This window comes from Streptomyces sp. NBC_01320 (assembly GCF_035974375.1).
GTDB lineage: Bacteria > Actinomycetota > Actinomycetes > Streptomycetales > Streptomycetaceae > Streptomyces > Streptomyces yanii.
The window spans coordinates 9,797,413-9,852,474 of sequence record NZ_CP108390.1 but is presented as its reverse complement, the minus strand read 5'-3'; the positions used below and the strand labels follow the sequence as shown (position 1 = coordinate 9,852,474).

57 protein-coding genes and 3 pseudogenes (2 of these 60 cut by a window edge) are annotated in these 55,062 nt (G+C 68.9%); 24 read left to right on the top strand and 36 right to left on the bottom strand.

Annotated features, from left to right (window positions below; translation table 11 throughout):
* Both OG395_RS44735 and OG395_RS44730 read right to left on the bottom strand, forming a co-directional pair.
* Window positions 1-90, bottom strand: the 5' end (the start) of a protein-coding gene (locus OG395_RS44735; protein WP_327248025.1) for a VWA domain-containing protein. The gene continues 315 nt to the left of window position 1, outside the view; the window shows 90 of its 405 coding nt (coding positions 1-90); its start codon is at window positions 88-90; its stop codon lies beyond the left edge, outside the window.
* Between the two features lie 211 nt (window positions 91-301).
* On the bottom strand, window positions 302-601 hold the full coding sequence (locus OG395_RS44730; RefSeq protein ID WP_266989077.1) for a DUF1876 domain-containing protein: 300 nt from the start codon (window positions 599-601) through the stop codon (window positions 302-304).
* Between the two features lie 270 nt (window positions 602-871).
* Between OG395_RS44730 and OG395_RS44725 the strand changes: the two genes are divergently transcribed.
* Complete coding sequence (locus tag OG395_RS44725; protein WP_327248024.1) at window positions 872-1,714, top strand: PP2C family protein-serine/threonine phosphatase; 843 nt, start codon at window positions 872-874, stop codon at window positions 1,712-1,714.
* Between the two features lie 66 nt (window positions 1,715-1,780).
* Window positions 1,781-2,776 (top strand): MASE1 domain-containing protein, encoded by a 996-nt coding sequence (locus tag OG395_RS44720; protein ID WP_327249657.1) that lies wholly within the window; start codon window positions 1,781-1,783, stop codon window positions 2,774-2,776.
* 15 nt (window positions 2,777-2,791) lie between these two features.
* Here OG395_RS44720 and OG395_RS44715 read toward each other — a convergent pair whose 3' ends face one another.
* On the bottom strand, window positions 2,792-4,057 hold the full coding sequence (locus tag OG395_RS44715; RefSeq protein WP_327248023.1) for an FAD-binding protein: 1,266 nt from the start codon (window positions 4,055-4,057) through the stop codon (window positions 2,792-2,794).
* A gap of 323 nt (window positions 4,058-4,380) precedes the next feature.
* Between OG395_RS44715 and OG395_RS44710 the strand changes: the two genes are divergently transcribed.
* On the top strand, window positions 4,381-5,931 hold the full coding sequence (locus OG395_RS44710) for a sugar transferase (RefSeq protein ID WP_442818797.1): 1,551 nt from the start codon (window positions 4,381-4,383) through the stop codon (window positions 5,929-5,931).
* Between the two features lie 109 nt (window positions 5,932-6,040).
* Here the strand turns inward: OG395_RS44710 and OG395_RS44705 are convergent, their stop codons facing one another.
* A complete protein-coding gene (locus OG395_RS44705) occupies window positions 6,041-7,024 on the bottom strand; it encodes a GDP-L-fucose synthase family protein (protein ID WP_327248021.1) in 984 nt (327 codons plus the stop codon).
* Between the two features lie 114 nt (window positions 7,025-7,138).
* Here OG395_RS44705 and gmd point away from each other — a divergent pair, with 114 nt between their 5' ends.
* Genes gmd through OG395_RS44680 form a run of 5 tightly spaced genes read left to right on the top strand, consistent with a single transcriptional unit; the run spans window position 7,139 to window position 14,703 of the window.
* The gene (gene gmd, locus OG395_RS44700; RefSeq protein WP_266989069.1) at window positions 7,139-8,152 is read left to right on the top strand and encodes a GDP-mannose 4,6-dehydratase; all 1,014 of its coding nucleotides are present in this window, start codon (window positions 7,139-7,141) and stop codon (window positions 8,150-8,152) included.
* 2 nt (window positions 8,153-8,154) lie between these two features.
* Entirely contained in the window at window positions 8,155-10,932 is a 2,778-nt protein-coding gene (locus tag OG395_RS44695; RefSeq protein WP_327248020.1) for a DNRLRE domain-containing protein, read from the top strand.
* Entirely contained in the window at window positions 10,932-13,184 is a 2,253-nt protein-coding gene (locus OG395_RS44690) for a LamG domain-containing protein (RefSeq protein WP_327249656.1), read from the top strand. Before OG395_RS44695 ends, OG395_RS44690 begins: the two co-directional genes overlap by 1 nt.
* Window positions 13,181-13,879: a hypothetical protein gene (locus tag OG395_RS44685; protein WP_327248019.1), complete on the top strand. Its 699-nt coding sequence runs from the start codon at window positions 13,181-13,183 to the stop codon at window positions 13,877-13,879. The genes OG395_RS44690 and OG395_RS44685 overlap by 4 nt, the downstream gene beginning before the upstream one ends.
* A complete protein-coding gene (locus OG395_RS44680) occupies window positions 13,876-14,703 on the top strand; it encodes a glycosyltransferase family 2 protein (protein ID WP_327248018.1) in 828 nt (275 codons plus the stop codon). Before OG395_RS44685 ends, OG395_RS44680 begins: the two co-directional genes overlap by 4 nt.
* A gap of 22 nt (window positions 14,704-14,725) precedes the next feature.
* Here the strand turns inward: OG395_RS44680 and OG395_RS44675 are convergent, their stop codons facing one another.
* Window positions 14,726-15,892 (bottom strand): glycosyltransferase, encoded by a 1,167-nt coding sequence (locus OG395_RS44675; protein WP_327248017.1) that lies wholly within the window; start codon window positions 15,890-15,892, stop codon window positions 14,726-14,728.
* Between the two features lie 106 nt (window positions 15,893-15,998).
* Between OG395_RS44675 and OG395_RS44670 the strand changes: the two genes are divergently transcribed.
* A complete protein-coding gene (locus tag OG395_RS44670) occupies window positions 15,999-17,513 on the top strand; it encodes a hypothetical protein (protein WP_442818668.1) in 1,515 nt (504 codons plus the stop codon).
* Here OG395_RS44670 and OG395_RS44665 read toward each other — a convergent pair.
* Genes OG395_RS44665 through OG395_RS44655 form a run of 3 tightly spaced genes read right to left on the bottom strand, consistent with a single transcriptional unit; the run spans window position 17,482 to window position 21,676 of the window.
* Window positions 17,482-18,726: a hypothetical protein gene (locus OG395_RS44665; RefSeq protein ID WP_327248016.1), complete on the bottom strand. Its 1,245-nt coding sequence runs from the start codon at window positions 18,724-18,726 to the stop codon at window positions 17,482-17,484. The two genes, OG395_RS44670 and OG395_RS44665, sit on opposite strands and share 32 nt — an antisense overlap.
* Window positions 18,723-20,417 carry a lipopolysaccharide biosynthesis protein gene (locus OG395_RS44660; RefSeq protein WP_327248015.1) on the bottom strand — a complete coding sequence of 565 codons (1,695 nt, stop codon included), beginning with the start codon at window positions 20,415-20,417 and terminating at the stop codon, window positions 18,723-18,725. Before OG395_RS44660 ends, OG395_RS44665 begins: the two co-directional genes overlap by 4 nt.
* The gene (locus OG395_RS44655) at window positions 20,414-21,676 is read right to left on the bottom strand and encodes a glycosyltransferase (protein ID WP_327248014.1); all 1,263 of its coding nucleotides are present in this window, start codon (window positions 21,674-21,676) and stop codon (window positions 20,414-20,416) included. Before OG395_RS44655 ends, OG395_RS44660 begins: the two co-directional genes overlap by 4 nt.
* Before the next feature lie 213 nt (window positions 21,677-21,889).
* Between OG395_RS44655 and OG395_RS44650 the strand changes: the two genes are divergently transcribed.
* The gene (locus tag OG395_RS44650; RefSeq protein WP_327248013.1) at window positions 21,890-22,339 is read left to right on the top strand and encodes an adenylyltransferase/cytidyltransferase family protein; all 450 of its coding nucleotides are present in this window, start codon (window positions 21,890-21,892) and stop codon (window positions 22,337-22,339) included.
* Here OG395_RS44650 and OG395_RS44645 read toward each other — a convergent pair.
* Window positions 22,305-23,042, bottom strand: coding sequence for a CDP-alcohol phosphatidyltransferase family protein (locus OG395_RS44645; protein WP_327248012.1), 738 nt, complete (start codon window positions 23,040-23,042; stop codon window positions 22,305-22,307). The genes OG395_RS44650 and OG395_RS44645 overlap by 35 nt on opposite strands.
* A 133-nt stretch (window positions 23,043-23,175) precedes the next feature.
* A complete protein-coding gene (locus tag OG395_RS44640; protein ID WP_327248011.1) occupies window positions 23,176-23,871 on the bottom strand; it encodes a ribonuclease H family protein in 696 nt (231 codons plus the stop codon).
* A 140-nt stretch (window positions 23,872-24,011) separates the two neighbouring features.
* On the opposite strand from OG395_RS44640, the gene OG395_RS44635 reads away from it, so the two are divergent.
* On the top strand, window positions 24,012-24,203 hold the full coding sequence (locus OG395_RS44635) for a DUF6381 family protein (RefSeq protein ID WP_327248010.1): 192 nt from the start codon (window positions 24,012-24,014) through the stop codon (window positions 24,201-24,203).
* A gap of 88 nt (window positions 24,204-24,291) precedes the next feature.
* Here the strand turns inward: OG395_RS44635 and OG395_RS44630 are convergent, their stop codons facing one another.
* The 3 genes from OG395_RS44630 to OG395_RS44620 form a co-directional block, all read right to left on the bottom strand.
* Complete coding sequence (locus tag OG395_RS44630) at window positions 24,292-24,420, bottom strand: hypothetical protein (protein ID WP_327248009.1); 129 nt, start codon at window positions 24,418-24,420, stop codon at window positions 24,292-24,294.
* Window positions 24,417-24,884, bottom strand: coding sequence for a hypothetical protein (locus tag OG395_RS44625; protein ID WP_327248008.1), 468 nt, complete (start codon window positions 24,882-24,884; stop codon window positions 24,417-24,419). Before OG395_RS44625 ends, OG395_RS44630 begins: the two co-directional genes overlap by 4 nt.
* 345 nt (window positions 24,885-25,229) lie before the next feature.
* Window positions 25,230-25,697, bottom strand: a complete 468-nt coding sequence (locus OG395_RS44620; protein ID WP_327248007.1) for a GNAT family N-acetyltransferase — start codon at window positions 25,695-25,697, stop codon at window positions 25,230-25,232.
* Between the two features lie 162 nt (window positions 25,698-25,859).
* Between OG395_RS44620 and OG395_RS44615 the strand changes: the two genes are divergently transcribed.
* From OG395_RS44615 to OG395_RS44605, 3 genes are read left to right on the top strand one after another with little or no spacing between them, the layout of a single operon-like run.
* Window positions 25,860-26,360, top strand: a complete 501-nt coding sequence (locus OG395_RS44615; RefSeq protein WP_327248006.1) for a hypothetical protein — start codon at window positions 25,860-25,862, stop codon at window positions 26,358-26,360.
* Complete coding sequence (locus OG395_RS44610) at window positions 26,324-26,698, top strand: hypothetical protein (RefSeq protein ID WP_327248005.1); 375 nt, start codon at window positions 26,324-26,326, stop codon at window positions 26,696-26,698. Before OG395_RS44615 ends, OG395_RS44610 begins: the two co-directional genes overlap by 37 nt.
* A gap of 45 nt (window positions 26,699-26,743) precedes the next feature.
* Window positions 26,744-27,223 (top strand): VOC family protein, encoded by a 480-nt coding sequence (locus tag OG395_RS44605; RefSeq protein WP_327248004.1) that lies wholly within the window; start codon window positions 26,744-26,746, stop codon window positions 27,221-27,223.
* 33 nt (window positions 27,224-27,256) lie between these two features.
* Here OG395_RS44605 and OG395_RS44600 read toward each other — a convergent pair whose 3' ends face one another.
* The 8 genes from OG395_RS44600 to OG395_RS44565 all read right to left on the bottom strand — a co-directional run bounded on the left by OG395_RS44600 (window position 27,257) and on the right by OG395_RS44565 (window position 33,496).
* A complete protein-coding gene (locus OG395_RS44600; protein WP_327249654.1) occupies window positions 27,257-27,496 on the bottom strand; it encodes a DUF6296 family protein in 240 nt (79 codons plus the stop codon).
* 556 nt (window positions 27,497-28,052) lie between these two features.
* Window positions 28,053-29,042, bottom strand: coding sequence for a D-cysteine desulfhydrase family protein (locus OG395_RS44595; RefSeq protein WP_327248003.1), 990 nt, complete (start codon window positions 29,040-29,042; stop codon window positions 28,053-28,055).
* 74 nt (window positions 29,043-29,116) lie between these two features.
* Window positions 29,117-29,281: a hypothetical protein gene (locus OG395_RS44590; protein ID WP_327248002.1), complete on the bottom strand. Its 165-nt coding sequence runs from the start codon at window positions 29,279-29,281 to the stop codon at window positions 29,117-29,119.
* A 60-nt stretch (window positions 29,282-29,341) separates the two neighbouring features.
* Complete coding sequence (locus OG395_RS44585; protein WP_327248001.1) at window positions 29,342-29,851, bottom strand: mycothiol transferase; 510 nt, start codon at window positions 29,849-29,851, stop codon at window positions 29,342-29,344.
* An 84-nt stretch (window positions 29,852-29,935) separates the two neighbouring features.
* Window positions 29,936-30,394 carry a hypothetical protein gene (locus OG395_RS44580; RefSeq protein WP_327248000.1) on the bottom strand — a complete coding sequence of 153 codons (459 nt, stop codon included), beginning with the start codon at window positions 30,392-30,394 and terminating at the stop codon, window positions 29,936-29,938.
* Window positions 30,395-30,737: 343 nt separating this feature from the next.
* Window positions 30,738-31,775: an ABC transporter substrate-binding protein gene (locus OG395_RS44575; RefSeq protein ID WP_327247999.1), complete on the bottom strand. Its 1,038-nt coding sequence runs from the start codon at window positions 31,773-31,775 to the stop codon at window positions 30,738-30,740.
* Between the two features lie 52 nt (window positions 31,776-31,827).
* On the bottom strand, window positions 31,828-32,691 hold the full coding sequence (locus tag OG395_RS44570; protein WP_327247998.1) for an ABC transporter permease: 864 nt from the start codon (window positions 32,689-32,691) through the stop codon (window positions 31,828-31,830).
* A complete protein-coding gene (locus OG395_RS44565) occupies window positions 32,681-33,496 on the bottom strand; it encodes an ABC transporter ATP-binding protein (protein ID WP_037693453.1) in 816 nt (271 codons plus the stop codon). Before OG395_RS44565 ends, OG395_RS44570 begins: the two co-directional genes overlap by 11 nt.
* 217 nt (window positions 33,497-33,713) lie before the next feature.
* Here OG395_RS44565 and OG395_RS44560 point away from each other — a divergent pair, with 217 nt between their 5' ends.
* Window positions 33,714-35,312, top strand: a complete 1,599-nt coding sequence (locus tag OG395_RS44560; RefSeq protein WP_327247997.1) for a sensor histidine kinase — start codon at window positions 33,714-33,716, stop codon at window positions 35,310-35,312.
* Window positions 35,309-36,007 carry a response regulator gene (locus tag OG395_RS44555; RefSeq protein WP_327247996.1) on the top strand — a complete coding sequence of 233 codons (699 nt, stop codon included), beginning with the start codon at window positions 35,309-35,311 and terminating at the stop codon, window positions 36,005-36,007. The genes OG395_RS44560 and OG395_RS44555 overlap by 4 nt, the downstream gene beginning before the upstream one ends.
* A gap of 145 nt (window positions 36,008-36,152) precedes the next feature.
* Here the strand turns inward: OG395_RS44555 and OG395_RS44550 are convergent, their stop codons facing one another.
* From OG395_RS44550 to OG395_RS44525, 6 genes are read right to left on the bottom strand one after another with little or no spacing between them, the layout of a single operon-like run.
* Window positions 36,153-36,917 carry an ABC transporter ATP-binding protein gene (locus OG395_RS44550; protein WP_327247995.1) on the bottom strand — a complete coding sequence of 255 codons (765 nt, stop codon included), beginning with the start codon at window positions 36,915-36,917 and terminating at the stop codon, window positions 36,153-36,155.
* A complete protein-coding gene (locus tag OG395_RS44545; protein ID WP_327247994.1) occupies window positions 36,917-37,714 on the bottom strand; it encodes an ABC transporter ATP-binding protein in 798 nt (265 codons plus the stop codon). The genes OG395_RS44550 and OG395_RS44545 overlap by 1 nt, the downstream gene beginning before the upstream one ends.
* On the bottom strand, window positions 37,711-38,538 hold the full coding sequence (locus tag OG395_RS44540) for an ABC transporter permease (RefSeq protein ID WP_327247993.1): 828 nt from the start codon (window positions 38,536-38,538) through the stop codon (window positions 37,711-37,713). Before OG395_RS44540 ends, OG395_RS44545 begins: the two co-directional genes overlap by 4 nt.
* Window positions 38,535-39,500 (bottom strand): ABC transporter permease, encoded by a 966-nt coding sequence (locus OG395_RS44535; protein ID WP_327247992.1) that lies wholly within the window; start codon window positions 39,498-39,500, stop codon window positions 38,535-38,537. The genes OG395_RS44540 and OG395_RS44535 overlap by 4 nt, the downstream gene beginning before the upstream one ends.
* Window positions 39,500-41,020, bottom strand: a complete 1,521-nt coding sequence (locus OG395_RS44530) for an ABC transporter substrate-binding protein (RefSeq protein WP_327247991.1) — start codon at window positions 41,018-41,020, stop codon at window positions 39,500-39,502. Before OG395_RS44530 ends, OG395_RS44535 begins: the two co-directional genes overlap by 1 nt.
* Window positions 41,021-41,066: 46 nt before the next feature.
* Complete coding sequence (locus tag OG395_RS44525; RefSeq protein WP_327247990.1) at window positions 41,067-41,804, bottom strand: DUF1684 domain-containing protein; 738 nt, start codon at window positions 41,802-41,804, stop codon at window positions 41,067-41,069.
* Between the two features lie 619 nt (window positions 41,805-42,423).
* Between OG395_RS44525 and OG395_RS44520 the strand changes: the two genes are divergently transcribed.
* Window positions 42,424-42,723 (top strand): hypothetical protein, encoded by a 300-nt coding sequence (locus OG395_RS44520; protein ID WP_327247989.1) that lies wholly within the window; start codon window positions 42,424-42,426, stop codon window positions 42,721-42,723.
* 213 nt (window positions 42,724-42,936) lie between these two features.
* Window positions 42,937-43,371 carry a CBS domain-containing protein gene (locus OG395_RS44515; RefSeq protein ID WP_327247988.1) on the top strand — a complete coding sequence of 145 codons (435 nt, stop codon included), beginning with the start codon at window positions 42,937-42,939 and terminating at the stop codon, window positions 43,369-43,371.
* Between the two features lie 207 nt (window positions 43,372-43,578).
* Here OG395_RS44515 and OG395_RS44510 read toward each other — a convergent pair whose 3' ends face one another.
* Window positions 43,579-44,283: a hypothetical protein gene (locus tag OG395_RS44510; RefSeq protein WP_327247987.1), complete on the bottom strand. Its 705-nt coding sequence runs from the start codon at window positions 44,281-44,283 to the stop codon at window positions 43,579-43,581.
* Window positions 44,276-44,860 (bottom strand): RNA polymerase sigma factor, encoded by a 585-nt coding sequence (locus OG395_RS44505; RefSeq protein WP_327247986.1) that lies wholly within the window; start codon window positions 44,858-44,860, stop codon window positions 44,276-44,278. The genes OG395_RS44510 and OG395_RS44505 overlap by 8 nt, the downstream gene beginning before the upstream one ends.
* Window positions 44,861-45,191: 331 nt before the next feature.
* On the opposite strand from OG395_RS44505, the gene OG395_RS44500 reads away from it, so the two are divergent.
* The 3 genes and pseudogenes from OG395_RS44500 to OG395_RS44490 all read left to right on the top strand — a co-directional run.
* Window positions 45,192-45,635 (top strand): hypothetical protein, encoded by a 444-nt coding sequence (locus OG395_RS44500; protein WP_327247985.1) that lies wholly within the window; start codon window positions 45,192-45,194, stop codon window positions 45,633-45,635.
* 382 nt (window positions 45,636-46,017) lie between these two features.
* The gene (locus tag OG395_RS44495) at window positions 46,018-46,347 is read left to right on the top strand and encodes a hypothetical protein (protein ID WP_327247984.1); all 330 of its coding nucleotides are present in this window, start codon (window positions 46,018-46,020) and stop codon (window positions 46,345-46,347) included.
* Between the two features lie 351 nt (window positions 46,348-46,698).
* A pseudogene (locus OG395_RS44490) lies at window positions 46,699-47,457 on the top strand (amino acid permease); the annotation flags it as partial.
* Between the two features lie 105 nt (window positions 47,458-47,562).
* Here the strand turns inward: OG395_RS44490 and OG395_RS44485 are convergent.
* From OG395_RS44485 to OG395_RS44475, 3 genes and pseudogenes are all read right to left on the bottom strand, one after another.
* Window positions 47,563-48,333 (bottom strand): annotated as a pseudogene (locus OG395_RS44485) (serine/threonine-protein kinase); the annotation flags it as partial.
* Between the two features lie 8 nt (window positions 48,334-48,341).
* Entirely contained in the window at window positions 48,342-50,222 is a 1,881-nt protein-coding gene (locus OG395_RS44480) for an ABC transporter ATP-binding protein (RefSeq protein ID WP_327247983.1), read from the bottom strand.
* A 68-nt stretch (window positions 50,223-50,290) separates the two neighbouring features.
* Complete coding sequence (locus OG395_RS44475) at window positions 50,291-50,440, bottom strand: hypothetical protein (protein ID WP_327247982.1); 150 nt, start codon at window positions 50,438-50,440, stop codon at window positions 50,291-50,293.
* A gap of 61 nt (window positions 50,441-50,501) precedes the next feature.
* On the opposite strand from OG395_RS44475, the gene OG395_RS44470 reads away from it, so the two are divergent.
* On the top strand, window positions 50,502-50,951 hold the full coding sequence (locus tag OG395_RS44470) for a hypothetical protein (RefSeq protein ID WP_327247981.1): 450 nt from the start codon (window positions 50,502-50,504) through the stop codon (window positions 50,949-50,951).
* 152 nt (window positions 50,952-51,103) lie between these two features.
* Here the strand turns inward: OG395_RS44470 and OG395_RS44465 are convergent, their stop codons facing one another.
* A complete protein-coding gene (locus OG395_RS44465; RefSeq protein WP_327247980.1) occupies window positions 51,104-51,529 on the bottom strand; it encodes a VOC family protein in 426 nt (141 codons plus the stop codon).
* A gap of 44 nt (window positions 51,530-51,573) precedes the next feature.
* Here OG395_RS44465 and OG395_RS44460 point away from each other — a divergent pair.
* Window positions 51,574-51,958, top strand: a pseudogene (locus OG395_RS44460) (SAM-dependent methyltransferase); the annotation flags it as partial.
* Window positions 51,959-52,030: 72 nt separating this feature from the next.
* Here OG395_RS44460 and OG395_RS44455 read toward each other — a convergent pair.
* The 3 genes from OG395_RS44455 to OG395_RS44445 all read right to left on the bottom strand — a co-directional run bounded on the left by OG395_RS44455 (window position 52,031) and on the right by OG395_RS44445 (window position 54,369).
* Window positions 52,031-53,779, bottom strand: a complete 1,749-nt coding sequence (locus OG395_RS44455; protein ID WP_327247979.1) for an IS1182 family transposase — start codon at window positions 53,777-53,779, stop codon at window positions 52,031-52,033.
* A 109-nt stretch (window positions 53,780-53,888) separates the two neighbouring features.
* Window positions 53,889-54,134: a hypothetical protein gene (locus OG395_RS44450; RefSeq protein ID WP_327247978.1), complete on the bottom strand. Its 246-nt coding sequence runs from the start codon at window positions 54,132-54,134 to the stop codon at window positions 53,889-53,891.
* The gene (locus OG395_RS44445; protein WP_327247977.1) at window positions 54,118-54,369 is read right to left on the bottom strand and encodes a DUF6400 family protein; all 252 of its coding nucleotides are present in this window, start codon (window positions 54,367-54,369) and stop codon (window positions 54,118-54,120) included. The genes OG395_RS44450 and OG395_RS44445 overlap by 17 nt, the downstream gene beginning before the upstream one ends.
* Window positions 54,370-54,922: 553 nt before the next feature.
* Here OG395_RS44445 and OG395_RS44440 point away from each other — a divergent pair.
* Window positions 54,923-55,062, top strand: the 5' portion of a protein-coding gene (locus OG395_RS44440; RefSeq protein WP_327247976.1) for a TOBE domain-containing protein. Its footprint extends 256 nt past the window's final position; the window shows 140 of its 396 coding nt (coding positions 1-140); its start codon is at window positions 54,923-54,925; its stop codon lies off the right edge, out of view.

Here is a 55,062-nt window from a genome sequence, read left to right as displayed (position 1 = left end):
CGGCGTCTCGCCCGGCCGGATGCCGCCGCTCCGGTCGGGGACGGCCGCCGCAACGGCGGCCGGTGCCGTGTCCGGATCGCGGTGCGTCATCTCGCGGTCACCCGGGTCAGCCGGGTGACGATCGTGAGCACTTCAATGAGATATGGGTCATACGTCCTCCGGGGGACAGGAACAGTCCTGAAGGCATGGGGGAAGACATCCCGTTGTCTCCCCCTCCGTCGTGCAGCCGCGCGCACCTCGGCGACACCGGTCACTCGGCGGCGGGCCACACCCTGATCAGGTCCGATCCGAAACCAGGGCCTCAGCTCGACACGTCGGTCCAGGCGTACGGCTTGCCGAGGGGACCCTTCGGGGGTCCGGCACCAACTGACTCCATTTCACGGTCCGCCTCTCTCATCAGCTGGCCGGCGACATCCTTCATCGCACGGCTCGCCGCGAGTTCGTCACCGATGCTGGGGATATCCACGTCCGTCGGGTTGCAGCGCGCCACCCCGTGGCCGGTGAGCTTCTCGGAACCGGTGTCCAGCACGGCTTCGGCCTTGGTCGTGCCCTCCTCCTCGGACAGATCGAGGCGGAGCTTCCATTCCAGCGTGCGTGTCATTGCGCACCTCCTCGCCCGCGTCCGGCCACGATGAGCCGCCACGACGCGGTCCTGATTCTCAGCATCTCTCCACCCGCTTCCGTTCGCGCGCTGCCGGCCCGGCCCCTTCCGGCCGGCACGATGCGATCCGCCGGCGGCTGCTCGCGCTGCAGAGTGTTCAACGTCGAAATATGATGCAGGGGACAGCCGGAAGAGGGGCCTCACGGTTCCGTCCCGCACGTCAGGCCCTGTGTGTTGCGGCTCGCGAACGAATGCACTGCGGAGCGGCCCATGAACCGGCGTCGTCCTCCCACTTCGGTGAGTGCGGAGGAGCTGCTCACCCGGTTGCAGCGGCTCACCGCCCGGGCGCGGCACGAGGTGCAGCTGCACCAGGCGCGCGTGGAGCTGGCCGAGGCGCTGCAGCGCGAGATGCTTCCGGCCACCCTGCTCACCCGCCCCGGTCTGCAGACGGCGGCCCGTTACGCGCCGGCCCGCAGTGGCCTGGACATCGGCGGCGACTGGTACGACTGCTTTCCGCTGCCGAACGGCACGCTCGGCTTCGCCATCGGGGACGTACAGGGCCATGACGTCGAAGCCGCCGCGTTCATGGGGCAGATCCGGATCGGGATGCGGGCGATCGCCGCCACGACCTCGGATCCGGGCGAGATACTGAGCCGCACCAATGATCTGTTGCTGTCCGTCGACAGCACGCTCTTCGCGACCTGCACGTTCGCCCGTCTCGACACGCGCACGTGGGTGCTCGACACCGCGCGCGCCGGACATGTGGCCGGGGTATGGGCGACGGTCGACGGACGCTCCGGCATCTTCGAGGACGCGGGCGGTCTGCCGCTGGGCATTCAGGCCGGTCCGCAGTATCCGGTCACGCGGCACCGGCTGACCACCCCGGGGGCGTTCGTGCTGCTCACCGACGGGGTGGTCGAGGGGCCGTCGTTCCCGATCGATGAGGGCCTGGACACGGTGGTGCGGCTGGTGGCCCCACGCGCCGCGGCCGGGGCCGACGAGCTGGCCGACGCGGTGCTGCAGGCGGCGGAACGCACCGGGCACGAGGACGATGCCGCCGTACTCGTCCTGCGCCACCACGCGTCCCACGCCGCACAGCATGACGACCGGTGACCCCGGGCAGCGGGCCGAGCGTGTCACACAGCTGCGGCCCCCGGCCCGCGGTGTCTCATGAGAGCTGTGATCCGCAGTGAGGGGACCAGAGGTACGGCGGTGACCGCCCTGAGCATCCTGGCGGTCACCGCCGCCTACTACGGGGTGGCACAACTCGGTCTGCTGAGGCAGGTGACCATCCACGGAGCCAGAGTCACCCCCCTCTGGCCACCGACGGGCATCGCGCTGAGCTCCCTGCTCTATCTCGGCCTGCGCATCTGGCCCGGTATCGCTCTCGGATCCTTCCTCGTCGTCGCCACCGTCACCGGTCCGATCAACCTCGCAGCCCCCGGCATCGTCGTGGGCAACACCGTCGCGCCGATCTGCGCGTACCTGATACTCCGCAGGGTCGGGTTCCGAATGGAACTGGACCGGCTGCGTGACGGGGTGGTCCTCGTCTTCCTCGGTGCGATGGCCGGGATGCTGATCAGCGCCTCCATGGGCACGACCATGCTGGCCGTCACCGGCAGGCTGCCGTTCGGCGATTTCTGGCCGGTCTGGGCAGCCTGGTGGGCGGGGGACGCCATGGGCGTACTCATCGTCACCCCGGTGCTTCTCGTGATGCGCAGGGCGCGACTGCCGCGGAGGACCGACCGGTGGGCAGAGGCGACCGCGCTGGCAGTCGTCTGCGTCGTGCTCGGCCTGGTGGCCACCACAAGCTCACTGTCGATGCTCTACCTGACGTTCCCGGTGCTCATCTGGGCCGCGCTGCGCTTCCAGCTGGCGGGCAGCGCGCCGTGTGCCCTGGTGCTGTCCGTGCTGGCGATCGTCGCGGGCAGCGAGAAAGTGGGACCGTTCAGCGGTCACACGATCCTTGAGATCATGCTCAATCTGGCCATCCTCAACGGCTCCATGGCCCTCACCGCACTGCTGCTGGCATCGATCGTCAGCGAGGACATGAATATCCGGCGCAGGATCGAGCAGGCCTGCGAGGAGCTCGCCGAGGTGGTGGAACATCTCGCGCCGGGAAGATCGGCGACAGCGTGGCCGTCCCGGCACCGGCACAAGCGCGACGGCCACTGACCTTCACGGTGTGCGTCACCGCGGGAAGTGGCGGTCCAGGAAGTCGTTGCGGAAGGTGCCGGACGGGTCGTACCGGGCCATCAGCTTCTCGAAGTCGGCGTACTGCCCGTACAGCGCGCGCAGCGTCTCGGGCGTGGTCGTGAACACCTTGCCCCAGTGCGGCCGGGCGCCGAACGGTGCGAGCGTCTCCTCGATCGCGCCGAGCACCGGCCTGACGGCGGCCGTGTCCGGGACCCAGGTGAAGTGGAAGGCCACCGCGTCGATGCCGCTCGCGGGGCTGAGCCAGAGGTCGTCGCGGGCCACGGCGCGGATCTCACCGATCTGCAGCAGCGGGGCGATCCGGTCCCGGATCCGGTCCAGTGCCGCGTACGCCGCCGCGGCGTCGCGCCGTGCCACGAAGTACTCCGACTGCAGCTCGTCCCCGTTGCTGGGGATGAACTCCAGCCGGAAGTGAGGCAGTCGCCGGTGCCAGGCGCCGGGGACGCCCTGCTGCTGGGTGCAGTTCTGAGCGGGCATGCCGTGGATCGGGTGGCGCGGGCCGTCCGCGAGCCGTGCACCGAGCCATTCGGCGGGTGCCTGTCGCGCTCCTCCGGCGTCCACCCGCTGCTTGAGCCAGACCTGGTTCACCGGGCCACCGCGCCAGTCGGTGAAGAGGCTGACGCTGTATGCGGCGGACATCACCTCGTCGAACCCGTCCGGGTCACCGAGCCGGGACTGCGGCAGATCCTCGTAGACCCACTGCTGTACGTCGAAGGCAGGCACCAGGTCCAGGGTCAGCCGGGTCACCACCCCCAGGGCGCCCAGGGCGACCACAGCTCCGGGGAAGTCCGCGTCGCCGCGCTTCAGCGCCACGATCCCGCCGTCCGCCGTGACCATCTCCAGCGCCCTGACCGCTCCGGCGATCGAACGGTTGCCGATGCCTGAGCCGTGCGTGCCGGTCGCGCAGGCGCCCGCCACGGAGATGTGTGGCAGTGAGCCCAGGTTGTGCAGGGCGTAGCCGTTCTCATGGAGGACATCGGAGAATTCCCCGAAGCGCAGCCCCGCGCCGACGGTGACCGATCCGGCCGCCCGGTCGATCTCGACGACGCGGTCCAGTCCGGCCAGCGACACGAGGTCTCCGGCCGTGTCCGCGACGGTGCTGAAGGAGTGCCGGGTGCCCAGTGCCCGTACCGTGGCGCCGGCGGCCACGATCTCCTGGATCTCGGCCACCGAGCGGGGGGCATGGAGGCGCCGCGCCCCGAAGGTGATGTTTCCGGCCCAGTTCTTCTCCGCGGGAGTCACCGCACGCCCTCTTTCTCTTGTGGCCGGCGCTCGCCGCCATGGCTGCATTCTCCCAGACCTGGGTGCGGCCTCGCGAGGACCTGACATGTCCGCACATAATCTCAGGGCGGAACCCGCCAAATGCCGACAGCCGACCGCAGACCTCCTGTATCCAGCGCGGAACGGGACGAGATCCGTGCCATCGTTTATGTCTGAACTTCACGAGAACTCCAGCGAAATGGCACGTGTGTGGATATCGTGCAGCGAGCGAGGGCGCATCCGTCAGTCCATGGGATCGGCGGATGCGTCCCGTTTGTGGAGATGCAACTGTGACTGGGGGGTTCATGGGGCATGTCGAGCTACCCGAATCCGACATACCTGGATCCGTGGGACTGGCGGGGGCGCCACTACCACGGACCACTTCGAATCGGCCTCGCAGCAGGGAACTTGAACAGCTGTGGAGTGCCCCGACCGTACAGCGCGAACGTTCTGACCAGACGCCCGCCCCGAAGAGAGGACCGGGCCGGTACCTGCCGCTCGTCGTCGGGGCCGATCTTCTCGGGCTGGGGATACCGGCCTGGCTCATCCTTCGCATGGGCGGGCTACCGCAAGCCCAACTGGCGGCGATCGTTGCCGCGTTGGTGTGGTGCGGAGCCCGGCTGGCGCGTGGCCGGTACGCAACCAGGCGGCCGGGGGGCCTCCGCGGCGCACTGACCGCGCCCGGGGACTGGCTGCTGCTCATCGGCGCACTGGCCGTCCTCAGCACGGTGTTCGGCGAGCCGGTACGGCCGGTGACCGCGGTCGTGGCGCTCCTGCCCGGCCTGCTGGTGACCGTGGCCGTTTCGCTCGTGTGCCAACTCCCCTGGCCAGGAAGGCGGGAGCGCGCCGAGCACCGCGTGCTCGTGGTCGGTGAGGCTTCGGGGGTGGACCGGGCGGTGCGGCTGCTCGGTTCCCGAACGGACCACGCATACAACGTCGTTGCGGCCATACCCGTCGGAGAGGCATCCCTGGGCTGCGCGGCTCCGGTCCCGGGGCGCCTCGCACCGGCTCCCGCCGACGACGACGTGTCGACGGTGCTGGGCGGAGCCTTCGCCCATGAGGCGGACCTGGCGCTGGTGATACCCGGACCACAGCTCTCCGGGGAACGGCTGCGGCAACTGTCCTGGGGCCTGCACGACGGGGGGCTGCAGCTGTCCGTGCTGTCGGACCTCTCGGACATCGCGGCAGGCCGGGTCCGGCCCGCCTCGGCGGCCGGACTGACGCTGCTGCATATCGTGCCGCCGCTCCGCCAGGGGCCACAGATGGCCCTGAAGGGTGTGGTGGACCGCACAGGTGCGGCGCTCGGGCTGGTGCTGCTGGCGCCGTTGTTGTTCCTGATCGGGGCAGCCGTACGGCTCACATCCGAGGGCCCGGTGTTCCACCGCCAGATCCGCCAGGGCCGACACAACCGGCCGTTCACCATGTGGAAGTTCCGCACCATGGTCGAGGACGCCGAAACGCACAAGGCGGATCTCCTCGCAGCGAACGAGAACGACGGTGCGATGTTCAAGATCCGCCGTGATCCCCGGGTGACGCGGATCGGCCGGCTGCTGCGTCGGAGCTCGCTCGACGAGCTGCCGCAGCTGATCAATGTCGTCCGTGGCGAGATGTCTCTGGTGGGTCCTCGTCCGCCTCTTCCGGAGGAGGTGTCCCGCTACGACGAGCGGGAGCTCCGGCGGCTCGCGGTCCGGCCCGGGCTGACCGGGCTGTGGCAGGTCAGCGGGCGTTCCGACCTCTCCTGGCAGGAGACCGTTTCGCTCGATCTGTGGTACGTCGACAACTGGTCGGTGGCCACGGACCTGGGACTCATGGCCCGTACGCTGCGCGCCGTCACCGACGGCCGCGGGGCGTACTGAGAGCGGCGGGGACCGGATGCGGAAGATGAACCCCGGCCGGCCGTACGGGGCCGGCCGGGCGAGCCACCTCCGCTCGATGGCGGCCCGCCCGGCCCGGCCCGGGGCGCGGTCAGCCCTGGGCGCCCTGGTGGTCCAGCCACCAGGCGTAGGTCCGGGCGATGCCGTCGCGCAGCGGAACCTGCGGCTTGAAGCCGAGGGAGGAGAGGCGGGAGACGTCGAGAAGCTTGCGCGGGGTGCCGTCGGGCTTCGTCCTGTCCCACGAGATCCGGCCTTGGTAGTTCGTCACATCCTGGACGGTGGAGGCGAGTTCGCGGATCGTCAGATCCTCGCCGCAGCCGATGTTGACGGGTTCGTCACCGTCGTAACGCTCCAGGAGCAGGAGGCATGCGGCGGCCAGGTCGTCGACGTGAAGGAACTCGCGCCGAGGGCTGCCGGAGCCCCAGAGGGTGACCTCCGGTGCGCCGTCCCGTCCCGCCTCGTGAAAGCGACGGATCAGGGCGGGCAGGACGTGCGAGGACTCCAGGTCGAAGTTGTCGCCGGGCCCGTAGAGATTGGTGGGCATGGCGCTGATGTACGAGGCGCCGTACTGCCGCCGGTACGACTGGGTCTGCACGATCCCGGCGATCTTGGCAAGCGCATAAGCCTCGTTGGTCGGCTCCAGCGGGCCGGTGAGCAGGGCGTCCTCGGGGATCGGCTGGGGAGCGCGCTTGGGGTAGATGCAGGAGGAGCCGAGGAAGAGCAACCGCTCGACCCCGGCGGCGTGCGCACCGGCGATCACGCTCAGCTGAATGCGCAGGTTGTCCTCGAGAAACTGCACCGGATACGTGCTGTTGGCCATGATCCCGCCGACCTTGGCGGCTGCCAGCACCACGGCGTCCGGGCGGATGTCACGCAGAAAGGCTTCGGTCGGTGCGGCGTCGCGCAGATCGAGCCGGTCACGGCCGCGGGTGATCACCTCGTGGCCTTCGGCGGTGAGGCGGCGCACCACCGCCGAGCCGACGAGACCTCGGTGTCCCGCGACGAATATGCGAGAGCCGGGACGTAGCAGGGGGCGGACGGATTCCTGGGGAGGGCCGGGGAGATCAGTCGTCATGGTTCGGATTGTGCCAGTAACTGTATGTCGCGGTGACGTTTTACCGCGGATCGCTCACATCACGATATTTCGGTGCATCAACAGCAACACAGACGACCACAGAAGGGGGGAGTCGTGGCGAAGACCGCGCTCATCACCGGCGTGACCGGGCAGGACGGCTCGTACCTGTCCGAGCTGCTGCTCGACAAGGGGTACACGGTCCACGGCCTCATACGCCGCTCGTCGAGCTTCAACACCGAGCGGATCGACCACATCTACCAGGGCCCTGAGGAGGAGAACCGGTCCTTCGTCCTGCATCACGCCGATCTCGCCGACGGAGTCGCGCTGGTGAACCTGCTGCGCGACATCCAGCCCGACGAGGTCTACAACCTGGGTGCTCAGTCGCACGTCCGGGTGTCGTTCGACGCGCCCCTGTACACCGGCGACATCACGGGGCTCGGCACCATCCGGCTGCTGGAGGCGGTCCGCGCCAGCGGCATCGACACCCGGATCTACCAGGCGTCGTCGTCCGAGATGTTCGGCGCCACTCCACCGCCGCAGAACGAGACGACCCCGTTCCATCCGCGCAGCCCGTACAGCGTCGCCAAGGTCTACTCGTACTGGGCGACGGTCAACTACCGTGAGGCGTACGGAATGTTCGCGGTCAACGGGATCCTCTTCAACCATGAGTCCCCGCGCCGCGGCGAGACCTTCGTGACCCGCAAGATCACCCGCGGCGTCGCACGGATCAAGGCGGGGCTCCAGCAACACCTCCACCTCGGCAATCTCGATGCCGTACGGGACTGGGGTTACGCCCCCGAGTACGTCGACGCGATGTGGCGGATGCTGCAGTGCGACTCGCCGGACGACTACGTGGTGGCCACCGGTGAAGGGGTCAGTGTCCGGCAGTTCCTGGAGTTCGCCTTCGAGCATGCGGGGCTGGACTGGCGTGACCATGTCCGGTACGACGCGAAGTACGAGCGTCCCAGTGAGGTCGACGCCCTGATCGGCGACGCCACCAAGGCCGAGGAACTGCTCGGCTGGAAGCCCGTCGTGAAGGCGCAGGAGCTGGCCGGGATCATGGTCGAGGCGGACATCCGGCAACTCTCCGATCAGCTCACCGGTGCAGCCGTGCGGGTGGATCGATGAGAGTGCCAAGACGTCTCAGACGCAGTGGCGTGTACGCCGCCGTCCTCGCGCTCGCCGCGGGCGCACTCACCACCTCGGCGGCCACCGCTCCCCCGGCAGCGGCGCTGACTCCGCCGGTCGGCTTCACGGCCGACAACCTGACCACCTATCAGACCAACGGGATCGTCTGGGCGCTCGCCGAGGCGAACGGGGTGGTGTACGCGGGCGGCACCTTCGCCAACGTACGGCCGGCCGGTGCCCCGGCGGGCAGCAGCACGACGCCCGCCGTCAACTTCGCCGCGTTCAACGCGGCCACCGGGGCGCCCACCGGCTGTTCGCTCTCCTTCACCCGCAGCAGCGGCACCGCCACGGTCCGGGCGTTCGCGCTCTCCCCCGACAAGTCCACGCTGTACGCCGGTGGATACTTCAACGCCGTCAACGGGACGGCTGCCAACGGCCTGGTGGCCATCAACACCGCGACCTGCACACTTCGTTCGGGGTTCGCGCCGAACTTCGGGGCGACCGTGCGGGCGCTCGACGTGGCCGCGAACGGCACGGTCTACGCGGGCGGCGACTTCCAGACGGTGGGCGGCCAGGCCCGGCGCTTCTTCGGCGCCGTCACCGCGGCCGGTGCCGTGACCGCGTGGAACCCGGACGCCGACGATCCCGGCCGGGCGCTCAAGGTCACTCCGGACGGCGGGAACGTCCTGATCGGCGGCGACTTCTTCACCGTCGGCGGCGCCGACTCGCACGCGCTCGCGGTGACCGACGCCGGCTCGGGCGCGCTGACCCGCGCCTACACCGGCAGCTTCATCCCGTCCACCGCGGTCGTCAAGGACATCGTCACCGACACCGCCTCCGACGGCTGGTACGTCGCGGGCGAAGGCACGGGAGGCGGCTCCTTCGACGGCCGGCTCGCGATGCGGCTCGGTACGTTCGACCAGCGCTGGCGGGACACCTGCCAGGGGGCGACACAGGCGCTGCGGGTCTATCGGGGCGTGCTGTACGCGGGCAGCCATGTCCACGACTGCTCCACCATGGGCGGCTTCCCGAACCAGGTCCGCAAGCACCTCACCGCCCAGTCCGTCGACGATCCGGCGATGCTCGGCTGGCTCCCGGACACCAATGACGGGATCGGTGAGCCGGTCGGGCCGCGCGCCCTGACCGTGTCCTCCCGCGACGGCCGCGACTTCCTTTGGGTGGGCGGCGAGTTCACCACGGTGAACGGGGTCGCCCAGCAGTCCCTGACCCGGTTCGCCAACACGCCCGACACGGGCGCGCCGTCCGTGCCCGTCGTCAGTGTCTCCGCTCCCCGGGCCGGTGAGGTGAAGGTCCGTTGGCGGTCCGGTCTGGATCTGGACGACAGCCTGCTCACCTATCGGGTCTACCGCGACGGCGGCTCGACGCCCGTGTACACGACGCAGGGGTCCTCACTGTTCTTCAGCCGCCCGCAGCTGACGTTCACCGACACCGATGTGGTGGCCGGACGGACGTACTCGTACCGGATCACGGCGAGCGACGGGACCAACACGAGCGCCCTGTCGGCCGCCGCCTCCGTCACCGCGGCCGCCTCGTCGAGCCCGTACCAGGAGCGGGTGCTCGCGGACGGTGCCAATCTGTACTGGCGCTACGACGAGGCGGGCGGGGCGTTCGCCGCGGATGCCTCGGCCGGTGACGACGGCGGGGTGTACATGAACGCGCCGACGTACCGGTCGACCCCGTCCGCGGTCGCCGGTTCGGCGGCACTGTCCCTGAACGGCACGGACGAGTACGTGTACAGCGACCGTCTGCACCACTACACCTCGCCGACGCCGTACTCCATCGAGACCTGGTTCCGGACGAACACCACGCGGGGCGGCCGGATCGTCGGCCACGGCAACAACATCGGCACCGCCCAGGGCCACACCAGCAGCATCTCCGACAAGCTCGTCTACATGACCGATGACGGGCGCCTCGCCTTCGGCGTCCAGGTCGGCAGCACCAGCAGCAGGCCCACCCTCACCACAACGGCTTCCTACAACGACAACACCTGGCACCATGTCGTCGCCACCCAGGGACCGTCCGGCATGAGGCTGTACGTGGACGGGGTGGCCGTCGGCTCCAACACGACCGCGGGCAACCGCTCGTACAACGGGTACTGGCGGGTGGGCGGCGACGCCATGCCGACCACCTGGCCGAACCGTCCCACCAGCACCTACTTCGCCGGGCAGGTCGACGAGACCGCGGTCTACCCGTCGGTGCTGACCGCCGCCCAGGTCGCCGCGCACCACGCCCTGGCGGACACCCCGTCCGGCCCCGGAGACACCACCGTGACGCTCACTCCGGACGACGACGCGTACGTCAACAGCGTCGCGCCGAACACCAACTACAACGACAGCCAGCTCGCCTCGCGCGGCAGTACGGCCTATCTGAGCTATCTGCGCTTCACCGTGCCCGCGGCCCCGGCCGGACAGGTCCTCAAGAGCGCACGGCTCACGTTCCGCACGTCGTCCGACTCGACGGCGGGCTCCTCCGACAGCCACACCGTGGTGCCGGTCACCGGCACCTGGACCGAGTCGGCGGTCACCTACAACACCCGGCCGTCGCTCTCCTCGACCGTGCTGGGGACCATCACCGGCGCGACCTCGGTCTCCACCGACCATTCGGTGGAGCTGAACGCACCGGCACTGGGCGGAGCACTCGGCTCCGTCTACTCACTCGCCCTGACCAGCAGCGGGACGGACAGTCTTCGCATCTGGTCGAGCGAGGTATCAACCGCGGCCTACCGGCCGCAGCTCGTTCTCACCTTCGGAGCTGAATGATGAACGGAAGTACGGGGCGCAGACGCGCGGGACGTGGCCGGGTGCGTGCCGCGTCCGCCGCGCTCTGCCTGCTCGCCGGAGCCCTGGCCGCGACCGCGGTCGGGGCCTCCCCGGCGGCGGCTCTCACACCGCCGGTCTCCCTCACCGCGGACGACCTCTCCACCTGGCAGACCAACGGCATCGTCTGGTCGATGGCTGCCACGGGCGGGGTCGTCTATACCGGCGGCACCTTCTCCACCGTCCGTCCCCCGGGCGCGGCAGCCGGCACATCCGAACAGCCCGCGGTCAACTTCGCCGCGTTCGACGCGGCGACCGGCGCACCGACCGGCTGCAGCCTGTCGTTCACCCTCTCCTCCGGAACGGCGACCGTTCGGGCCCTCGCCCTCTCCCCCGACAACACCACTCTGTACGCGGGTGGGCAGTTCGGTGCGGTGAACGGGGTCGGCGTCAGCAATATCGCCGCGATCGACACGGCGACCTGCACCCCGCGCCAGAACTTCAAGGTCGCCGTCTCGGCGACCGTACGGGCCCTGTCCGTCACGGACGACACCGTCTATCTGGGCGGCGACTTCAACACCGTCGCCGGTCAGACCCGGAACAAGTTCGCCGCGGTCACCACCGGCGCCCAGCTGAAGCCGTGGACGGCCAATACGGACGAGGTGGGCCGGGCCGTCCACGTGACGCCCGACGGGCAGCATGTGCTGATCGGCGGCGACTTCTTCACCGTGAACGGCACCACCTCGCACGCCCTCGCCGTCGTGGACGCCACCACGGGTGCGATCACCAAGAGCTACCCGGGCTTCATCCCGAACACCTCCACGGTGCAGGACCTGACCACGGACGCCACCGGCTTCTACACCGCCAACGAAGGCACCGGTGGCGGTGTCTTCGACGGACGGATCGCGCTGAACCTCAGCGACTTCGAGCAGCGCTGGCGGGACACCTGCCTCGGTGCCACGCAGGCCGTGCTGGTCCACGACGGGGTCCTGTACAGCGGCAGTCACGCCCATGACTGCTCCAGCATGGGCGAGTTCCCCGATCAGCCGCGCAAGCATCTCCTCGCGCAGTCGGTGAACGACCCGAAGCTTCTGCCGTGGTTCCCGGACACCAACGACGGCATCGGGGAGCCGGTCGGACCGCGGGTGATGGCCCAGACCGACCAGGGCGGGCACCACTACCTGTGGGTCGGCGGTGAGTTCACCACGGTCAACGGCTCCGCGCAGCAGGGCCTGACCCGGTTCGCCGACGGTCCGGACACCGGAGCTCCGTGGGTGCCCAACGTCAGCCTCTCCACGGTCGCCGCGGGCAAGATCGAGGTCAACTGGCAGACCAGCTTCGACACCGACGACGGCGAACTCACCTACCGGATCTACAAGGACGGTGCGAGCACCCCCGTATACACGACCACGGGGAGCTCGGTGTTCTGGGACCGGCCGCAGCTGAGGTGGACCGACACCGACGTGGCTCCGGGCGAGACACACACGTACCGGATCAGCGCGAGCGACGGCACCAACACCAGCGCCAAGTCCCCCGCCCAGAGCGCCACCGTGGCTTCCGCCGCGGAGAGTTACCCGGCCAGGGTGCTCGCCGACGGTGCTTCGCTGTACTGGCGGTACGACGAGGGGACGTCGACGTTCGCCGCGGACACCGGGACCGGTCTGAACAACGGCTTCCTGCGCAACGCCCCGGCCTACCGGCAGACTCCGGCCGCCGTCGCGGGACCGTCGACCGCCATCGGATTCAACGGCTCCAATCAGTACGCGTACAGCAACAAGCGGCATGCGCAGCCGACCAAGTTCTCGGTGGAGACCTGGATCAAGACGACCACCACCAGGGGAGGGAAGATCATCGGCTTCGGCAACCTGACCATGCAGAACAGCAACCAGTACGACAAGCATGTGTACATGCTCAATGACGGGCGGCTGACCTTCGGCGTCTACAGCGGCGGCACCCGGACCATCACCACCTCCGGGGCCTACAACGACGGCACCTGGCACCATGTCGTCGCCACGCAGGGCAGCTCCGGCATGGCGTTGTACGTGGACGGACAGCTGCGCGCGTCCAACATCCTGTACACCGCCAACGAGAGCTACAACGGGTACTGGCGGGTCGGCGGGGACAACCTGGGCAGCTGGCCGAACCGTCCGACGAGCGACTTCTTCGCCGGGCAGATCGACGAGACCGCCGTCTACCCGACCGCGCTCAGCAGCTCCGCGATCAGTGCCCACTACGCCCTGAGGACGGGTGGATGAGGTATCCGATCCTGGCCGGCGCCGCCGTCGTCGTACTGACGGCGGCGCTGGCCGCCTGCGGCTCGTCCTCCGACGGGAACCACCGGGAGGCGGGCGGCGCGAAGCCGTCGGCCGCCGAGTCCCCCGTCGCGGGGGCGACGGCCGGGCCCGGCGCCGACGCGTCCGCCGGCCCGTCGGCGAAGAAGACGAGCGAACCACCGAAACTGCCCGCCGACGAACTCACCCCGGCCACCGGCTCCTTCACGAAGAAGCAGAAGGAGTACCTGGTCGACCGGGTGCCCAAGGGGATGGACCCGGCAGCGGTGCTCCAGACCGGCCAGGAGACCTGCGACAAGCTGTCGTACCTGGTCAAGGTCGACAAGGACACCGCCGTCGCGGCCATCGTCACCGGCGAGGTCGCCGGTGCTCAGCCCGCTGTCGCGCACCTCTGCACCGACCATAAGGACCTGGTGGACCGGGCCGCTCTGGGGTACGCCGACGGCACGTACAGGAACCAGCAGATCCGGCCGGGCCGCTACTACGCCGTCACCCCCACGAAGAGCTGCACCTGGCAGGTCACGGGGGCGGGCGGCAAGAACCTGGCGTCGGGCACCTCCGGCTCCGGGAAGCGGGTGGGGATCACCGTCGCGACGACGGCCCGCGCCTTCACCTCCACAGGCTGCTACGCCTGGCTGCCCGAAGGAGACAAGGGATGAGCAAGCTGCCGATAGCCGTGGCGATCCCCACGAAGAACGAGGGCCTCAATATCGCCGAGGCGGTGAAATCGGTCCTCGGCCACTTCGAGGCGGTCGTCGTCGTCGACTCACACAGCACCGACGACACGGCGAAGATCGCCGAGAGCTGCGGCGCCGAGGTGGTCACGTACACCTGGGACGGCGGTCATCCGCGGAAGAAGCAGTGGTGCCTGGAGAACGTCCGCACGGACCTCGACTGGATCCTGCTGCTCGACGGCGACGAGCGGCTGAGCCCCGGTCTGCTGGCCGAACTGCGGCAGATCTTCGCCGATCCCGGGGCACCGAAGCCGGCTGCGTACGACATCCCGCTGGGCTACTGGTTCTCGGGCCGGAGGCTGCGCCACGGGTACACCATCCGTAAGCGGTCCCTGACCGACCGGACCCGGTGCCACTATCCGGAGGTCGGAGATCTCGCGGCGCCCGGTATCGGTGAGGTCGAGGGGCACTACCAGCCGGTCGCGGCGACGGCGGGTACGCTCCGCAACCCGATCGAGCACCAGGACCTCGACCCGGTGACGGCGTGGTTCGAGCGGCACAACCGCTACTCGGACTGGGAGGCGTGGCTTGAGCACCATCCGGACGTCAAGGAGCAGGTCCGGAAGGTGAAGTCGCGCCAGGGGCAGCTCTTCCACAAGGCGCCGTTCAAGCCGCTGGTGTCGTTCGCGTACATGTACGTCTACCGGCGGGGTTTCCTCGACGGGCGGGCGGGCTTCGACTTCGCGCTGGCGATGAGTTTCTACCGGTGGCAGATCGCCCTCAAGTCCCGTGAGGGCAAGGTGGGGTGAGCGTCCCGCACCGTATCCGGCATCAGCGGGATGCGGCCTTCCGGCGGACCACGTCCTCATAGGTCCGCCGGAGGGTCTGCGCCACGGCCTTGATGGTGAAGCGCTCATTGACCAGCTGCCACGCAGCGTTTCCTGCTTCGGCGTTGGTCTTCGGCTCCAGGAGTTCGAGGATCGCCTGCGCGACCTTCTGGGCATTGGCCTCGTCCTCGCCGACCCGGCTGTCGATCACCCGGCCCGCCCCGGCCTCCGCTACATCGGGGCCCAGCCCGCAGGTGCGGGTGATCACCACGGGCGTACCGACCGACATCGCTTCGAGGACCGAGACCCCGAGGGGTTCCTCGATCGACGGCAGTACGTACACATCGGCGCGCCGTCCGGCGGCGAGAACCTCTTCGTGGCCGAGCGGTCCCACATGGTCGAGCGACTCCAGCACTCCCAGTCTCGCGGCCAGTTCCAGCGTTCCGGGGAGTGCTCCGGTGTCCGGTCCTGCCAGGACGAACCGGGCGTCCGGGTACTTCGCAAGGACTGCGGGCATCGCTGCGACGAAGTCCTCCGGGCGCTTGCGCTGCTGGATCCGGGCCAGGAAGAGCACCGTCGGCGGCTGCCCCGGGTCCCGGGCGGGCTTGCGCTTCTGCGGGCGTACGCCGTTGACCAGCCGTACGGTGCGGGTGAGCGGCACCGGGGCGGCCACGGCGTTCACATCGAGGCGCTCCATCTCGGTCAGGTGCAGCACCGCGTCGGCGCCGCGCAGCACCTTCCGTACGCCCAGCAGGTCGGTCAGCTGGGCGACGCGCTTCTCGGTCGGGTCCACCATGCCGTGTGTCTGGACGACCAGCGGGCGGCGCAGGGCCAGCGCGAGGAGGGCGGCGGGCAGCGTCACCAGGTCGCGCATCAGATGGACATGGACGAGATCCGCGCCACGCATCCTGCGCCGGGCGGCCAGCAGCAGCGCGCCCGATGTGATGCCGCTGACCTCGAACATCGGCAGGAGGTGACGGGCCTGGAAGAGGTGGGCGGGCACGCCCTCGACCTCGCGCGGCAGCTCGCCGACGAAGCCGTCGCCGAGCGCCATGATCCGGGCGTCGTCGCCATGGGCACGCTGGACCTTCGACAGGTTGAGCGCCACCCGGGTCGGACCGCCGAACGCGTGGTCCGGAGTGTGCAGCGTGACGATGTGCAGGATTTTCACCAGGGTTCCCCTCGACCTCGGCCTACTCTTCACAGAGTAGTCATCCTGATTACCCCAAGTGGGTTGATTCGTTAGAGTGTTCACCGATCCACGGAACGGGGGACGAATGACGTCCGTGCACGAGACGGCGCCGCCCGTACCCGTACGGCGGGGTGGCGGTGGCCGGCGGGTCCAGCCTCCGGCGAAGCCGATGTCCTGGGCGATGCTCTCGCGGGCGCTGGCCGTGCCGCTCATCCTCGGCCTGGTCTGCTTCCTGCCCGCGGTGATCGCCGCCCAGCCCGGCACGGGCGTCGGCGACACCGCCTACTGGCTGCAGCTCGTCCTGACCTGCTATGCGGGTGCGCGGCTGGCCACGATGATCCTGTCGACCGGACGGCGGCTGCTCCAGGGCGTCTTCTGGATGTTCGTGTACATCGCGATGGGGGTGGCTCCGTTCGCCCAGGCGGTCATCGGCCAGACCCCGACGCCGATGGTCGGGCCCCGGTCGGACCTGGTGACGGCGATCTCGCTGATCCTGATGGGCTGCGCGGCGTTCGACCTCGGTGCGCTGCTGGCGTCCCGGCGACCGCTGCGCCGGCGCACAGCGGCGCGCAGCGGGAGCGGCCCGGCCACCGCGCACCGGATCAGGCTCCGGCTGCTGGTGCTGCTCGCGTTCGCCGCGAGCGGGTACTACATCCTGAAGCTCGGCGGGCCCGCCATCTTCTTCACCAGCCGCCAGGAGATCAGCGCCACCGTCGCCGTCAGCTCGGTCGCGTCCTCCGAGTCGAACGTGGGCTCCGCCTTCCTCAAGGGCTTCGGTACGGTGCCCGTCCTGTTGGCGCTGCTGTTCTACACCCGTCGCCTGGTGACCTCGCGGCGGGCCCGGCGCTCTCCCTCGACGGTTCTGGTCTGGATGGCGCTGGCGATTCTCAACGTCATCGTCAACAACCCGATCTCCAACGCCCGTTACTGGTTCCTGACGGTGCTGGTCTCGCTCCTTTTCACCGCGTTCCCGAGCAGCGCCGCGATGTACCGGTCGGTGCTCGCGATGGGGGTGGTCGGGGCTCTGGTGCTGTTCCCGTACGCGGACCGGTTCCGGTACGACGACGCCGGGTACCGGCCGGTGCAGTCGTCGTCCGTCTTCGAACCCCTGGCGACGAAGGACTACGACCAGACGGTGATGTTCGCGAACACCATCTCCTGGGTCGACACCCGTGACCACACGTACGGGCGTCAACTGGCCGGCTCCGCGCTGTTCTTCGTGCCGCGGGCGGTGTGGAGCGGCAAGCCGGAGGACACCGGGGTCCGGGTCGGCCAGTGGATGGGGATGAGCATGACCAACCTCTCGGCGCCGCTGTGGACCGAGTTCTGGGTCGACTTCGGCGCGCCAGGGGTGGTCGGCGGTCTCGCACTGATCGGGTACGCCGCCGCGCGCACCGACCGCCGTTACGCGCTGGCGGTCTCCCGGGACGGACCCGGGCCCGGAGGTGTCCTGGCCATCGCGGCGCCGCTGATCGCCGGGTACACATTCATCCTGCTGCGCGGACCGCTGCTGCAGTCCGTCGGGAAGCTGGCCATCGGAGCACTCTGCCTGCTGCTGGTCACGAGCTTCAGGGGCCGGGGCGGGCCGCGGTCAAGCTGACCGGAGGCTGCGCGGGTGCGGTGCGCCGGTGCAGCCCGGCCACCCGGATCCAGGTCGCCACCGCCTTGCAGACGGATCCCAGACACAGCCCCCAGGCAGCACCCGGCACGCCGCCGACCGCATAGCCGCCAGCCAGGAACGCGACGGCGGCGAGCGAGAACACCACCTGGATGGAGAGAGTGGTGCGCGGGTCCAGCATCCGCAGCGCCAGCAGCCCGCAGGTGCCGACGGCCATCGCCGTGTACTGGCTGCCGGTCGCCGGCAGCAGTGCCGCCGCCGTGGGCCAGGTGTCACCGAGCAGATGGCGACCCACACCGTCGGGCAGCAGCGCGAGCGTCGTGGCCCAGACCGCGGCGGTGGCGGCCAGGACCGCGGCCAGACCGGCGGTGGCGCGTATCCGGCGCCCTTCGGAGCCGAGCCGTCCGAGCAGGGGTGGGCCGAAGCTGGTGGCGGAGGTGAACAGCACGTTGAGCGGTCCGAAAAGCGTGGTCGCGCCGCGCAGCGCGCCGACGACCAGGGGGTTGCCGAACACACCGAGTCCGAGAACGGAGAGCTGGCTGGTCGCGTTCCCCACGCCGAACTCGACCACGAACCGCCGCCCGAGGTGTTCTCGCCTCATCAGGACCTTCAACCTCCGCTGCGTACCGGCGACGTGGCGGCGCAGCAGGGCGGCGGAGAGCAGCAGCGCGGGCAGCGCGGACAGCCCCCAGACGGCGACGAGCCGTGCGGCCGGGGCGCCGTACGGCTGGACGGCCAGGGCGCCGAGCACACAGGCGAGCCGCAGCACGTCGCTCGCCAGCGCGAGGTGCGGCCGCTGCAGGGTGGAGAAGGCATAGCGCATGGCGTCCTGTCCGAGCACGACGGGCAGGACGAGCCCCAGGACCATCAGGGCGCGCGCGGTGTCCCCGGGCACGAACAAGCAGACTGCGGCCAGCAGCGCGCCGAGGGCCGACGCGGCGAGGAGGGTGAAGTCGACCGCCGACCTGCAGGCGCCGCGCACCTCCTCGCCGGCGCCGCGCCGCAGCACGAGCGGCTGTCCGGTGTAGGCGCCGGAGATCCCCAGCAGCACCGTGAAGACGAGATACACGGCCGAGAAGCGGGCGAAGTCGGCGACGGTGGAGAGCCGTGCGGCCGCCACCAGCACCAGGATGTTGGTGAGGGCCGCCACCCCTTGGTCCGCGACGGAGCTGACGACCGCGGTGCGTGCTCTCACCGGCGCCCTGCAGAGGTGTCGAAGGCGCGCAGCCCGAGGGTTTCTGTGGGGTCGCCGGTGTGTTCGGAGCCCTCGGGTCCACCGCGGCCGTCCTGGCCGTCCTGCCCCGACCGGCCCCCGTTCGTGCGGCGCCTGCCGGACTTCTGGCGCGCCCTGCGCTCGAAGCGGCCGCGCCCGGGATGCAGCAAGGTACCGAGTACGGTGCCGCCGGCCGCGCCGATGATCTCGCGGATCCGTTCCAGGTCGCTGCGGTGGACTTCGCGCGGGTCGCAGACCACCACGACGCCCTCGACACGGTCGATCAGGGCGACGGCGTCGGCGTACGACAGCACGGGCGGCGCCAGCACGATGACCACTGAGCCGGGGCGGTCCCCCTCGGCGACGATGCGGCTGACGGGCGCCGAGGTCAATGCGCGCGGCACGTTGTCGATCCGGCGTCCGGCGATCAGGGTGAAGGCGCCGGAGCCGGGCACGTCCACGTTCGTACGACTGTCCGACGGCCAGGCGCGGTCGTCGCCCTCCGCGGCCCAGCGGGGTCTTCCCTGTACGGCGGGGCCGAGATCGCGGGCCAGGGACGGGGTACGGAGATCCGCCTCGACGAGGAGCACGTCACGGCCCATTTCGGCGAAGGCGGCTGCCAGGTTGACCGCCGCGGCGGTGGCCGCTTCGTTGTCGCCGCGCGGGGCTGTGACGAGGAGCCGTCGGCGCTGTTCGAACGACGGGTCGTAGGCGAGGCGGAACGCCACCGCCCGGTATTCCTCGGCGAGCCTGCTGCCGCTTCGTCCGATGGCGAGCAGCGCCCCCTGGGAGCCGCGTTCCTTCGGCAGGGTGCCGAGCAGCGGGGCACCGAGCGAGCGGACCAGCTCCCGGGTGGAGCGGACCGCCGGGTCGAAGACGAGACGCACCCAGGACAGCAGCAGACCGAGCGCGAGTCCGACGACGCCGCCGAGCCCGAGCAGCAGGGGCAGTCCCGCCCCCGTGGGCTTCTCCGGTGCGACGGGCTTCTTGTTGAGGTAGCCGGGTGTGGTGTCCAGAGCGCGCAACTCCGAGATTTTTCGGCTCAGTTCGGAGATCGCGACCACCAGGTTGGCCCGGGCGCTGGTCACGTCGTCACCCCTGGTCCCGGCCGACTCACCGGCCAGCTTGTCGCGCTGTTCGGTGAGCGGCTTCAGCTGGGCGCGGTAACCGTCGACCATGTTGTCGATGCTGTTCTCGGTGCGCTCCCTGCGTATCTCCAGATAGGCGTCGGCGAGCGCCTCGGCCCGCTGCTTGGCCAGGGCGGGGGTGCGGGCGGTGTAGGAGAAGCGCAGCACGAGGGTGTTGGGCGGGTTGGTGACCTGGAGACCGGCGAGCAACTTCCCGACCTTCACCCGGTCGTCGCGCCGCGCCAGGGCGCGAGCGGCAATGGTGCCTACCGCGTCGCTGACAGCGGTCTGCCGCTCGGAGCCGATGTTGATCCCCTTGTCGGCGGAGGCGCCGGTGGCGAAGGGGTCGGAGGTGGCGTTGCGGACGAACACCTCGCCGGTGGCCGTGTAGCTCGCCTCACTGCTGAGGGCGAGCCAGCCGCTGCCCAGCAGCCCGACGACCACGCCGATGGCGAGGAGTGCGCGGTAGCGCAGGAGTTGCCGGAACTGGTCGCGCAGCAGAGCGGGTTCGTCCTGCTCCTCCAGCGCGCGGATCGGATGCGTCATCGGCGTGGTCTCCCTTGTGGGTCTTCGAGGACCTCGGTAAGCAGGGCGTCGAACCGGGCGAGGCCCGCTTCACGGCTCAGGTGACGTGCGACGTACTCCGGCCCGCGGGCGCCCAGTGCGTCCGCCTCGGCCGGTCCCTCGACGAGCTTCCGTACGGCTGCCAGCAGCGCGCCGGGGTCCTCGGGTGCGACCAGGATCCCTGCGCCGGAGCGACGCACCTCCTGGGCGGTGCCGCCCTCGTCGGCCACCGAGGCGACGACGGGGCGGCCGGAGACGAAGTACGAGGTGAGTTTGGACGGCACGCTCATGTCGAGCACGGACGCACGCTGGGTCACCGTGAGGACGTCCGCGGCGGCCAGGACGTCGGTGAACTCGTCTGCACCGGCGGGTGGCAGGAAGTCGAGGTTGGGCAGGCCGGCCGCGCGGGCACGCAGTTCCTCGCGCTGATTGCCGTCGCCCATCAACACGATGCGCACATCGGGGGCCAGTCGGGCCGCGTCGACGAGGACGTCGAGTCCCTGCTTGAGCCCCATGTTCCCGGAATGCAGCACCACCGGGGTGTCGGCGTGCCAGCCGAGCCGGGCCCGGGTCGCGGCGCGGTCGGCGGAAGGCCGCTGCACATGGCTCCAGTTGGGGACCAGGCGGACGCGTCCCGGGTCGACGCCGTAGGCGGTGACACGGGAGACGAAGCTCTCGTGGATGACGCCGACGAGGGAGGCGGAGCGGAGCGCGTACCGCTCGGCCCTCGCGGCGACGGCCGCCGCCCGGTCCCCGCCACGGATGCCGCTCTGCGCGGCGGCGGCGCCCATCAGGTCCTGCACGACGGGTATGTACGGGACCCGGTGGCGGCGGGCCAGCCTGGCGCCGATGACACCGCCGGCCAGGCTCGGCATCTGGGACACCACCGCGTCCGGCCGGGACCCGAGCGGTGCGAGCAGACCGTGCGCGAGCACGGTCGCCTCGAACGCACCTCTGCGAAGAGCGGTCTGACGGGGCGGCACATAATGCCTTCGCCGATGGACCAGCACCCCGGCGCGGCTCTCGGTAGTTCGCCAGAACCCCCGGTACTCGGCGTCCGTGCGCCAGGAAGGGTAGTGCGGCATGCCGGTGAGGACATGGGTCTCCGCTCCGGACGCTGCCCAGTGCTCGGCGAGTTGTGCGGCGTACGGGCCGATTCCGGTCAGCTCCGGCGCATAGTTGGTCGACACCACGAGAAGCCTGCGGTATGCGAACGGCTTGTCGTGATCAGCATGGGACATCGGACGATCACCTTCCCCCCGGTACAGCCTCTGTTCCCCCGAGGGAACAACCCCAAAAGTGAGCTTATCCGTTCACGTGATGCGCAAGTGGTCTTCACAGTAAGGTCATTGCACCATCAGCACGGATACCGATATCCCGCAGGACCGGATGCCATGTCCGGACACCTGCGACCGGAACACGGACATCATGTTCACCGTGGGGGGAGAGAACGGATGGTGCACAGGGTCGGCTACGCGCCGGGGGTCTACGACCTGTTCCACGTAGGGCACCTGAACATCCTGCGGCATGCCCGCAGCCAGTGCGACTACCTCGTGGCGGGGGTCGTCTCGGACGAGATGGCCGCGCTGGCCAAGGGCCACACGCCGGTGATCCCGCTGCCGGAGCGGCTGGAGATCGTCCGCAGTGTGCGCTATGTGGACGCGGCGTTCGTCGAGACCGTTCCCGACAAGGTCGAGACGTGGCAGCAGGTCAGGTTCGACGTCATTTTCAAGGGGGACGACTGGCGGGGCACGGAAAAGGGGGAACGACTCGAGCGCGACTTCGCCGAGGTCGGTGTGGAGGTGGTCTACTTCCCCTACACCGTGCACACGTCCAGCACCCAGCTGCGCCGGGCGCTGGACACCCTCGTCAATCCGCAGCCCGGAGCGCTTTCAGCTCCCTGAACCACTTGACGAGGAACGCCACGAGGAACAGCGCGTGCACGACGGCGAGTGCTGCATAGCCGATACGGAACGCGGTCTCGTCGCCGTACAGCAGGAACACCAGGCAGAACACCCCGTAGTCGGCGGGGAGCAGTGCCACGGCCCGCACCCGGGACACCGGGGCCGGGGCCGGGGCACGGTCGGCCGGTGCGGGGCGGGCCGCCGCCTTGCCGAGCTGCTCGCGCAGCAGACCGGCGCAGAAGGTGAGCACGGCGACGAACAGGAAACCCAGCGGCAGCAGCAGCCAGCCCTCGCCGGGCAGTTGCGCAAACCGGTGGAACGAGATGAGTACGGCGATATGTACGAGGATCAGCTTGGCGCAGTCCACGACATGGTCCAGCCACTCTCCGTCCGGCCCGCCGCGTCCGGTCAGCCGGGCGAGCTGCCCGTCGGCCGAGTCGAAGGCGAAGCCGACGGCCAGCCCCGCATACACGGCGAAGGCGAGCCCCCAGGAGGGTCGGACCAGCGCTACCGAGGCAACTGCGGTGAAAGTGAAGGCCGCACTGACCAAGGTGACTTGATTGGGTGTGAGCCCGATCCGGTAGGCGCCCGCGGCAAGCACACGCCCGGCCGGGCGGTTGACATACCGCGAGTAGAGCGACACACCCTTTGCGGTCTTCTGCGCGCCACGCAATTCGCGCAGCACCGTGCCTGTGGATCCCATCCGCCCCCCAGCGTCCAGCCGTTCCCGCAGCGCCGGCGGAACACCGAAAGCGCTGCGGTCGGAGCCGCATCATGGCACGGAGAACCTCTTTCAGGTGAGCACTCCCCCGGTCCCGGCCCGGCAGGCTGTCGGCTCAGGCGGGTGCTGACCTGCACTCCGGGTGGCCCCATCCGTTCGGATTCTTCGCGATCATGTCCTTCGCCGCGTACGGCTTTCCGCAGTGGCAACGCCCGGCGAACTTGGCCCGGATGGTGCCCCCGGTGGGCGCGGGGCGTGCCGCGCCCGCCGTCTTCCTCTTCGCCGCCGCGCTGCTGCTTCGGCTCTCGGAGGCCCTGGCCGGTGCGGGCGTCGGCAGCGGGGAGCCGTGGGCCGTGCCGGCCGCCTGCTGCGTCACGGCGGCCTCGCTGGCCGCTTGGTCGGCAAGGGCGTTGAGCGGATCGCCGTCCACCTGATGGGCTGGCACGTAGACGAAGCGGACGGTCCGGCCGCTCAGCAATTCGTCGATGCGGACCACCAGCTCCTGGTTGGCCACGGGCTTGCCGGCCGAGGTCTTCCAGCCGTTCCGCTTCCACCCCGGCAGCCACTTCGTCACCGCGTTCATCGCGTACTGCGAGTCCATCCGGACCTCGGTCTCCACGGCCGGATCCGTGGCCTCCAGCAGCGACTGAAGTGCGGTGAGCTCGGCGACGTTGTTGGTCGCGGTGCCCAGCGGCCCCGCCTCCCAACGCTGCGGAGTCCCCTGCGCATCGGCCACGACCCATGCCCAGGCCGCAGGTCCCGGATTCCCCTTCGATGCCCCGTCACACGCGGCGATGATGCACTCGTTCATACCCCTGATCATGCCAGCGCCGACCCGGCCCACGGCCCCACGGGCAGCCGGTAACGCAGCGTAACGGTTCGGAATGCGGTGACAGCCGGACGCTGGTTCTCTGAATGAGCCCGCTCTTCCCTACCGTCCTAGGAGTGACGATGAGCGTTGCAGGCGAAACCAGTGGCCGCGCCCAGGAGATGCGCGACAAGGCCCGGCATCTGACCGAGGCCGCGGAGCGCGCGACCGACCCGGAGCAGCGTCAGCGGCTCCAGGAGAAGGCGCGGAAGCTGCAGGAGCAGAGCGAGCAGCTCGGCAACATGGGCTCCGGCGACATGCGCCGGCCCAAGTAAGCAGCCGCACCACGTGAACGGTCGGTGGTCTGCCGCTCTTCCATGAGTGAGTGGCAGGCCATCGGCCTCGCTTCCGTTCGGAGACGGTTCAGACCCCGGCACGTGCCATGGCTGCGCGTTGCTTCACGTACTCCCGGTAGTGCCGGGTCAAGCGGACCGCAAGAACGAGCAGGGCGACGGGGATGATCCCGTTGGGCCAGTCCGTCCCGGACGTCATGTGACTCCTCCCTGCCCTAAAGGGACGGGGCTTCTCGCTGAGCCGTGGGGCGTTGCGACGGACCAGCCCGGCCCGTAGAACACCGCGGCGATCACGCCGTTGGACAGAACCTGGGCACAGGTCTCCAGCCAGCACAGATCCTGGCGGTCGAGGACCATCCCGAGGATGCTGATGATCGCGAAGAAGGCGATGCCCGTGACGTCGAGCATCGCGTAGATGCCGCGCCGCAGATCGGGGTAGTTGAGCACGACCGCGGCGATGAGTACCGGCGAACGCCGCGTATTTCCACGTACTGGGGTCGGCCACGACATCGAAGATGATCCACGGAGCGACAACGCCCGGACCCCGGCGGTCCGGTGCGGGTGGCCATCGACCGGTTCGGCGGCACTATGCACCGTAGGCAACTGGACGACTCGTGCATCGAACTCCGCAGGATCGACGATCGGCTGATCGGCCGTCAGCACCGCTGGGTCGCCGTCGCCCCCGGTAACCGGCGACGTCGACCTGTTGCCCGGCGAGTACGACGCGATCCGCCTGGTACGACACCGAGGACGGCACCGGAGCCTCGGTGCTGTGGCGGGCCGGCGACCTGTCGGTCGGCGAACCGGTCTTCGCCCCCTCCACGGGGAGCGGATCCGGTGGGCACGGCGACTGGATGACGTACGCCGCCAACCTTACGGACGCGAGTAGTTGACTGCCCGTCATTCCCGCCGACAACCCGGGATCGGGTCCGCTCGCCCGGGTTTGCATCCCCGTACACGTACCGCTTGGCCTGCACGGCAACTGGCTCCCCGCCGAGGAGCGGACGCTCAGTCCATGACCGGCAGCGTGTAGCGGATCTTCTCCTTGGCCCGGCCGCCGAGACGGTCGTAGAACCGGATCGCTCCTTCGTTCCACGCGGGCGTCTGCCACTGCACCTCGGTGAGCCCCAGTTGCTTCGCCTCTGCCGCTACGGCATCCATGAGCAGCGCCCCGAGGCCCAGTCCCCGGTTGCCCTCGCGGAGGAAGAGGCAGTCCATGTGAAGGTACTCGCACCCCTCCCAGGTGGACAGTTCGGGCATACAGGTCGCATACCCGACGACCTCTCCGTCGGCCCGCTCCGCCACGAGGCACCGCAACCGCTGGTCCGGAACGTCGAAGAGGAGTACCGCAAGCCGCTCCGCCAGGCCCGGGGACGGCGCCGCATCCTTCTCGTACGCGGCGTGCTCGGCGGCGAGTTCGGCGATGCGCGGCAGATCGGCGGGGCGCGCGTGCCGTACGTGGGGAGCGCCGTTCATCGGATACCTCCGGTCAGGGTGGTCAGGGCGGCCGTCTGGTGGTGCGCCCATCATCCAGGGGTCTTACCCGGCCGCCTCGCGCGGGTCGGGCACGGGCCCGATGGTGCGAACAGCTCTCGGACGATCTGCGGACGACCGACGGACGAGGGCATCATGCTGTCCATGGCCTCGCACCCGTTGCTGGAGAAATCCGAGTTGTCCGCCCTGGAGCCGTATCTGGACCGTGTGGGGAAGGTCTTCGCCGCCTTTCGCGAACAGGACTCGGGGTGTGTGTCCTACGGCGTACGGCTCGAAGACGGTGAGCGGTGGTTCGTCAAGGCGGCGGTCACGGAAGCCGGCCGGCGGTCGCTCGACCGCGGGTGGGCTTTCCACCAGGCGGTACGCCACCCGGCGATCGTCCCGCAGCTCCACCGGATCACTGTGGGTGACAGGTGCGCGGTGGTGATGCCGTGGCATGAGGGCGAGGTGCTGTACGCGAGGCGCAACCGCTCCAGCCCCGACAGCGCCATCGCACGCTTCCGGGCGCTGCCGGTCACCCGGGGGCTCCACGCGTTCGAGCAGGTCCTGAGCGCTCATCTCGCCGTGGAGGACGCCGGTCAGGTGGCGTCGACTTCTACGACGGTGCGTTGCTGTACGACTTCGCCCGGGACACGGTGCGCCTGATCGACCTCGACGAGTACCGGCCCGGCCCCTTTGTGCCGGCCGACGACCGGCTGCCGGGGTCACGGCGGTTCATGGCGCCCGAGGAGTCCGTGCAAGGGGCACTCATCGACACGCGGACGACGGTGTTCACCCTGGGCCGTGCGGCTCGGCTTCTCCTGGACTCCGGGGACGAGGAGGGGGCGTGGCGGGGCAGTCCGGCACAGCTGGCGGTGCTCCCGCGGGCCACCCGCAGGGATCCCGCAGAGCGGTTCGCGACGGGGCACCGGTTTGCCGCCGAATGGCGGACGGCAACCCGTCCCTTTTTTGTGAACCGGACACCGATGAGTTTTCGGCGCTGAATCGGTCGGTATCGGTGGACACACCCTTATGGCGAGGAGACAGCGATGACCAGCGAAGGCTTCACCACCTGCCTGTGGCTCGACGGGCAGGCCGAAGAGGCGGCGGACCATTACATGTCGATCTTCAAGAACTCGAAGCTCGGCAGGGTGGGCCGCTACTCCGAGGCCGGGCCGGGTCCGGCCGGGTCCGTTCTGGCCGTCGAGTTCGAGATCAACGGCCAGAAGTTCGTCGCACTGAACGGCGGACCGCAGTTCACCTTCAACGAATCCATTTCATTTCAGATCCGCTGCGACGACCAGGAGGAAGTGGACTACTACTGGAGCAGGCTCTGCGAAGGCGGCGAGGAAGGTCCTTGCGGGTGGCTCAAGGACAAGTACGGCGTGTCGTGGCAGGTCGTGCCGAACGTGCTCATCGACTGGATCGGCGACCCTGATCCAGTGAAGGCGAGCCGGACCACCGAAGCGATGATGACGATGAAAAAGCTCGACATCGCTGCACTTCAGAAGGTCCACGCCGGGGTTTGAGGTCCACCGGGCGGTCGAGGCGGCGCGGGCTCCTCAGGGCTCGGTGTGCTCGGTGACCGCGCGGACCTGCGGTGATCCGAACACCTGGTGTCCGCCGCTGGCCAGCATGCGTACCTCACCGAGCTCGCTGATCTCCGCGCGGACGATTCCCGTCTCGTCCTCGTAGATGGGATAGCCGCCGGCCCCTTCTTTCGCGGTGCGCCGAACGACCACAGTGTCGTCCTCGACGGCGGACGCCTGAAATACCAGCTCATAACTTTCCGGGCAATCCATGGGTGGCTCCGGACCAGAATCGGCGGCTGCGAATGTCCTGCCTGCGTCTTCCATTGTCGCCCACAGCAGGGCGCCGTGCCTCAGGGCGACTCCGTCGTGGTCGCGGAGTCGGCCTGCCGCGGAGCCCGGGAGTGCCTCACCGCCGGTGAAGGACCGGATCGCTGATCCCCCGCTCAGAGCCTGTCGTGCCTCGCGCGCCGCGGTCACGGTGGACGGGGCCTCGGGAGCGACGATTCCGCCACCGCTCCTCCTCCCCCGCCCTCCGGCGGTGAGACCGCGCGGACCGGGAACGGCGAGGCCCAACGCCATCCTGCTGTCCGCCGCGTCGCCGGCCGGCTTGTCGGTGTGGGCGAAGACGTCGTCCAGCGGCTGTACCAGCCAGGTGTCGAAGCCCCACCGTCGTGTCACGCCCCGCCGGTCCGCCACCCCATGGCAGGGATCCGCCCGGATCCCCGTGTCGTGCGGGGCGCGCAGCACCGCGGAGTGCGCCTCGGTGGCGAGGGCGGCCACATGTGCTGGATCAGGGCGGTGGTGGCCACCGCGGCGAGCCCGCCGTCTACGGTCGTGAAACGGTCAACGCGGCCTCCGCTTGCGCGAGCGTCGCCCGGTGACCGAAGAGTCCGGGCAGACCGCCCGAGTGCAGGAAGACCGTCCGCTGCCCGGGCAGCACGTCCCCGTCCTCGATCGCCGCGATCAGACCGGCCATCGCGCGTCCGGTGTAGATCGGGTCGAGCACGATGCCTTCGGTGCGGGCTGTCAGTGTCAGGGCGGCCATGGACTGCTCCGTCAGAGCGCTGTAGCCGTCGCCGACCTGGTCGAGCCGCATTCTCAGACTGTCCGGCGCGCAGTCCGTACCGGACAGTCCGGAGACCAACGCGGACACGGTCCCGGCCGGGTCGGTGACGGCGCCGCAATGGACACCGATCACGCGGGCGGCACCCAGCGGATCGACCAGGCCGGCCATCGTGCCACCAGAACCGACCGCTACGACGACGGTCTCCAGGTCGCGGGCCTGGGTGAGGAGTTCACGTCCGCACTCGACGTATCCGCGCGCGCCCAGCACGCTGGAACCGCCGAAGGGAATGACCGCCGGGACACCGCCCTGCCGTCGCAGCCCGGCGGCAACCTGCTGCGCGGTGGCGTCGAGTGCCTGGTCGCCGACGTCACCGGCCCATACGACCGTGGCGCCGAACAGACCGTCGAGTGCCAGGTTTCCGGAGTCCGATGCCCCTGGGGCTCCCGCGAGTACGAGTACGACGTCGAGCCCCAGCCTGGCGCCGGCGGCGGCGGTCAAACGAGCGTGGTTGCTCTGTGGCGCACCCGTGGTCACCAGGACCGTGGCACCGTCGGCCAGGGCCGCGCCGCACGTCCACTCCAGCTTGCGTACCTTGTTCCCACCGCCGCCCAGACCCGTCAGGTCGTCGCGCTTGATCCACAGGTCGTCCGCGCCGAGGCCGAGCGCACGGGCGAGCCGTGGCATCGGCTCGAGCGGGGTCGGCCACGTCCCGAACACGGTTCGCTGCGGGATGAGACTGTCCGGGGTCATGGCCACCGTCCTGCGTTCTGAAGCCGTCATATGTGTGCTCTGATCATGATGCCCGTCGCGGGGCTGCCCGCGCCTCACTGCGATGCGCGGGTCAGCACCCCGGTGAGCAGCCCTTCGAGCAACTGGCGGAGTGTCGCGGTGAAGTCGAGCCGCATGGATGCCGGCGAAGGGTCGGCTTCATGGGCGGCCGACGTCGCGGCCGACGGCTGCGCGTGCGGCCGTACCGCACCCGTCACCATGACGGTCGGCCGGGCGCACGGTCCAGGTCACCCGGGCAGCCGTCCCGTACGTGTCCGGCTCTACCGCCGCTCGAGCGAGCCCCGGACGAATGCGGCCTGGCCAACATGCTGCAGGTCGTCCGCGATGACGCTGATCAGCCGGACGCCGAGGGTGACCGGCGGCGACCAGGCCTCGTCCACGATGCGGTCCAGGGACCTGGCGTCGAGCCCACGGATGAATTCGACGCTCCGCTCGTGGACCGCGTCGTGGTAACCGAGCAGTAGTTCGGGCGAATCCACCTTCACGGACGCGACCTGTTTGCTGCTGTGCCCGTACCCGGTGGCTCCCCTCTCGAAAGGCAGGTCGAATCGCGAGGCCCAGTCCTGGGAGAACCAGACCTGCTCCACACCGAACGCGTCCGAGACATGGTCGTCCTGAATCCGGGTGAGGTGCCACACCAGCCATACGATCGAGTTGGCGCCCTCGTCGAGCCGCACGTGCAGATCGTCGACGGAAAGACCCTCGACCGCCGAGTGCACCGATTCCTGGACTCGTGTGAACGCATCCGTCAAAAGGTCCGCGCTTTTCATGCGACCACCATCGCCGCTCCCCCACCCGGGCCCTGCCATCGACACGCCTCGAAGAGCACCGCTGGTCCGGTGTCGGTCGTCCGGTCAGTGCCGTCCGCACCGGCGCCGCCGGGTCGTACACCCGCCTCCCCAGCGTGAATCCGCGCCCAGGAAGCCGATCCCGATCCCCAGCATCCAGGAGTCCTTGGCCATCGGGACGCCGTTCTGCGTGGGTCGCAGGCTGCCGGACTCCCGCAGTCCGGGGACCCGGAGGTACAGGCCGACCAGCCCGCCGGAGAACCCGGTCAGGGCGAGCCCGGCCAGTGGGGTCGGAACGAAGGGAGCGAGCAGTGTTCCGCCGACCGCGATCTCCGACCAGGCGAGCAGCCGGGTAAAGCGCTGTGCGTCCAGCTTCTTCAGGAATGGATAGGCCACACAGGCCATGCCGTGCACGCCCGCGGCCGTCTTCTCGTCCGCTTTCAGTTTGCTCAACCCTGAGTTCAGGATGAACGCGCCAGTGGCAAGGCGCGGGGCCACATCGCGTGTTTCAACTTTCATGATCATAGGAGCCTCCGTCGATCAGCTACTCGGCCCCTCGTCGACCATAGCCAGAAGGCGGCGCAGGCGCCTCGCGGAGAGGTCCTGCCTCTCGGTGCCGGATCACGCATGCCGCCTCTGCCCGGGCGCCCGCCGGTGTCGCACGGCCGCGTGCCGCGCCTTCCGCCGTTCGCAGGAAAGCGGAGCCCCCGGGAGAACGACGTGTTCGCCGAGGCGAGTCGTTCGAGTTCGGGAGCTCCGCCAACCAGTGGGTACGTCATTCAGGCCGTCGCTGAGCCGGAGGCGCCTGCCCACCGGGACTTTCCGGCGAGCCGGCCCGCCGGTGCGCAGGCGCGATCGACGCGTGCGGTCAGCCCGCGTTCTTGACGAACTCGGTGGTGTACGTCTTTTCGAGGTCGACCTCGGCGTTCTTCAGGTTCGGGTTGAAGGCCTTCAGAACGCGCTCGACAGTGGCGGGTCCGTCCGCGGGCATGACGCCGTCCGTGGTGAACATGGGCAGCGTGCTCTTGATGGCCTGCGCGTAGAGAGCCGTGCCGCCGCCCTGCGCGTAGTCGGCGGGCATCTTGGCCGCGATTTCGTCGGCGCTGTGCGTCGACATCCACTTCAGCGTCTTGACGAAGGCGTTGGCCAGCTTCTGGACGGTTTCCTTGTGGCTGTTGACCCATTCGGTCTGCATGTAGAGGCTGGAGGAGGGGTAAGGCCCTCCGAGCGCCTGCTGGGAGCCTTCCGGGGTGCGCATGTCGATGAGGATCTTGCCGAGCTTCTTGTCCAGGATGGTGGCGACGGTCGGGTCGGTGGTCATACCGCCCTGGATGGAGCCTTGCTGGAGGGCGGAGATGAAGGTCTGCCCCGCTCCCACCGCGACGGGTGAGAACTGATCGGTCTGGACACCGCTGTTGACGGCGAGGTACTTCGTCAGGAAGTCGGTCGAGGAGCCGATGCCCGTCACTCCGAGCTTCTTGCCCTTGAAGTCCTTCGCCGACTTGATGTCGCCCGCTGCCTGGTTCGAGACGATCTCGACTTCGCCCGGAGCGTGTGAGAACTGGACGACCGACTCGACCTGCTTGCCCTTCACCTGAAGGTCGAGGGTGTGGTCGTAGAAGCCGACGGTGCCCTGCACATCGCCGGAGACCAGGGCCGTCTCGGCCTGGACGCCCGCGGGCTCGGTCAGAAGCTGGACCGACACCCCTTCTTCCTTGAAGTAGCCCAGGCGCTCGGTGAGCATCGCGGGCAGGTAGATGACCTTGTCGAGGCCCCCGACCATGATCTTGACCTTGACGTTCTTGTCGCCGGAGGCGGAGGTGGAGTTGTCGCCACATGCGGTCAGCGTGGTCAGGGCGAGTGCGCCGGCGACGGCGGCGGCCGAGATTCGGGTGAATGTACGCAACTGGTTCACGTCCTTGTGAAGAAGCAATGGGATGTTCGGATGGCGTGCGGAGTCAGCGCGCGGAGTCGGCGTCAGCAGGCTTCCAGCGGAAGAGCCGCTTCTCGAGGAAGGTCAACAGCCCCTCGGCCAGCAGCGCGACGATCGCGAGGATGACCATGGCGGCATAGACGCCGGCCGCGTTGAAGGTGCCCTGGGAAGCGGCGACCAGCAGCCCGAGACCCTTGGTGGCGCCGATGTACTCGCCGACGATGGCCCCGATGAGCGCGAAGCCGAAGCTCACGTGCAGGCTGGTGAAGATCCACGAAGTGGCCGAGGGAATGACCACCTGGAAGGTGACCTGGCGGTTGCTGGCCCCCAGGATGCGGGAATTGGCCACGAGGTTGCGGTCCACCTCCCTGGCGCCCTGGAAGGCGTTGAAGAAGACGGGGAAGAACACGAGGACGACCGCGGAGGCCACCTTCGAGGCGGGGCCGAGGCCGAACCAGATCAGAAAGATCGGGGCGAGCACGATGCGCGGCAAGGCGTTGAGCACCTTGATGTACGGGCCCAGGACATCTGCGGCGAAGCGGATCCGGCCCAGCGCGATACCGAGCAGCACACCGGCGATCACACCGATGACCCAGCCGAGCAGCGCTTCGTAGAGCGTGTACCAGATCTGCTCCCACAGGGAGCCCTGGGCGGTGCCGTCGACGACCCAGGTGCGGATCTGGTCCCAGATCTTCGACGGCATGGAGAAGTTGAACGGGTCGATGACCGCGGTCCGGGCCAGCCACTCCCACAGCCCGATGACCGCGAAGAGCAGTGCGATCCGGCTGCCGAGCACCAGGAACCTGCGGTTGCGGCTGGCCCGCGCTCTGGCCTGGGTCCGCTCGGTCTTGGTCACGGCGGCGCTCGCGGTGATGGATTCAGGCGACATGGAGAGCACCCCTCTCGCGGGTGATGCGAACCTCTTCGCCGAGCGAGGACCAGATCTCCCGGTAGATCTCGAGGAACCGGGGCTCCAGACGCACCTGTTCGACCTTGCGCGGGCGGGGCAGGTCTATCTCGAAGACTTCCTTGACGGTGGCCGGTCCCGCAGTCATGACCACGACTTTGTCGGCCAGCGCTATGGACTCCTCCAGGTCATGGGTGACGAAGACGACGGAGGCGCCGGTCCCGGCCCACAACTCCAGCAGTTCGTCCGACATCAGGGCCCGGGTCTGCACATCGAGTGCGGAGAAGGGCTCGTCCATGAGCAGGATCTCGGGATCATTGACGAACGTGGCCGCCAGCGCGACACGCTTGCGCTGACCGCCGGACAGCTGGTGGGGGTAGCGGTCCTCGAAGGAGGACAGGCCGACCCGCGCGAGCCACTCCCGGGCGCGTTCCTTCGCCTCGGGCTTCGGCACGCCCCGGAAGCGGGGACCTGCCATCACGTTGGAGAGCACGGTGCGCCAGGGGAAGACCGCATCCTGCTGGAAGACGAAGCCGACCTTGTCGCCGATGCCGCGCACCGGCTCACCGGCCACCAGCACCTCGCCCTCGGTGGGCTCCTCCAGGCCGCTGACCAGGGTCAGCGTGGTCGACTTGCCGCATCCGGTCGGTCCCACCACGGCAACGAACTCGCCGCGCCCGATGGTGAGGTCCAGATCTCGTACGGCGGTGTGGAGCGCCCCCGACGGAGTCCGGAACGCTTTGCTCGCGCCCCGCAGCTCGATGGCGGGGCTCGTTTCGCTGTTCATGAGGCGGGACGCTAGGTGCGTCCGGGGCACGGCGGCACCCTTGCGCTCACAACTCCCGCTTCTGCCCATAACCTGCGGTTCTGCTCGTTCTGCTCACGCTCGCAGAACGAAAGCGCAACGAGGGCTAGTCAGAGACGGCGGCGACGTTTACGTTGCGTTCACACAAGGCAAAACGGATCTTCGGGTTCCAGGCTGGCGGAAGGCAGAGGGCGAACGCATGCGAATTCACTGGCCCCGCCGTGTCTTCGCGCAGGTCCTGCTCACTCAGGTGGCCATCACGACCGGGGTGGTCATGCTCGTCACCGGACTCTTCCTTGCCCCGCTCAGCCACCAGCTGGACGACCAGGCGATGCGTCAGGCCCTGTCCATCGCCCAGACCACTGCCGCCGAACCCGCGCTGGTGCTCCACCTGACGAGCACCGAGCCCAGCCCCAGCGGTCCGGTACAGGCCGAGGCGGAGCGGATCCGGCGGGCCACCGGTGCCCTCTACATCGTGGTCATGGACACCCGCGGGGTCCGCTGGTCGCACACCGACACCCGACAGATCGGCAAGCACGTCTCCACCGATCCCAGCACGGCCCTGGCCGGCCGGGAAATCATGCAGATCGACGACGGAACCCTGGGCCGCTCCGCGCGCGCGAAGGTCCCCCTCCGCGACAGGAGCGGGACCATCGTCGGTGCCGTCTCGGTGGGCATTGCCTACGACAGCGTCCGCGAGCGGCTGCTCGGAACCATTCCCGGACTTCTGCTCTACGCGGGGGCTGCCCTCGCCGCAGGTGTGCTGGCTGCCCTGGCCGTCTCGCGACGCCTGCAGCGCAGCACGCATGGACTGGCCTTCGCCGACATCTCGGCGCTGCTGGACGAGCGCGAGGCCATGCTGCACAGCATCCGCGAAGCAGTTCTCGCCGTCGATGCCCGGGGGCGGATCCGTCTGCTGAACGACGAGGCGCAGCGCCTGCTGGAGCTGACCCAGGACGCCGTCGGACGTGTGCTGGGCGAGGTGCTGCCCCCAGGCCGTACGGCAGAGGTGCTGGCCGGGCAGGTCGACGGCGCGGACCTGCTCACCGTCTGCCGGGGACGCGTGCTGATCGCCAACCGCATGCCGACCGGTGACGGCGGCGCGGTGGTCACCCTGCGCGATCGCACCGAATTGGAGCTGCTCGGCCGCGAACTGGACTCCACGCACGGCCTTCTCGACGCGCTCCGCGCCCAGGACCACGAGCATGCCAACCGGCTCCACACCCTGCTCGGGCTGCTGGAACTCGGGAGGCACGACGCGGCGATGGAGTTCGTCGCGGAGGTGGCCCATGGCCACCGGGCATCGGCGGAGCAGGTCGCGGAACGCGTCAATGACCCTCTGCTGTCTTCGCTACTGGTGGGCAAGTCGGCCATCGCCGCAGAGCGAGGTGCGTCGTTGCGCATCTCCCCCAGCACCCTGCTCCCCGACGTGGTGGTGGACCCGCGCGATCTGGTGACAGTCCTGGGCAACCTGATCGACAACGCACTGGACGTCGCTTCGCTCATCGAGGTGGAACTCTTCGCGGAGGGCACCACAGCGGTCCTGCGGGTCAGCGACAACGGTCCTGGCGTAGCGCCCGATCTGCGCGAACAGATTTTCACCGAGGGCTGGTCCACCAAGGAGTCCCCCTCACATCGGGGTCGTGGGCTCGGCCTGGCACTGGTACGCCGGCTCGCGGAGCGTTACGGCGGCGTGGCCCGCGTCAGTGCCAGGGCCGGCGGTGGCGCGGTCTTCACCGTCGTCCTGCCCGAGACACTCGCCGTCCGGCAGCTGACCGAAGTGGGAGAGTTTCAATGATCGACGTCCTCGTGGTGGACGACGACTTCCGTGTGGCCGAGATCAACGCGGCCTACGTGGCCAAGGTGCCCGGCTTCCGCGTCGTCTCTCGCGCGCACACCGCCGCGCAGGCACTGTCCGTGCTGGAGCGCGAACATGTCGACCTCATACTGCTCGATCACTATCTGCCGGACGAGACGGGACTGACGCTCGTAAGGCGGCTTCGCCAACGCAGCCACACGGCAGACGTGATCATGGTGACGGCCGCTCGGGATGTCACGACTGTGCAGACCGCCATGCGCTACGGCGCCCTGCAGTATCTGGTCAAGCCCTTCAGCTTCGGCGGTCTGCGGTCCAAGCTGGAGAGCTACGCCGCCCTGCGCCGCACTCTGGAAGGTGTCGGCAGCGGCCGGGGCGAGGCCGGGCAGGAACAGGTCGACCAGATCTTCGGGGCGCTTCGCACTCCGCAAACCGTTGCCGCAGCGAGCCTGCCCAAGGGGCACTCCGCGCCCACCGCCGACGTCATCCGCCACGTCCTGTCGGCAGCCCACGAACCGCTGTCGGCACACGAGGTCGCTGTCCGCGCCGGATTGAGCCGCTCCACGGCCCAGCGATACCTCAAGTATCTGGAGAGCGCGGGTCGCATCAGCCTCAGTCTCAAGTACGGCGACACCGGCCGACCGGAACACCGCTACGCGTGGGCCGGGGCGAGCTGAGGACCGTGAGGTACTGAGGCATCCGGCACGGCACCATCAGCGGTGCTCGGGGCGGCTGCGGTGCCGACGGAGATCACGCCGGACGGACCGCCGGCCGCTACCGGTCGGCCGAGGCGGTACCGGAGCTCGTGATCGAGCCCACCGGTCACGCGGGCAGGCGCGGCACGCTGTCGACCAGGCGACGTGTGTACGGGTGCGCGGGAGCGCCCAGCACCTGTCCGGTTTCGCCCTGTTCGACGATGTGGCCACTCTCCAGGACGGCAGTGCGTTCGCACAGCGAGGCCACTACCGACAGGTCGTGGGAGACCATGACGAGAGTCAGACCCTGCTCCTGCTTCAACTCGTTCAGCAGGTCGACGACTTTGACGCGGGTCGTGACGTCGAGTGCGCTGACGGGTTCGTCGGCGAGCAGCACCCGCGGGTCGCACACGGTCGCGCGGGCAATCGCGATGCGCTGGCGCTGGCCGCCGGAGAACTCGTGCGGATAGCGCTCGGCGGCGTCGGCCGGGAGTCCGACCCGTTCCAGGGCTTCGGCCACCTTGGGCGCGGCCGTGCTCCGGCTGTCGATACCGAGGGAACGCAGTGGTTCGGACACGATGCTGCCGACGCGGCGACGCGGATCCAGCGACGAGTACGGATCCTGGAAGACACACTGCACGCTGCGCCGGAAACGCCGCATCTGCTCGCGGTCGCGCGGTTTCAGCTCGTCGCCGTCGAACCGGACGGTGCCGGAGGTTGCCCGGGCGAGCCCGAGCAGCAGCCGCAGCAGAGTCGTCTTGCCCGCTCCCGATTCACCGACGAGGGCGAGGCTGTGCCCGGTCTCGACGGCGAAGGAGATGTCCTCGACGACGGGCGCGGTGTGTCCGCGGTAGGCGAAGGAGGCTCCGTTCAGCTCCAGTACGGGCGTCATCACGCGTTCCTCAGGTCAAGAGCCGATTCCAGCTGCCGCGCGCTCGCCACCAGCGCCTTGGTGTACTCCTCACGCGGCTCCCGCACGATCGTGCGGACGTCGCCCTCCTCCACGGCGCGGCCGTCCTTCATCACCACGACGCGATCGGTGACCTTCGAGACGACCGCGAGGTCGTGGCTGACGAAGAGGACGGCCATGTCCCGTTCCCGTACGAGGGTGTCGAGCAGGTCGAGCATGTCGGACTGCACGGTGACGTCGAGCGCGGTGGTCGGCTCGTCCGCGATGAGCAGCTTCGGGTCGCATGCCAGTGCCATGGCGAGCGCGACACGCTGCCGCTGCCCCCCGGAGATTTCGTGCGGGAAGGCGCGCGCGATCCGGTCGGGCTCGGGCAGCCGCACCTGCTCCAGCGCGTCCACGACAGCCCGCTTCAGCTCGGCGCCCCTCAGCCCTCGCCTTCTGCCCAGCGGTTCGGCGATCTGCCTGCCGACACGCATCAGCGGATCGAGTGCGGTGAGCGGCTCCTGGAAGACGATGGCGGCGTCCCGGCCGCGTACGCCCGTGAGCTGCTTCTCGCTCGCGCCCACGATCTGCGTGCCGGCGAGTTCCACGCCGCCGCTGGCCGTCATGCCGTCGGGCAGCAGGCCGAGCACGGCGAGGGTGGTCAGCGACTTCCCGGAGCCCGACTCTCCGATGAGGCCGAGTCGTTCGCCGGGAGCGATGGTCAGCGAGAGGCCGTCGACGAGCGTGCGCCCGTCTGCCGTACGGATCCCGAGGTCGCGCACGTCGAGGATGTTCATGCGCGCCTCCGTCGGGCCGCCGGGTCGAGGGTGTCGCGCAGTCCGTCGGCGATGAGGTTCACGCCGATGACGAGCAGGACGAGCAGGATGCCGGGGGCGAGCGCGCCGGCCGGGGCCGTGGTGAAGGTGGCCTGCGCCTCCTGGAGCATGCGGCCCCACGAGGCGTTGGGCGGCGGCGCCCCCAGACCCAGATAGGACAAGCCGGCCTCGGCCAGCACCGCGAGTCCGAACTGGAGGGCCAGGTTCACCACGAGCGTCGGCCAGATGTTGGGCAGCACATGCCCGGCCACGATTCGCGGCCACGAGGTGCCGGACGTGCGCGCGGCCGTGATGTAGTCCTGCGCCAGGACCCGCTTGACCAGGATCCGCACGAGCCGTCCCACGACCGCGCTCTGCGCGAGGCCGATCGCCAGCACGGCCGACCCCAGTGTGGCCGAGTGGGCGGCGACGATGAGCATCGCCAGCAGCAGCGTCGGAAAGGCGATCAGGATGTCGAGGAAAGCGGAGAGCGTGTCGTCCAGCCAGCCCTGGGCGAACGCGGCCAGCACCCCCAGCGTGACGCCGACCGTGGCCGCGATGAGGACCGATCCCAGGCCCGCCTCGAAGGCGACGCGGGAGCCGGTCATCAACTGGGTGAACAGATCACGGCCGAGCTTGTCGGTGCCCAGCAGATGTCCCGCGCCGGGGCCCGTGAGCCGTCCGCCGGACGTGTCGTCGGCGGCGTACGGGACCCAGAGGGCCGAGACCAGCGCCAGGAGAGCGATCAGGCCGGCCAGTACGCATCCGACGCTCAAGGTGTACGAGCGCTTCGTCGACTGCTTCATCGGGTACCTCCCGAGAGCCTGCCCCGCAGCCGCGGATCGATGATCCGCTGCACGAAGTCGGCCGCGAAGCCGATCATCAGCACCGCGAGCGTCGAGACGAACAGCACGCCCTGGATCACCGGATAGTCGTGCTGCTCGATGCCGGTCGCGAGCAGGGAGCCGAGGCCGGGAAGCGCGTACACCGACTCCACGACCACCGCGCCCAGCAGCGTGGACGCCAGCTCGATGCCGAGGATCGAGATCACCGGTACCGAGGCGTTGCGCAGCCCGTGCCGCCACATGGCCCGCCCGAACGACGAGCCCAGGGCTCGCGCGGTGCGCAGATAGTCGCTGTCCAGTACGTCGAGCGTGGCCGACCTGACGTAGCGGATCAGTGAGGCGCTCATCACGAGCGCGATGGTGATGACGGGCAGGGCGAGCGAGCGGACCGCCTCGACCGGCTGTGACCAGCCGTCCGGCGGGAAGCCGCCTGCGGGGAGCCAGCCGGCGTTCAGCGCGAAGACGGCTATCAGGATCATCCCGAGCCAGAACACGGGGACCGCGATCCCCAGTTGGGAGACTCCGCTGAGAAGCGCGCCGTACCAGGTCCCGCGCCGGTGCGCGGCGACGAAGCCGACCGGGACGGCGATGAGGACCGCCAGGACGAACGCCGTGAGCGTGAGCGGAATGGTGACGTTCAGTCGCGAACCGACCTCGGGCGCGACCGGCAGCGAGCTGACGAACGACGTACCGAGGTCACCGCTCGCCAACTGCCCGATCCAGTGGACGAACTGTTCGGGCAGCGGCTTGTCGGAACCGATGGAGTGTCGCGCCGCCGCTATCTGCTCGGGGCCGGCGCCCACCGAGGTGAGCGCGTTGGCGGGGTCGCCAGGCAGCATCCGCAGCAGCACGAACAGGACCACACTCGCGAGCGCCAGAGACACCAGCAGGAAGGCGAGACGGCGCAGGAGATACCGCGCCATCAGCCCTTCTCGATGTCGTAGGCGAAGAACTGCGAGTTGAGGCCGTTGACCGGGTATCCCGAGAGCTTGCTGCTCGCCACGACGATCTGCGGGTACAGGTACAGCCAGTCGCTGGCCGCGTCCTCGGCGGTCCTGCGGTTGACCTTCTTCAGCAGCTCGGTCTGCTCAGCCGTGCCGGAGGCCTGCTCGGCCTGCTCGACCCACTTCGTGACCTGCTTGTTGTCGTAGCCCCAGTAGAAGTCGGGGTTGCCGTACCAGACCAGGTCACGGTCGTTGACGTGTTCCTGGAGCGTGGCCGTGAAGTCGTGGTTCTTGTAGACCTTCGTGTACCACTCGTCCGGCGTGATCGTGTTGATCTTGACGGTGATGCCGACCTTGGCGAGCTGCGACTTGATGAAGGTCGCCGCGGTCGGGTGCGGGTCGTAGTTCGGGGTGTCGAGGGTGAAGGTGAATCCGTTCTGGTATCCGGCCTCGGCCAGCAGCTTCTTGGCGCGCGCGGTGTCGTAGCCATTGACCTTGGTGAGGTCCTCGTACCAGGGGTCGGTGGGCGGCACCATCGAGCCGATGAGCTTGCCGTAGCCGCCCCAGACCGACTCCAGCAGCTTCTTGTCGTCGATGGCCGCGGAGACGGCCTGGCGGACCTTGACGTCCGTGAACGGCTTGGCCTTGTCGTTGAAGGCGAGCAGCAGTTTGGTCGTCGAGTTGCCGTCGTTGACCTTGTAGTTCTGGTTGCTCTTGAACTGGTCGAGGGCGTCGGGCGACTGCTCGCTCGTGACGACGTCCACGGCGTTGGTCAGGAGCGCGTTGTTGAGAGCGGTCGCTTCCTTGTAGTAGTGGAAGACGACCTGCTTGTTCCTGGCCGCGTCACCCCAGTAACCGGCGAACCGGTCGAGGCTGAGAGCGGAGCCCCGGGTCCACTTGTTCAGGCTGTACGGGCCGGTGCCGTCCTCGCTCGTCTTGAGGCTCTTCGCGTCGGAGTTGATGATCCACACGTAGGAGAGGTTGTAGACGAAGGAGATCGACTTCTTCGACAGCTGGACCTTCACCGTGCGCGCGTCCGGTGTCTCGAAGGACTTGATGACCTCGAGATTGCTCTTGCGCGCGGACTGCGAGTCCTTGGCGATCACCTTCTCCAAGCTGTACTTGACGTCCTGGCTGGTGAGCTCCTTGCCGCTGTGGAACTTCACGCCGTCGCGCAGGGTGAAGGTGTACGTGAGTCCGTCGCCACTGACCTTGTAGTCCTGGGCGAGCAGGTTCTCGACCTTGCCGTCGTCGGTGAGCTTGAACAACCCTTCGTACACATTGCCGTTGAGCGCCTCGGTGACGCCCTGACCGCCGCCCGCGGTGTTGTCGAGATTCTGCGGCTCGTAGAGCGAACCGATGTTGACCGTGGAGTTCTTGTCGTACGCCCCTCCGGCGGCGCCGCCGGCGCCGTTGGAGCCCCCGCCGCAGGCGGTGAGGGTCAGGGCGAGGGCAGCGGCGGTGGCGCCGCCGTACAGGGAGGTCTTCTTGATGCTCATGAGGAGTACGCGCTTTCGTGCTGCGATGCGGGAGTGCGGGGGTTGGTCAGTGCTGCGCGGGGAAGCCGTCGCGGAAGACGGGGCGCTTCTCGCCGGCTTCGACGGGCAGGTGGAAACGGTTCTGCCGCGGCGGCATCGGACAGTTGTACTGGTCGGAGAATCCGCAGGGCGGCACGAAGGCGCGGTTGAAGTCGAGAAGGACGCGGCCCTCGCCGACGTGGGTGACGAAGAGGAAGCGCCCGGCGCCGTACGTGGTGTCGCCGTTGGTGGGGTCGCCGAAGACGAGCAGCAGGGTGCCGTCGTCGTCGAAGGCGCTCAGCGTGTAGTCCCTGCCGTCCAGGGTGAGCACGATGTCTCCCGGCACGGCGAGGTCACGGGTACCACCGTTGTCCCGGATGTGTTCGAACCCCACCCGCCGGGCACCGGGCACCGGGGTGTACGAGGCCTCCAGCACCCAGGCCGGGTCGTACGGGAAGACATCGGTGCGCTCGAAGTTCTGGATCGCGGGCGACTGCGCGTCCCAGAAGCGCAGGCCGTGCTCGGGGTCGCCGGTGACGAAGTCGGTGCGCTCGACTGTGGTGACGGTCACTGTCTCCGGCTGTCCGGCACGGGCCGCATCGAGGTCGGGGCGCTCACCGGCGGGGGCCCAGCGGGTCTCGACGAGAGCGAGGTTCCCCGCGGGCGAAGTGACCGAGCGGCGCCGCTCGGCGCGCCATGCCTCCCAGTCCGCGGCGTGGTCGGTCGGCTGATCCGGGACGGCGGCGTGGGACACGGCTTTACTCATTCACGTAGACGATCGTTGGCTGCCACACGTCGAATGTCACACTGTGTGAAGTTCAGCCCAAAGGACCTTCTTTATCTTCCATAAGGCGAACTAATGTCAAGTTGGACTACATGGTGAGACAGGGCCGGGAGGCGCAGGTCAAGCCCGGCCATCGGCAGGCGGGCTTCGAACCTGCACCGCTGTCGACACCACAGCCGCCCTCCCGGCCGACCCAATCGTCAGCGCGCACGCACCGAGGGTGACCGGAGCCTCGCCCTCGTCGATGCCGAAGGTGCCGGCCGCCCGCCGCCGTCTCCGCGTCCGCCTCGACCGGATCCCGCCTTCCCTGCGGCGCAGCCGGGTGCGACGCCGCCTCTGTCCGGCGTTCCCGCCGGCGCGGATCGCACCATCACCTGACACACCATCAGGAAGCTTGCTGTGCAACCCTTTGGGGGCAGGAGAGGAGTTGGCGCGTGCGGCTACCGCGCCGGTGGGCCGGGAACGCAGGCAAAGGGGTACGAGCGGTAAATGAACGCATGGCAGCGTGCTCCGGCATGCGGCGTGCGGCGTGCCGGAGCACGCTGGATCTGAGGCTGCTTGTCCCCCCGACCTGCAGCCTGCCAGGAAAGGGGTGGCAGCCATGTTCGCGAGGCTGAGTACCTATCAGGGTTCACCCGTTCCTGCGGAGGGAGACCTCACCGCAAACTGGGATGCGGTTCTCGAGCAGATCCGGGAAGTTTCCGGCTTCCGGGGCGTGTATTACCTCGTCGACCGGGCCTCCGGGAAGGCCACGTCCCTGACACTATGGGATGACGAGCAGGCCATGCAGGCCAGCGAGGACCGGGCCACCCGGCTCCGCGAGGAAGTCGCCCACAGGGAAGGCCAACGGGTTGTCTCGGTCGAGCGCTTCGAGGTGGGATTCGGTCACGTGGAGCCATAGCGGCCGGCGGTCCGGATGTCGACCGCGCCGCACAGCCGCCGGCCGACGCTCACGGACGACTGCACGTGACGGGTTGCACGAGCGCCTGGATCCGCGCCCGGTCGCGGCCGATTCGGGATCCGCTACTTCGCCGACGCGTCCGGGGAGCGACGCTGAGCCATTCGTGTTGTGATCGATGACGGAGGGGCAACGCTGTCGAGGACGGAGGAAATCATGACTGCCAAGCTGCTAGCGCGAGACATCATGTCCAGTGGCGTGCAGTGCGTCGGTGCGCACCAGTCGCTGTTGGATGTGGCGAAAATGATGCGCGACCTCAACGTCGGTTGCCTGCCCATCTGCGGCGACAACAACAGGCTCACCGGCTTGATCACCGACCGTGACATCGTCATCACCTGCTGCGCCGAGGGCGTGGACCCGGCGACCGTGCAGGCAGGATCCCTCAGTGCCAAGGTCCACTGGATCGATGCCGCAGCAGATGCCTCCGAGGTCCTGACGACCATGGAGGAACATCAGATCAAGCGGCTGCCGGTGATCGACGTCCAAAGCGGCCACCGCCTGGTCGGCATGATCACGGAGGCCAATCTCGCGAAGAACCTGAGCGACGAACAGATCGCCGAGTTCGCGAGCCGCGTGTACGCGACCGCTTAGACCTCCGGTCAGTCCGCACATGAAGGCGTCTCGCCGAACCTCGGAAGGAGATACCCCGAGGGTATTTTCTCCGGGGTGCGTGTCCGCTCCGACGGATCGAGACGGCGGCGCGGCCGGGGCAGGCAGGTTGACAGCTTCCGAGGGTTTGGGCGCGGCCCGTGGAGTTCCACCCCTGTTTGGGCGCGGCCCGTGGAGTTCCACCCCTGCTCAGCGGTGGGATTGTCCGAAGGTGGCGGCGGCAAGCACGGAGCCGTCAGCGGTGAGCAGGCGGACGCTGGCGACCGGCGCCGTGCCGGCGGGGTAGGGTGCGCCCCAGGCGCCGTAACCGTCCTTGCTGAGGGCAAAGGAACCGACCTGGACGGTGGAGCCGTCGGCCCGCTGAAGCTGGCACCGGACGGTGCCGGAGTGCCCGTCGGCGTCCACCTTCATGTACAGCCAGGGCGAGGCTCCGGTGTAGAGGAAAATCTGCCCGCGCGACTCGCCCCCGTGGGTGAGTGGGGCGGTGAGCAGGTGCGACTGCACCGGAGAGACGATCGGCGCGACCGGGGCCGGACGACCGACGGATGCGCCAAGCACCCAACCCCCGCCACCAAGGGCAAGGCCCGCCGCGGCTGCCGCCGCAGCGAGGGCAAAGCGCCGCCACGGTACGCGCTGACGCGGCCGTCGCCCGGAAGACAGTCCCAGCCGGTCCATCACCCTGTCCTCGAAGCCGACCGGCGGTTCGCTTCCCGGGACAAGATCCAGCAGCGCGTCCGCCGTGGCCACCAGCTCGTGAACGTATTCGCGGCAGGCAGGACAGTGCTCCAGGTGGTCCATCGCCCCGGCCCGCTCCTTGGCGGGCAGAACGCCGAGCGCCAGCTCCGCACCGATCTCCCGGAGCTGCTCACAGGTGAATCCACGGGTCTCAGTCATCGTGGTCCGCCTGCTTGGCTGCGAGGGATGCGCGGAGCTTGCCCATGGCTGCCCTGATCCGGGTCTTGGCGGTACCGAGCGGGATCTTCTCGAAATCGGCGACCTGCTGAGCTGTCATCCCGTAGATGCCGGCCATCACCAGCGCACGTGCCTGATCGCGCGGCAGCGCGGCAACCGCTCGACGCAGTTCCGCTGCGGTTTCGGCAGAGAGCGCCTGCCGCTCCGGCGTGCTGGTGACGGTCTCCATCATGTTCTCCAGGTCTGCGGGGTCGGCTGGAGTGGCCTTGCGGGCGCGTACGGCGTCAATTGCAAGGTTATGCGCGATGGCCGCCAGCCAGGTGGGCACCGACCCCCGGCGCGGGTCGTAGACCTGAGCGTGTCGACAGGCGCGCTCGAAGGTCTGCTGAGCGATGTCCTCGGCGAGTTGGACGTCTCCGACCACAGCGACGGCCACGCCGAAAACCCGGCGCTGGAACCGCCGAACGAAGGCCACGGCGATCTCGGGATCGCCGGTCATGAGGCCGGCCAGCAGCGCTTCGTCGGGCACCCGCTCCAGGGGAATGCCAATCCTGCGCATACTCCCTACGTAACACGAGCCCCCAGGGATTGCCTCCGCCCGGCAGCCGTCGGCGCTGCCGAAGAACTGGGTCGGAACCCGGGTCGCGGTCCAGGTACCAAAGCCTCCTGGCGCGAACACGCAGCGCCGACCTACCCGGACCGGGCCGATCATGAACCCTTGGCCCGGCAGCACCGTAGGTAAGAAAGGCACGCTCTTACGAACGACAGTGGCCGACCGGTCCCAGGACCGGAAGGCTCGGCGGGCACCGGAAACGCCCCGGCGTGACCCCGGTCCGCAGCCCCTGTCAGAAGCACGGCGGCGTCGGCCGCCTCGGACCCCTGGAGTCGTGATGACGTCTCACACGACCCACCTCGCACTGCGTGGGACCGCAGCATTCTGCGCCCTGGCCAACGCGGTGATCCACCTCTCGCTGGTCCCCTCCCACCTGGCGGAGATGCCTTACATCGGCATTCTGTTCCTGGTCGGCAGCGTGGTGATGCTCGCCGTCGCCGCAGCACTCGTCCTTCAGAGGCAACCGTTCGGCGCATGGCTGATCGGGGCGATTACCAGCATCGGCATGATCGTCGGATTCCTGCTGTCCCGCACCGTCGGGCTGCCGGACTATCGCGAAGCCGGCTGGGAGCCGCCGTACGGCGTCCTGTCCCTGGTGGTGGAAGGCATCTTCGTTCTCACCTTTCTGGCCTGGCTCAGGGAGAACGACGCCGGGCGGGTTGCTGATCCGGGACCCCGAGAAGCTCCCGGTACGAAGGCTCCGCCCGCGCGGTTGCCGTAGACGGAGACGCAGCCCCGATTCGCCACCCCCGACGCCTTCACGGACTCCGCCCGCATGCGAGAAGATGTGCATATTTCTTCCATTTTGCGAAGTTGTTACCTCTGCGGGTGGTGCGTCCCTGAACGCGGCCGTAGCGTCGGTATCGGAACAACCGTTGAGGGGCCGGCAGCACCGTCCGGCATCTGCTCCGGATTCGCAGATCGCGCCCCGGGGCGGACCAGGCGTACGGCAAAGGCCAGATGGGCTCGGAGAGAGACGGCTGGGAGCGGACATGCAGAGACACAAGCTGAAGGCAGCGGTATTGATCTGTGCCGCGGCATCGCTCGCAACAGCGATCGCACCGGCATCCGCTTCCACAGGGACACGGTCACCCGCCGACGTCGTGATCGTCGACTGCTTCTCTCATCCTCAAGTACGCCCGAACGAGTTCTTGATCGCCTGCGGGGATGGCAACAGCATCCTCACCGCACTCCGGTGGTCGGCTTGGAAACCCGATTTCGCCGCGGGCCGCGGGCTCAACGTAGTGAACGACTGCCGGCCGTTCTGCGCCGCCGGCACGTTCCACTCCTATCCCGTGACCGTCAGGCTCGACCGCTCGGAGCCGCTGAAGAAGCATCCCCACCAGCGGCACTACACCCAGCTCCATCTCGTCTTCACCGACAGCAGGCCGTCGGAGATGCCGAGAGTGGTGACTTACCGGCTCTGGACCTGACGGCTCCCCGCCCTTTGGCCCGCCATCTGCCATGGCGCCTCTCGGACACGCCCCGAGGGGCGCCTCCCCTTTCATCGGTGTGCCCCCTCCGCGCCGACGCCCACCGGGCGTCATTCTCCGGATCGTCGCCACGGTCCGCGATCGCCGTTCGTGCAGCACCCGGAACCCGGACTCCTTGAGATACCCAATCGCCGCACGCCGTCTTCAACTACGCCGGCCCCGCCCTGAGCGTGCTCTACGGCATGACCGGCTTCAAGATCGAGAAGACCGCACCTGTCGCCGCCGACACCGAGCCCGACGCTCAATGACAGCCAACTCGCAGCCCGCCAGGGCGCGTCGATGAGGGAACCGATGACCAACGCAGACACCGGGGCCACCCCGTCCACCGTCCCCGAAGGACAACCCGCGGTCAAGCTGACCCTGCTCACGCTGACCGCCATGGTCGTCGGCTCGATGGTGGGCGCCGGGGTGTTCTCCCTGCCCCGGCGGTTCGCCGAGGAGACCGGCGTCGCCGGCGCGCTGATCTCATGGGCGATCACAGGTATCGGCATGCTGATGCTGGCCTTCGTGTTCCAGTCCCTCGCGGTCCGCAGACCCGACCTCGACGCGGGCGTCTACGCTTACGCCAAGGCCGGCTTCGGTGAATACCTCGGCTTCTTCTCGGCGTTCGGGTACTGGGCCAGCGCGTGCGTCGGCAACGTCACCTACTGGGTACTCATCATGTCGACGATCGGCGCTGTCGCACCGCCCCTCGGTGACGGCGACACCGTCCTTGCGGTCGTCCTGTCCACCGTCGGCCTGTGGGCGTTCTTCTTCCTCATCCGGCGCGGAGTGAAGGAAGCGACGGCCATCAACAGGATCGTGACCGTGGCCAAGGTCGTCCCCATCCTGGTCTTCGTCATCCTGGCCCTCTTCTTCTTCAACCCGTCCGTCTTCGCGGACAACTTCGGCGGAGCGGACTACGCAGGATCGCTCTTCCACCAGGTCCGCGGCACCATGCTCGCCACCGTCTTCGTCTTCCTCGGCGTCGAGGGGGCCAGCGTGTACTCCCGCCATGCCAAACGCCGTGAGGACATCGGCCGGGCCACCGTCCTCGGCTTCCTCAGTGTCCGGCGGAGCGATGTGGCGTCGCTGCTGAGGCAGCGTCGCGTCGAGGGCTGCGGCGAGTTCGGAAATCGTGGGCCTGGCAGCCGGATCGGGCCGCAGGCAGCTGTCGATGGCCGTGGCGAGATCACGCGGGAGGCGTCGGCGGGACCGGACGGGCTGAGCGGGTTTCTCAAGCTGCGGATACCAGTCGTCCTCACCGCTCGTGTCGTCGCTGTCGTCGGTCCCGTCCGTGGTGACGCCGTTGTCGAACGGCACGTCGCCTACGGCGACTTCGTACAGCGTTGCGCCGATGCCCCACACGTCGGCCGCGGCCGACAGCGGCCCGCCACGCGCCTGTTCGGGAGCCATGTAGCAGAAGGTGCCGATACCCGGAGGTACGCTTCCGGGCGGTCGTGCGACGCTCAGGTCGAGCACTTTCGCGTGCCCGCAGTCGACGACGACGTTGGACGGCTTGAGGTCCAGGTGCAACAGGCCGTGACCGTGGAGGTAGTGCATCGCGGAACACAGGTGCACACCGAGAAGGGCCACGTCCGCGGCGGCCGGCCTGCGGCGCAACCGGCCGATGAGGTGGGCCAGCGTTTCGCCTGTCAGCGTTTCCAGCACGACGATCGGCTCGGGCGACTCAAAGGTCTCGTAAGCGCGGACCAGGCGCGGATGGGTGAATGTCCGGAGCCAACGGCCCTCTCGCAGCAGCCGGTCGCGCAGCTGCTCCTCGTGGCGGTGGTCGGGGCGCAGGACCTTCACGACGCATCGGCAGTCCCGCTCCTCGCTCCAGGCGTCGTAGAGGTCGAGCCAGCCGGTCCGGGCCAGGTGCGCCAGGACCTCGTACCCCGGCGCGGGGATCGTTCCGGGTGCGAGGGGCGGAACCGGTCGGGACATGACGCGGCTCATGAGAGAACCTTCCGAGCGGGTGGGGAGGTGGAGAGGGCCGGGACGGTCACTCCGTTCAGCCGGTGAAGACTGGCGTAGGCCCCGTCGCGCAGGAGCAGGTCCTCGTGCGTGCCGCGCTCGACGACCCGGCCGCCGTCCAACACCAGGGTGGAGGTGGCGTCGCGGGTGGTGATCAGATTGTGGGAGATGACGATGGTGGTCCGCCCGGCCATGAGCCGGCGCAGCGGTTCCATGATCCGGCGGCCCGACTGGGTGTCCAGGCCGGTGGTCGGTTCGTCCAGGATCAATACGGGCGCGTCCCTGATCATCGCGCGGGCGATCGCGAGTCGCTGGGCCTGCCCGCCGGACAGCGTGCGGCCGCGCTGACCCACCACGGTGTCGTAGCCCTCGGGAAGCAGCTGGATGAAGTCATGGGCGTCGGCGGCGTGCGCCGCCGCGACGATGTCCGCCTCTGCCGCGTCCGGGCGGCCGTAGGCAATGTTCTCCCGTACGGTGCCGTGGAACACGAGCGTCTCCTGCAGTACCACCGCGACGTTCTCGCGCAGTTCGGACAGCTGCAGATCCCTGAGGTCGGTGCCGTCGAGGAGGACTGACCCCTGATCCGGATCGTAGAAGCGCAGTTGCAGCTTCCCGACCGTGGATTTTCCGGCACCGCTCGCACCGACCAGCGCCAGCGTCGTGCCGGGCGTCACATGGAACGACACATCGGACAGCGCCCACCGGGACGTACCCGGATAGCGGAAGGAGACGCCACGGAATTCGACGTCGCCCCGGGCCCGCCCGACCCTCCGGGCGTCGGCGGCTTCGACGACCTGGGGGCGCTGGTCGAGCAACTCGATGATCCGCTCGGCGGAGGCGGACGCCGCGTAGAACGTGTTGGTGAGGTGGGACAGACCGCGGATCGGACTGTAGAGGCTGCTCAGCAGCGCGAGGAAGACCAGCAGCCCGCCCAGCGTGAGCTGCCCCTGGGCCAGCTTCCATGTGCCCAGGCCCATGACGGCCAGCGCGCCGGTCAGTTCGATGACCTCGACGATGGGGCTGTAGACAGCATGGATGCGTGCCGAGGCCATCGCCGCGCGGAACTTGCCCACGCTCTCGCGTGCGAACCGGTGTTCCTCGGTCTCCTGCCGGTTGTATGCCTGCACCAGCGCGATGTTGCCGAGTGACTCCTCGGCGATCGCGCTGATCGAACCGCTGCGCCGCCGCCGCTCCCGCGATGCGGCCTTGATCAGCCGGGAGAAGCGGCGGGCCGCGCACCAGAAGAGCGGCACGATGACGAGCGCGAGGATGGTCAGATCCCACCTCAGGTAGAACAGCAGTCCCAGGAAGACGCCCAACCGGATCACGTAGTAGAGGCCGTCCGCCACCCCCGAGAGGAGAAACGTCTCGACCGCGTCGACATCGCCCGTGATACGCGACAGCACGTCCCCCAGCCGCCGCCGTTCGAAGAACCCGAGCGAGAGGCCCTGGACGTGCCGGAACACATCCGACCGGAGGGCCAGCAGGAAACGCTCGCTGACCCAGGTGGACGTCACGTCGTCGGCGAACCCCAGAACGCCGGAGCCGATGATGAGCCCTGTGTATGCCAGGGCGATCCAGAGGAAGGGGCGCAGATCGCGTGGAACGAGGACGTCGTCCACCACAATCTTGTCGTCCACCACAATCTTGAAGAGCCAGATCTCGGCCGCGTCGACGACGGGTCCGATCACGCTGAAGACGAGTATCGGAATGAGGAAGCGCCGACCACCGCGCGTGTAGGGCCAGAAGCGCCGGAACGCGTCACGCGGGGCGACCGGCGGCGCGGCGGCGACGACCGCGTCGGGATCATCGGCCACAGACAGCAGCCGCCGCAGAACATGAAGCGAGACACGCCTCATAGACGCGTTCCTCAAGATCGTCGGCTGAACGGTCCAGGAGTCCTGGCCCGCTCAGCCGTCCTGTGCGGTCACCAGTGGTGACCGTGGTGGGAGTGACGACCGTGGCGACGCCGATCCCTTCCGTGGTCGTCGAATCCGTGGTCGTCGAAGTTCCTCGACGTCATGTCCCTCTTGTCGTGACGGTATTTCGCGGGGATGAGATGACTGAAGATCGCCATGAGCTTCCCTCCTGAAGAGGCTTCCAGACGGGATACGCTCCAGAGCGCTCGCGGGATTGCCTTGTTCGAAATTTTCCTGCCCGAATCCGCCTGCCGTTCTCGCGCGGACGGATACCGAGGTCCACTGCCGTCGCCATGGCCGCGTACCCCGATCGCACCGCTCCGGGCCCGCATCGACAACGAAATCGCCGGCGGCCCCGACGACGCGCGGGCCCGGCTACTGTTCGAGTACGGGCCCCGCTTCCTCCGCGACGCGAAGGAAGCCGCGCTCGACAGCGCGCTGACGGAGCGCCAGATCGCTGTCTGCACCGCGATCCTGGTTCTGGCGCAGCTCCACGGCCACTTCGCCTCCCAGGAACCGCCGCGCCTGCACGCTGCCGGCTTCGTCGCGATCGAGGACAGCTGCCGGAGGGATGTGCTCGCCGGCCGCCGCAGCCACGCCTGGGTGACCGTCGCCCTGCGCGCTTACGCCCGCGCCATCACCGGCCGCGACCTGGCGGACAGCCCCTGACGCGTCCGGGCCGGCCGTCGACCGCATCGAAGGGACCGCGAGGCCATCCGCAACCGTCTCGGCGACGTTCCGGTCACCCTGCCCGGTCCCTCGCTGAACCGTCTCTGCCGCAGGTCGCCCGTTCGCCGCAGCGGGCGGCGATCGGGCGCTCCTCAGGCGACCGGCTCGCCGATTCCCAGCATGTTCCCCTCGCTGTCACGGAACCAGGCGCCGCGTTCGCCCCGTGCACCCTTGCTTGGGTAGTTCCCTTCGATCTCGGCGATCCCGTCCCTCGTTCGAAATCCAGGTACGTCGACCTCCTCGAACACCACGCCGCGCCGTTTGAGCTCCGACACGACTGTCTCGATGTCGTCGACCTCCCAGGCCATCTGGGTGAAAGTGCCGGGAGAAGCTCCCGTTGATCGGAACAGTACGAAATCCGCGCCTCGGCACCGATACAGCAGCCCACCGGGCCGTTCATCGAGGGGCTCCAGACCGAGCTGCTCGGAGTAGAAACGCCGCGCCCGCTCCAGGTCCTGCGCTGGAAGCCTGGTCGCCACGTGGCCCCGGGCCAGCATGTTCCTGTCCTCTGCGTTCATGTCTCCACTGTGCCGTGAGCAGTGGCCGCAGGGGTGGAGGCGACGGCCGTCCCTGTCCGGCGGTGCCCTACGCAGCGAGGGACGAGCTGGTCAGGCACCACCTGGGACCGGTCCGACGAACCGACCAGGGGGTGCTGCCGCACGGGACTCCCGGCGATGAGGCGGCGGTGCTCACCCCGGCTGGGATTCTCCGGTCCGCAGCGCCATGTCGTTCCCGGCGGGCAGGCGCTGGAACGCACCTGTGACGATGTCGTCGCGCGGGTGTTCTCGATGTCGTCCTCGGCTCCGCACCTTTTCGGGACGCATCGTGACGCTTTCGAGGCAGACGCACGTCGACTGCTCCGGGAGCGCTCCCCGTCGGGCCGGTTCTCCGAACTCCGTCCGAGCCCCGAGGACTTCGTCCGGTGGGAAGGCCCCGCCGAGCTGTGATCAGGCGACCGGTGGCATGAGCTGAGACTTTGCGCCCGGCCCGGACTCTGGTGCGCAATTCCGGGTGGGTGGTCAGGCTGTGAGTCGGTAGCTGAGGCGGGTGAGGTTGCTGGTGCGGCTGCGGTCCAGTGGATGCTCGGTCCAGTGGGCGTCGAGGCGGACGACGTTGATCGCGGTGGCGGAGAAGGCGTGCTGGAGGCGGACTTTCGGCAGCCCGCGGTAGCGGGCCCGGCGGATGCCGGTGATGTCGAGGGCCTGGTTGATGGTTCCTTCCACTCCGGCCCGCAGGGCGTACTTGTCCTTCCAGGTCTTGGTCTTCTGTTCGGTGCGGGCGGCGGCGAGGGCGGTGTGCAGGTGCTCGGGGTAGAGGGTGAGCATGCGGTTGCCGCGCCGGGCCGAGGTGCACTCGGGTCGGACGGGGCATGCCTGGCAGTCCGTCTTGGCGAACTCGACGACGATGGCGTCTCGTTCGCGTTGTCGCACCGGGTGCCATCCGGTGCTGGTGTTGCCCTGGGGGCAGCGGACCTGGCGGGCTTTCCAGTCGATCCGGAAGGCACTCTTGTCGTAGCCGGTGTGGCTCTTGGCCTGGGCGGATCGGTCGAGGAGGACGGGAGTGACCATGACGGTTCCGCGGCTGCGTGCGGCCTCGATCAGTTCGGCGGAGGGGTAGCCGGAGTCCAGGTAGTGCTCGGCGGGCGGGAGGCCGCGGTCGGCGAGTTGTTGCTGGATCGGCGCGGTGGCCTTCACGTCCGGCACCGTCGACAGGGTGGTGGTCACATCCGTGATCAGTTTCGGCAGTCCCCGGGCTTCGGCTTCGGCTTCGGCTTCGGCTTCGGCTTCGGCTTCGGCTTCGGCTTCGGCTTCGGGGGGAGTGTTGTCGCAGCTCTCGGTGAGGTGGACCTTGTAGCCGAGCCAGAACAGGTCGTCGCCCTTGGCGGACCAGCGGGCGTCGGGGTCGTAGGGCGAGGCGAGGCGGAGATGGCCGGGCGGGACACCGTCCTCGTCGGCTTCCCGCTTGCTGACCACCTCCTTGCCCCGGCTGCTGGTGCGGACGGTGTAGGTCTGCACGAGGACTTGGCGCATGATGTCCACGGCCCCGATCTCCCGCAGCCAGGCCGGCGCGTCGGGCGACCAGACGGCCCGGCACAGCCGCAACGCGTCCTGGCCGTAGACCTGGGACAGCTGGTCGCGCTTGACCTTGGAGCCGGGCAGTTTCCAGCTGTCGACCCGAGGTCCGTAGCGGTGGGCGAACTCCGGCACGTCCACGGCCCGGGCCAGCCAGTCCGGTGCCGCGGCCGACAGCGCCTCCAGCGCAGCCCGCACGCTCTCCCCGGCCAGTTCCAACCGGTTCAAGTCCCGTACCGCGCTGACCACATGGGTGGAATCGGTGCGCTGCTTTCCTCCCGCGGCCACCAGCCCGGCATCAACGCAGTGCTCAAGGAGCCGGTCGAAGACGACACGTTCCATGCCGTTGCCGACCAGGCGGGCCCGGAACCGGGGCAGCACACTGTGGTCGAAGCCGGTGTCCGTCAGCTCCAGGCCGAGGGCGTACTTCCAGTCGATGGCCCGTATCGCCATCGCCGCGGCCTGCCGATCGGTCAAATTCTCCGCGAACTGCAACACCGTGACCAGCGACAGCATCCCCGGCGACAGGCCCGGCGCCCCACGCACCCCGAACGCCTCAGCGAACGGCTCATCGGTGAAGACCTCCCCGAGCCGGTCCCGCACCCGGATCGCCAAACTCTCCTGCGGGAACGCCGCCCGCGCGACCCGAACCGTCTGCTCCGGGACCGGCGGCAGCCCCATCGGCCGCAACGACATCACAACCCACCCTCCACGGCCGGACGACACGTAACGACCGCAGGAACGATCATCACCTACCGGTCAAGCAGCCGCCGAGAATTGCGCACCAGAGTCGGCCCGCTGTCGGTCAGAAACCGGGGGGGCTGTCGTCGCGGCAGGTGACGCCAGGCCGCGTGTTCACTGACCACATGTGCGTGCACTGCGGACACTGAAGGTGAACGACCGGTCCGTTGGTGGATATCAAATAGCGCCAGTGATCAGCGCAGTTACGGCGGTCGGCGCAGGTCCCACAGTGGCGGGCGTCGTCGCAGACGGGGCAGGCCATCCAGGCCCGGCGGGCGACGTCCGCCTGTGGGTCAATGGGCAGCCTCACGGCCCGGCTCCCTTCCCGGCAGGACACCGGCCGCCACCAGCAGGTCGTAGGTGCGCTGCTGCTCGGCGTCCAGGCCCGAGTAGAGGAGTGCGTACGCCTCGTCCTCGCCCTGGAGAACGGTGACCGGGTCCCAGTCGGGCCCGAGTGCGGCCACGACCTCGGCCCGACGCCGGGCTTCGTCGAAGGTCAGATCGATCGTGAAGGGTATGAGATCGGTGGGATCTTCCTTGTTCATGGCGAAACTTCCGATGCGCTGGTGGAATCCCACATGTACCAGGCGACCACAGCAACGTGGAAGGGTGACCTAAGTTGCCCTGGGGCGACGCAGCGCCCGACCCATCGGCGAGGAACCCTCGGATCGGCCGACAGGGGTGGGGCGTTGCCGGCGCCAGAGCCCCGACGGCTGGCCCGGTCCACGTACAGCACTGTGACGCACTTCATGGCCTGCCCCACGGAATGGACTGCGACCCGGCCCTGGGAGAGGTGGGACCGACGGGCCGGGTCCACCGGGGTGCTGTCGCGTCGTGGCCCGGCGGTCAAGGCCCTCGGCGCGGCGCCCGGCCGCGCACCAAGTACGGAGCCCGGGACCAGCGCCTGTCCCACCTGCCGACACCACCTCTCCAGGCAGCCCTGCGTACGACGCCGCCCGGCAAAGCCCGACTAGACTTTCACGACCGCTTTCCCGCCTTGGCGGGACACCGCAGCCCACTCAAGAAGTGCGGCACATGCCAACGCAACTACGACTAAGAGCTTGCATATGCAAGGAATATGTAACTATCTTGGCGCGTATGCAATCCTACACAATCGGCCAGGCGGCCCGTCTGTTGGGCGTGAGCCCGGATACCGCGCGGCGGTGGGCGGATGCCGGCCGGGTGGCCACGCATCGTGACAAGAGTGGACGCCGACTCATCGACGGCAGGGATCTGGC

Coding starts and splice junctions, on each gene's coding strand:
- OG395_RS44685 (WP_327248019.1), top strand. CDS start 13,181: ATGAGGTATCCGATCCTGGCCGGCGCCGCCGTCGTCGTACTGACGGCG.
- OG395_RS44510 (WP_327247987.1), bottom strand. CDS start 44,283: ATGACTGAGACCCGTGGATTCACCTGTGAGCAGCTCCGGGAGATCGGT.
- OG395_RS44725 (WP_327248024.1), top strand. CDS start 872: ATGAACCGGCGTCGTCCTCCCACTTCGGTGAGTGCGGAGGAGCTGCTC.
- OG395_RS44480 (WP_327247983.1), bottom strand. CDS start 50,222: ATGAGGCGTGTCTCGCTTCATGTTCTGCGGCGGCTGCTGTCTGTGGCC.
- OG395_RS44585 (WP_327248001.1), bottom strand. CDS start 29,851: ATGAAAAGCGCGGACCTTTTGACGGATGCGTTCACACGAGTCCAGGAA.
- OG395_RS44570 (WP_327247998.1), bottom strand. CDS start 32,691: ATGTCGCCTGAATCCATCACCGCGAGCGCCGCCGTGACCAAGACCGAG.
- OG395_RS44620 (WP_327248007.1), bottom strand. CDS start 25,697: ATGAACGGCGCTCCCCACGTACGGCACGCGCGCCCCGCCGATCTGCCG.
- OG395_RS44560 (WP_327247997.1), top strand. CDS start 33,714: ATGCGAATTCACTGGCCCCGCCGTGTCTTCGCGCAGGTCCTGCTCACT.
- OG395_RS44705 (WP_327248021.1), bottom strand. CDS start 7,024: ATGACGACTGATCTCCCCGGCCCTCCCCAGGAATCCGTCCGCCCCCTG.
- OG395_RS44530 (WP_327247991.1), bottom strand. CDS start 41,020: ATGAGCATCAAGAAGACCTCCCTGTACGGCGGCGCCACCGCCGCTGCC.
- OG395_RS44525 (WP_327247990.1), bottom strand. CDS start 41,804: ATGAGTAAAGCCGTGTCCCACGCCGCCGTCCCGGATCAGCCGACCGAC.
- OG395_RS44660 (WP_327248015.1), bottom strand. CDS start 20,417: ATGACGCATCCGATCCGCGCGCTGGAGGAGCAGGACGAACCCGCTCTG.
- OG395_RS44605 (WP_327248004.1), top strand. CDS start 26,744: ATGACCAGCGAAGGCTTCACCACCTGCCTGTGGCTCGACGGGCAGGCC.
- OG395_RS44710 (WP_442818797.1), top strand. CDS start 4,381: ATGGGGCATGTCGAGCTACCCGAATCCGACATACCTGGATCCGTGGGA.
- OG395_RS44655 (WP_327248014.1), bottom strand. CDS start 21,676: ATGTCCCATGCTGATCACGACAAGCCGTTCGCATACCGCAGGCTTCTC.
- OG395_RS44535 (WP_327247992.1), bottom strand. CDS start 39,500: ATGGCGCGGTATCTCCTGCGCCGTCTCGCCTTCCTGCTGGTGTCTCTG.
- OG395_RS44465 (WP_327247980.1), bottom strand. CDS start 51,529: ATGAACGCAGAGGACAGGAACATGCTGGCCCGGGGCCACGTGGCGACC.
- OG395_RS44550 (WP_327247995.1), bottom strand. CDS start 36,917: ATGACGCCCGTACTGGAGCTGAACGGAGCCTCCTTCGCCTACCGCGGA.
- OG395_RS44545 (WP_327247994.1), bottom strand. CDS start 37,714: ATGAACATCCTCGACGTGCGCGACCTCGGGATCCGTACGGCAGACGGG.
- OG395_RS44615 (WP_327248006.1), top strand. CDS start 25,860: ATGGCCTCGCACCCGTTGCTGGAGAAATCCGAGTTGTCCGCCCTGGAG.
- OG395_RS44645 (WP_327248012.1), bottom strand. CDS start 23,042: ATGGGATCCACAGGCACGGTGCTGCGCGAATTGCGTGGCGCGCAGAAG.
- OG395_RS44595 (WP_327248003.1), bottom strand. CDS start 29,042: ATGACCCCGGACAGTCTCATCCCGCAGCGAACCGTGTTCGGGACGTGG.
- OG395_RS44565 (WP_037693453.1), bottom strand. CDS start 33,496: ATGAACAGCGAAACGAGCCCCGCCATCGAGCTGCGGGGCGCGAGCAAA.
- OG395_RS44650 (WP_327248013.1), top strand. CDS start 21,890: ATGGTGCACAGGGTCGGCTACGCGCCGGGGGTCTACGACCTGTTCCAC.
- OG395_RS44580 (WP_327248000.1), bottom strand. CDS start 30,394: ATGATCATGAAAGTTGAAACACGCGATGTGGCCCCGCGCCTTGCCACT.
- OG395_RS44515 (WP_327247988.1), top strand. CDS start 42,937: ATGACTGCCAAGCTGCTAGCGCGAGACATCATGTCCAGTGGCGTGCAG.
- OG395_RS44730 (WP_266989077.1), bottom strand. CDS start 601: ATGACACGCACGCTGGAATGGAAGCTCCGCCTCGATCTGTCCGAGGAG.
- OG395_RS44455 (WP_327247979.1), bottom strand. CDS start 53,779: ATGTCGTTGCGGCCGATGGGGCTGCCGCCGGTCCCGGAGCAGACGGTT.
- OG395_RS44540 (WP_327247993.1), bottom strand. CDS start 38,538: ATGAAGCAGTCGACGAAGCGCTCGTACACCTTGAGCGTCGGATGCGTA.
- OG395_RS44630 (WP_327248009.1), bottom strand. CDS start 24,420: ATGACGTCCGGGACGGACTGGCCCAACGGGATCATCCCCGTCGCCCTG.
- OG395_RS44680 (WP_327248018.1), top strand. CDS start 13,876: ATGAGCAAGCTGCCGATAGCCGTGGCGATCCCCACGAAGAACGAGGGC.
- OG395_RS44520 (WP_327247989.1), top strand. CDS start 42,424: ATGTTCGCGAGGCTGAGTACCTATCAGGGTTCACCCGTTCCTGCGGAG.
- OG395_RS44690 (WP_327249656.1), top strand. CDS start 10,932: ATGAACGGAAGTACGGGGCGCAGACGCGCGGGACGTGGCCGGGTGCGT.
- OG395_RS44505 (WP_327247986.1), bottom strand. CDS start 44,860: ATGCGCAGGATTGGCATTCCCCTGGAGCGGGTGCCCGACGAAGCGCTG.
- OG395_RS44555 (WP_327247996.1), top strand. CDS start 35,309: ATGATCGACGTCCTCGTGGTGGACGACGACTTCCGTGTGGCCGAGATC.
- OG395_RS44475 (WP_327247982.1), bottom strand. CDS start 50,440: ATGGCGATCTTCAGTCATCTCATCCCCGCGAAATACCGTCACGACAAG.
- OG395_RS44600 (WP_327249654.1), bottom strand. CDS start 27,496: ATGGATTGCCCGGAAAGTTATGAGCTGGTATTTCAGGCGTCCGCCGTC.
- OG395_RS44670 (WP_442818668.1), top strand. CDS start 15,999: ATGACGTCCGTGCACGAGACGGCGCCGCCCGTACCCGTACGGCGGGGT.
- OG395_RS44640 (WP_327248011.1), bottom strand. CDS start 23,871: ATGAACGAGTGCATCATCGCCGCGTGTGACGGGGCATCGAAGGGGAAT.
- OG395_RS44445 (WP_327247977.1), bottom strand. CDS start 54,369: ATGAACAAGGAAGATCCCACCGATCTCATACCCTTCACGATCGATCTG.
- OG395_RS44500 (WP_327247985.1), top strand. CDS start 45,192: ATGACGTCTCACACGACCCACCTCGCACTGCGTGGGACCGCAGCATTC.
- OG395_RS44635 (WP_327248010.1), top strand. CDS start 24,012: ATGAGCGTTGCAGGCGAAACCAGTGGCCGCGCCCAGGAGATGCGCGAC.
- OG395_RS44590 (WP_327248002.1), bottom strand. CDS start 29,281: ATGGTGACGGGTGCGGTACGGCCGCACGCGCAGCCGTCGGCCGCGACG.